The organism is Streptomyces sp. NPDC030820 (genome assembly GCF_055572075.1).
This window is the reverse complement of sequence record NZ_JBVIEB010000002.1, coordinates 609,010-666,680: the sequence shown is the minus strand read 5'-3', so window position 1 is coordinate 666,680 and position 57,671 is coordinate 609,010. Positions and strand designations below refer to the sequence as shown.

The 57,671-nt window shown below is 72.1% G+C and carries 46 protein-coding genes, 2 tRNA genes and 1 pseudogene (1 of these 49 running past the window's edge); 15 read left to right on the top strand and 34 right to left on the bottom strand.

Going from position 1 to position 57,671, the window contains the following annotated elements:
- The 3 genes from aroA to ACZ418_RS07645 form a co-directional block, all read left to right on the top strand.
- Positions 1-1,029: the 3' portion of a 3-phosphoshikimate 1-carboxyvinyltransferase gene (gene aroA, locus ACZ418_RS07655; protein WP_468358384.1), read on the top strand. It extends 288 nt beyond the left edge of the window; the window shows 1,029 of its 1,317 coding nt (coding positions 289-1,317); its start codon lies off the left edge, out of view; its stop codon occupies positions 1,027-1,029.
- 11 nt (positions 1,030-1,040) lie between these two features.
- Positions 1,041-2,051 carry a ribosome small subunit-dependent GTPase A gene (rsgA, locus tag ACZ418_RS07650; RefSeq protein WP_468358381.1) on the top strand — a complete coding sequence of 337 codons (1,011 nt, stop codon included), beginning with the start codon at positions 1,041-1,043 and terminating at the stop codon, positions 2,049-2,051.
- 87 nt (positions 2,052-2,138) lie between these two features.
- Positions 2,139-2,462 carry a DMT family transporter gene (locus tag ACZ418_RS07645; RefSeq protein WP_228623413.1) on the top strand — a complete coding sequence of 108 codons (324 nt, stop codon included), beginning with the start codon at positions 2,139-2,141 and terminating at the stop codon, positions 2,460-2,462.
- Between the two features lie 32 nt (positions 2,463-2,494).
- Here ACZ418_RS07645 and ACZ418_RS07640 read toward each other — a convergent pair whose 3' ends face one another.
- Positions 2,495-3,103, bottom strand: coding sequence for a TetR/AcrR family transcriptional regulator (locus ACZ418_RS07640; protein WP_468358378.1), 609 nt, complete (start codon positions 3,101-3,103; stop codon positions 2,495-2,497).
- Positions 3,104-3,292: 189 nt separating this feature from the next.
- Here ACZ418_RS07640 and hisN point away from each other — a divergent pair, with 189 nt between their 5' ends.
- The 3 genes from hisN to ACZ418_RS07625 all read left to right on the top strand — a co-directional run bounded on the left by hisN (position 3,293) and on the right by ACZ418_RS07625 (position 5,267).
- Positions 3,293-4,093, top strand: a complete 801-nt coding sequence (gene hisN, locus ACZ418_RS07635; protein ID WP_468358375.1) for a histidinol-phosphatase — start codon at positions 3,293-3,295, stop codon at positions 4,091-4,093.
- 149 nt (positions 4,094-4,242) lie between these two features.
- Positions 4,243-4,638 carry a CBS domain-containing protein gene (locus ACZ418_RS07630; RefSeq protein WP_468358372.1) on the top strand — a complete coding sequence of 132 codons (396 nt, stop codon included), beginning with the start codon at positions 4,243-4,245 and terminating at the stop codon, positions 4,636-4,638.
- 212 nt (positions 4,639-4,850) lie between these two features.
- Positions 4,851-5,267, top strand: coding sequence for a Fur family transcriptional regulator (locus ACZ418_RS07625; RefSeq protein WP_228623407.1), 417 nt, complete (start codon positions 4,851-4,853; stop codon positions 5,265-5,267).
- Positions 5,268-5,368: 101 nt separating this feature from the next.
- Here ACZ418_RS07625 and ACZ418_RS07620 read toward each other — a convergent pair.
- The 4 genes from ACZ418_RS07620 to ACZ418_RS07605 all read right to left on the bottom strand — a co-directional run bounded on the left by ACZ418_RS07620 (position 5,369) and on the right by ACZ418_RS07605 (position 10,564).
- Positions 5,369-5,442: transfer RNA gene (locus tag ACZ418_RS07620), tRNA-Met, on the bottom strand.
- A 68-nt stretch (positions 5,443-5,510) separates the two neighbouring features.
- Positions 5,511-7,319, bottom strand: coding sequence for a tetratricopeptide repeat protein (locus ACZ418_RS07615; RefSeq protein ID WP_468358368.1), 1,809 nt, complete (start codon positions 7,317-7,319; stop codon positions 5,511-5,513).
- A 205-nt stretch (positions 7,320-7,524) separates the two neighbouring features.
- A tRNA-Met gene (locus tag ACZ418_RS07610) sits at positions 7,525-7,598 on the bottom strand.
- Positions 7,599-7,639: 41 nt separating this feature from the next.
- A complete protein-coding gene (locus ACZ418_RS07605; protein ID WP_468358938.1) occupies positions 7,640-10,564 on the bottom strand; it encodes a UPF0182 family membrane protein in 2,925 nt (974 codons plus the stop codon).
- A 163-nt stretch (positions 10,565-10,727) separates the two neighbouring features.
- On the opposite strand from ACZ418_RS07605, the gene ACZ418_RS07600 reads away from it, so the two are divergent.
- Entirely contained in the window at positions 10,728-11,270 is a 543-nt protein-coding gene (locus ACZ418_RS07600; protein ID WP_468358365.1) for a PPA1309 family protein, read from the top strand.
- 117 nt (positions 11,271-11,387) lie between these two features.
- Here the strand turns inward: ACZ418_RS07600 and ACZ418_RS07595 are convergent, their stop codons facing one another.
- The 4 genes from ACZ418_RS07595 to ACZ418_RS07580 form a co-directional block, all read right to left on the bottom strand.
- A complete protein-coding gene (locus ACZ418_RS07595; RefSeq protein WP_468358362.1) occupies positions 11,388-12,485 on the bottom strand; it encodes a YlbL family protein in 1,098 nt (365 codons plus the stop codon).
- Positions 12,486-12,535: 50 nt separating this feature from the next.
- Positions 12,536-12,709: a hypothetical protein gene (locus tag ACZ418_RS07590; RefSeq protein ID WP_385316635.1), complete on the bottom strand. Its 174-nt coding sequence runs from the start codon at positions 12,707-12,709 to the stop codon at positions 12,536-12,538.
- Between the two features lie 169 nt (positions 12,710-12,878).
- Entirely contained in the window at positions 12,879-13,337 is a 459-nt protein-coding gene (locus ACZ418_RS07585; protein WP_468358358.1) for a molybdenum cofactor biosynthesis protein MoaE, read from the bottom strand.
- 130 nt (positions 13,338-13,467) lie between these two features.
- Entirely contained in the window at positions 13,468-14,580 is a 1,113-nt protein-coding gene (locus ACZ418_RS07580) for an SDR family oxidoreductase (protein WP_468358355.1), read from the bottom strand.
- A 188-nt stretch (positions 14,581-14,768) separates the two neighbouring features.
- On the opposite strand from ACZ418_RS07580, the gene ACZ418_RS07575 reads away from it, so the two are divergent.
- A complete protein-coding gene (locus ACZ418_RS07575) occupies positions 14,769-16,202 on the top strand; it encodes a zinc-dependent metalloprotease (protein WP_468358352.1) in 1,434 nt (477 codons plus the stop codon).
- Entirely contained in the window at positions 16,199-16,720 is a 522-nt protein-coding gene (locus ACZ418_RS07570) for an NUDIX hydrolase (protein WP_468358349.1), read from the top strand. Before ACZ418_RS07575 ends, ACZ418_RS07570 begins: the two co-directional genes overlap by 4 nt.
- Before the next feature lie 63 nt (positions 16,721-16,783).
- Here ACZ418_RS07570 and ACZ418_RS07565 read toward each other — a convergent pair whose 3' ends face one another.
- The 4 genes from ACZ418_RS07565 to ACZ418_RS07550 form a co-directional block, all read right to left on the bottom strand.
- Positions 16,784-17,539: an AIM24 family protein gene (locus ACZ418_RS07565; protein ID WP_468358346.1), complete on the bottom strand. Its 756-nt coding sequence runs from the start codon at positions 17,537-17,539 to the stop codon at positions 16,784-16,786.
- Positions 17,540-17,556: 17 nt separating this feature from the next.
- Positions 17,557-18,237 carry an AIM24 family protein gene (locus ACZ418_RS07560; RefSeq protein ID WP_468358343.1) on the bottom strand — a complete coding sequence of 227 codons (681 nt, stop codon included), beginning with the start codon at positions 18,235-18,237 and terminating at the stop codon, positions 17,557-17,559.
- 12 nt (positions 18,238-18,249) lie between these two features.
- The gene (locus ACZ418_RS07555; protein WP_468358340.1) at positions 18,250-19,977 is read right to left on the bottom strand and encodes a TerD family protein; all 1,728 of its coding nucleotides are present in this window, start codon (positions 19,975-19,977) and stop codon (positions 18,250-18,252) included.
- A 129-nt stretch (positions 19,978-20,106) separates the two neighbouring features.
- On the bottom strand, positions 20,107-20,703 hold the full coding sequence (locus ACZ418_RS07550; protein ID WP_468358337.1) for a M48 metallopeptidase family protein: 597 nt from the start codon (positions 20,701-20,703) through the stop codon (positions 20,107-20,109).
- A 328-nt stretch (positions 20,704-21,031) separates the two neighbouring features.
- Here ACZ418_RS07550 and ACZ418_RS07545 point away from each other — a divergent pair, with 328 nt between their 5' ends.
- Positions 21,032-22,246 (top strand): TOMM precursor leader peptide-binding protein, encoded by a 1,215-nt coding sequence (locus ACZ418_RS07545; RefSeq protein ID WP_468358334.1) that lies wholly within the window; start codon positions 21,032-21,034, stop codon positions 22,244-22,246.
- The gene (locus tag ACZ418_RS07540) at positions 22,239-23,633 is read left to right on the top strand and encodes an ABC1 kinase family protein (protein WP_468358331.1); all 1,395 of its coding nucleotides are present in this window, start codon (positions 22,239-22,241) and stop codon (positions 23,631-23,633) included. Before ACZ418_RS07545 ends, ACZ418_RS07540 begins: the two co-directional genes overlap by 8 nt.
- A gap of 94 nt (positions 23,634-23,727) precedes the next feature.
- On the opposite strand, the gene ACZ418_RS07535 is transcribed toward ACZ418_RS07540, so the two are convergent.
- The 5 genes from ACZ418_RS07535 to ACZ418_RS07515 all read right to left on the bottom strand — a co-directional run bounded on the left by ACZ418_RS07535 (position 23,728) and on the right by ACZ418_RS07515 (position 27,619).
- On the bottom strand, positions 23,728-23,940 hold the full coding sequence (locus ACZ418_RS07535) for a hypothetical protein (RefSeq protein ID WP_468358328.1): 213 nt from the start codon (positions 23,938-23,940) through the stop codon (positions 23,728-23,730).
- Between the two features lie 137 nt (positions 23,941-24,077).
- Complete coding sequence (locus tag ACZ418_RS07530; protein WP_468358325.1) at positions 24,078-24,401, bottom strand: hypothetical protein; 324 nt, start codon at positions 24,399-24,401, stop codon at positions 24,078-24,080.
- Entirely contained in the window at positions 24,398-24,766 is a 369-nt protein-coding gene (locus ACZ418_RS07525; RefSeq protein ID WP_023546912.1) for a WhiB family transcriptional regulator, read from the bottom strand. Before ACZ418_RS07525 ends, ACZ418_RS07530 begins: the two co-directional genes overlap by 4 nt.
- 172 nt (positions 24,767-24,938) lie before the next feature.
- Entirely contained in the window at positions 24,939-25,259 is a 321-nt protein-coding gene (locus ACZ418_RS07520) for a hypothetical protein (protein ID WP_468358322.1), read from the bottom strand.
- Between the two features lie 164 nt (positions 25,260-25,423).
- Complete coding sequence (locus ACZ418_RS07515; protein ID WP_468358319.1) at positions 25,424-27,619, bottom strand: ATP-dependent DNA helicase UvrD2; 2,196 nt, start codon at positions 27,617-27,619, stop codon at positions 25,424-25,426.
- Between the two features lie 183 nt (positions 27,620-27,802).
- Here ACZ418_RS07515 and ACZ418_RS07510 point away from each other — a divergent pair, with 183 nt between their 5' ends.
- Entirely contained in the window at positions 27,803-28,045 is a 243-nt protein-coding gene (locus tag ACZ418_RS07510) for a mycoredoxin (RefSeq protein WP_030649619.1), read from the top strand.
- Between the two features lie 73 nt (positions 28,046-28,118).
- Here the strand turns inward: ACZ418_RS07510 and nudC are convergent, their stop codons facing one another.
- From nudC to ACZ418_RS07485, 5 genes are all read right to left on the bottom strand, one after another.
- A complete protein-coding gene (nudC, locus tag ACZ418_RS07505; protein ID WP_468358316.1) occupies positions 28,119-29,063 on the bottom strand; it encodes an NAD(+) diphosphatase in 945 nt (314 codons plus the stop codon).
- A 154-nt stretch (positions 29,064-29,217) separates the two neighbouring features.
- Positions 29,218-30,621 (bottom strand): dipeptidase, encoded by a 1,404-nt coding sequence (locus tag ACZ418_RS07500; RefSeq protein ID WP_468358313.1) that lies wholly within the window; start codon positions 30,619-30,621, stop codon positions 29,218-29,220.
- A 53-nt stretch (positions 30,622-30,674) separates the two neighbouring features.
- Positions 30,675-34,187: an ATP-dependent helicase gene (locus ACZ418_RS07495; protein WP_468358310.1), complete on the bottom strand. Its 3,513-nt coding sequence runs from the start codon at positions 34,185-34,187 to the stop codon at positions 30,675-30,677.
- A 136-nt stretch (positions 34,188-34,323) separates the two neighbouring features.
- Complete coding sequence (locus tag ACZ418_RS07490) at positions 34,324-37,770, bottom strand: ATP-dependent helicase (RefSeq protein ID WP_468358307.1); 3,447 nt, start codon at positions 37,768-37,770, stop codon at positions 34,324-34,326.
- Positions 37,771-37,982: 212 nt separating this feature from the next.
- Positions 37,983-38,369, bottom strand: coding sequence for an MGMT family protein (locus ACZ418_RS07485; RefSeq protein ID WP_468358304.1), 387 nt, complete (start codon positions 38,367-38,369; stop codon positions 37,983-37,985).
- 186 nt (positions 38,370-38,555) lie between these two features.
- On the opposite strand from ACZ418_RS07485, the gene ACZ418_RS07480 reads away from it, so the two are divergent.
- The 3 genes from ACZ418_RS07480 to ACZ418_RS07470 all read left to right on the top strand — a co-directional run bounded on the left by ACZ418_RS07480 (position 38,556) and on the right by ACZ418_RS07470 (position 44,769).
- Complete coding sequence (locus ACZ418_RS07480) at positions 38,556-41,414, top strand: lysylphosphatidylglycerol synthase domain-containing protein (RefSeq protein WP_468358301.1); 2,859 nt, start codon at positions 38,556-38,558, stop codon at positions 41,412-41,414.
- Positions 41,415-41,500: 86 nt separating this feature from the next.
- Positions 41,501-43,045, top strand: a complete 1,545-nt coding sequence (locus tag ACZ418_RS07475; RefSeq protein ID WP_468358298.1) for an alpha/beta hydrolase — start codon at positions 41,501-41,503, stop codon at positions 43,043-43,045.
- Positions 43,046-43,212: 167 nt separating this feature from the next.
- Positions 43,213-44,769 (top strand): alpha/beta hydrolase, encoded by a 1,557-nt coding sequence (locus ACZ418_RS07470; protein ID WP_468358295.1) that lies wholly within the window; start codon positions 43,213-43,215, stop codon positions 44,767-44,769.
- Between the two features lie 68 nt (positions 44,770-44,837).
- Here ACZ418_RS07470 and ACZ418_RS07465 read toward each other — a convergent pair whose 3' ends face one another.
- From ACZ418_RS07465 to ACZ418_RS07415, 11 genes and pseudogenes are all read right to left on the bottom strand, one after another.
- Positions 44,838-45,200, bottom strand: coding sequence for a hypothetical protein (locus ACZ418_RS07465; RefSeq protein ID WP_468358292.1), 363 nt, complete (start codon positions 45,198-45,200; stop codon positions 44,838-44,840).
- 241 nt (positions 45,201-45,441) lie between these two features.
- Positions 45,442-46,587: an RNA polymerase sigma factor gene (locus tag ACZ418_RS07460; RefSeq protein WP_468358289.1), complete on the bottom strand. Its 1,146-nt coding sequence runs from the start codon at positions 46,585-46,587 to the stop codon at positions 45,442-45,444.
- On the bottom strand, positions 46,587-47,003 hold the full coding sequence (locus ACZ418_RS07455) for a YciI family protein (RefSeq protein ID WP_468358286.1): 417 nt from the start codon (positions 47,001-47,003) through the stop codon (positions 46,587-46,589). The genes ACZ418_RS07460 and ACZ418_RS07455 overlap by 1 nt, the downstream gene beginning before the upstream one ends.
- A gap of 179 nt (positions 47,004-47,182) precedes the next feature.
- The gene (moeZ, locus tag ACZ418_RS07450) at positions 47,183-48,361 is read right to left on the bottom strand and encodes an adenylyltransferase/sulfurtransferase MoeZ (RefSeq protein WP_468358283.1); all 1,179 of its coding nucleotides are present in this window, start codon (positions 48,359-48,361) and stop codon (positions 47,183-47,185) included.
- 63 nt (positions 48,362-48,424) lie between these two features.
- A complete protein-coding gene (locus tag ACZ418_RS07445) occupies positions 48,425-49,174 on the bottom strand; it encodes a spherulation-specific family 4 protein (protein ID WP_468358280.1) in 750 nt (249 codons plus the stop codon).
- Complete coding sequence (locus ACZ418_RS07440; RefSeq protein ID WP_468358277.1) at positions 49,162-50,121, bottom strand: NAD-dependent epimerase/dehydratase family protein; 960 nt, start codon at positions 50,119-50,121, stop codon at positions 49,162-49,164. Before ACZ418_RS07440 ends, ACZ418_RS07445 begins: the two co-directional genes overlap by 13 nt.
- A 352-nt stretch (positions 50,122-50,473) precedes the next feature.
- Positions 50,474-51,679 (bottom strand): hypothetical protein, encoded by a 1,206-nt coding sequence (locus ACZ418_RS07435; protein ID WP_468358934.1) that lies wholly within the window; start codon positions 51,677-51,679, stop codon positions 50,474-50,476.
- Between the two features lie 404 nt (positions 51,680-52,083).
- Positions 52,084-53,781, bottom strand: coding sequence for a DUF3492 domain-containing protein (locus ACZ418_RS07430; RefSeq protein WP_468358274.1), 1,698 nt, complete (start codon positions 53,779-53,781; stop codon positions 52,084-52,086).
- A gap of 201 nt (positions 53,782-53,982) precedes the next feature.
- A complete protein-coding gene (locus ACZ418_RS07425) occupies positions 53,983-55,575 on the bottom strand; it encodes a dipeptide ABC transporter ATP-binding protein (RefSeq protein WP_468358271.1) in 1,593 nt (530 codons plus the stop codon).
- Positions 55,572-56,570 carry an ABC transporter permease gene (locus ACZ418_RS07420; protein WP_468358268.1) on the bottom strand — a complete coding sequence of 333 codons (999 nt, stop codon included), beginning with the start codon at positions 56,568-56,570 and terminating at the stop codon, positions 55,572-55,574. The genes ACZ418_RS07425 and ACZ418_RS07420 overlap by 4 nt, the downstream gene beginning before the upstream one ends.
- A pseudogene (locus tag ACZ418_RS07415) lies at positions 56,567-57,577 on the bottom strand (ABC transporter permease); the annotation flags it as partial. The gene ACZ418_RS07420 and the pseudogene ACZ418_RS07415, both read right to left, overlap by 4 nt.
- Between the last annotated feature and the right edge of the window lie 94 nt (positions 57,578-57,671).

The following is a 57,671-nucleotide window of genomic DNA, read 5'->3' as shown; positions in this document are numbered from 1 at the left end:
ACGGTCGACGTCGGCAACGCCGGCACGGTGATGCGCTTCCTGCCGCCGGTGGCCGCGCTGGCCGACGGCCCCATCCGGTTCGACGGCGACCCGCGGTCGTACGAGCGGCCCCTGCACGGTGTGATCGACGCGCTGCGCGTGCTCGGCGCCCGGATCGACGACGACGGCCGGGGCGCACTGCCGCTCACGGTGCACGGCGGCGGCGCCCTGGACGGCGGCCCGGTGTCGATCGACGCCTCCTCGTCCTCCCAGTTCGTGAGCGCCCTGCTGCTCTCCGGACCCCGCTTCAACCAGGGCGTCGAGATCCGCCACACCGGCGCGACCCTGCCCTCCATGCCGCACATCCGGATGACCGTCGACATGCTGCGCGCGGTCGGCGCCCAGGTCGACACCCCGGAGTCGGGCGGCGAGCCGAACGTGTGGCGGGTGACGCCGGGCGCGCTGCTCGGCCGGGACCTGACGATCGAACCGGACCTGTCCAACGCCCAGCCGTTCCTGGCGGCGGCCCTGGTGACGGGCGGCAAGGTGCTGATCCCGGACTGGCCGGAGCGCACCACCCAGCCGGGTGACCGGCTGCGGGAGATCTTCACCGAGATGGGCGGTTCCTGCGAACTCACCGAGTTCGGGCTGGTGTTCACCGGTTCCGGCGCCATCCACGGCATCGACGTCGACCTGGGCGACGTCGGTGAGCTGACCCCGGGCATCGCGGCGGTCGCCGCCCTCGCGGACTCCCCCTCGACCCTGCGGGGCGTGGCCCATCTGCGGCTGCACGAGACGGACCGGCTGGCCGCGCTCACCAAGGAGATCAACGAACTCGGCGGTGACGTCACCGAGACCGCCGACGGGCTGCACATCCGCCCGCGCCCGCTGCACGGCGGCGTCTTCCACACCTACGACGACCACCGCATGGCCACCGCCGGCGCGATCATCGGCCTGGCGGTCGAGGGCGTGCGGATCGAGAACGTGGCGACCACGGCGAAGACCCTGCCGGACTTCCCCGAGCTGTGGACCGGGATGCTCGGGCAGTAGGGACGTACGCCATGCGCCGCTACGGCAAGCACACCGACGAGGACGACATCCGCACCCGCCCCGGCCGCCGGGGCACCCGGCCGCGTACGAACATCCGGCCCAAGCACGAGGACGCCGCCGAGGGCCTGGTCCTCACGGTCGACCGTGGCCGGCTGACCTGCCTGGTCGACGACCGGACCGTGCTGGCGATGAAGGCCCGCGAGCTGGGCCGCAAGGCGGCGGTGGTCGGGGACCGGGTGGCCCTGGTCGGCGACCTGTCGGGCAAGAAGGACACCCTCGCCCGGATCGTGCGGATCGAGGAGCGCACGTCGGTGCTGCGGCGCACGGCCGACGACGACGACCCGTACGAGCGGGTGGTCGTCGCCAACGCCGACCAGCTGGCGATCGTCACGGCCCTGGCCGACCCGGAACCGCGCCCGCGTCTGATCGACCGCTGTCTGGTCGCCGCCTTCGACGGCGGCCTGGAGCCGCTGCTGGTGATGACCAAGTCGGACCTCGCCCCGGCGGACAAGCTGCTGGAGCTGTACGGCGCCCTCGACATCCCGTACGTCGTCACCAGCCGCGAGGAACTGGAGAACGGCGACGCGGCGGACCGGGTGCGGGAGCACCTGGACGGCAGGGTGACGGCGTTCGTCGGCCACTCGGGCGTCGGCAAGACGACCCTGGTCAACGCGCTGGTACCCAAGGAGCGCCGGCGTTTGACGGGGGACGTCAACGCGGTGACGGGCCGCGGCCGCCACACCACGACGTCGGCCCTCGCCCTGCCCCTGACCGATGCGGACGGCTGGGTGATCGACACGCCGGGCGTGCGCTCCTTCGGCCTGGCCCACATCGACCCGTCCCGTGTCATCCACGCCTTCCCGGATCTCGAACCCGGCACGGAGGGCTGCCCGCGCGCGTGCAGCCACGACGAGCCGGACTGCGCGCTGGACGCGTGGGTCGAGGAGGGCCACGCGGACCCGGCGCGCCTGTACTCGCTGCGCCGCCTGCTGGCCACGCGGGAGCGCAAGGAAGGCGACTGAGCGGCTCTGCGTTGTTTGCCGGGGCCCGGGTTCGGTAAGTGCATAATCGCACCGAGCCGGAGATCCGGATCAACGGGAGGACCGCACATGGCGTGGCTGCTGGTCATCGTGGCCGGGATGCTGGAGACCGGTTTCGCCGTGTGCCTGAAGCTCTCGCACGGGTTCACCCGCCTCTGGCCGACCATCGCCTTCGCCTCGTTCGCCCTCGGCAGCTTCGGCCTGCTGACCCTGTCCCTGAAGAAGCTCGACGTGGGCCCCGCCTACGCCGTGTGGACCGGCATCGGCGCGGCCGGCACCGCGATCTACGGCATGGTCTTCCTCGGCGACCTGGTCTCCACCCTGAAGATCGTCTCGATCAGCCTGGTCATCGTCGGGGTGATCGGGCTGCAGCTCTCGGGGTCGGCGCACTAGGAAGGTGCACCGCCGTACCGAGACCTGGGGGATCACACCGCCTGGCGTGGGACGACCGCCTGGATCAGCTCCGCCATGCCGCCCTCCCCCGGCGGTGCCGCGACGCAGGACAGGGCGAGGCGTACGGCCAGTTCGCAGGGGCGGGTCAGCTCGGCGGGGTCCGCGGCGGTGGCGGCGGGGCCGGTCAGGGCGGTGACGGCACGGTCCCGCACGATCCGTACGAAGTCGCGGGGCGTGGGCAGCGGCCCGTCCGCGCGGCGCTGGGCCGGCACCGAGGAAGAGGACGGTACGGCGGCGAGCGGCGGGGCGGGCAGCCGTTCGCTCCAGCAGCCGGTGAGCATGGCCCGTATCAGCGCGTTGTCGCATGCGGCGGAGCGTGTCCACTCGGCGACGGCGGTGAGCCGTTCCCTCGGCTCGCCCGGCCCGGCGAGCGCCCGCTCGACTCCGGCGAGGTAGCCGTCGGCCTCCCGCCGCACCAGCGCCCGCGCCAGCCCGTCCTTGCTCCCGAACTCGTTGTACAAGGTCTGCCGGGACACTCCCGCCGCCGCGGCCACGTCGACCATCCGCACCGCGGACCACGGCCGGCGCGCGAGCGCCGTACAGGCGGCGTCCAGTAGGGACTCCCGGGCAGCAGGCATCATCGCCTCCCTGGGGCGGAGCGGCTCTGCGCCCAGATTTGACGCGCTTGTATGCACTGTCAAGGGTTCGCGGGGGTACGGGCCGTCGGACTGAAACTCTTGTCACACCACCCCCAGTGGCACCACAAGCCCCCGACACCGCCCCCCTCCCCTGGTAGCCCCGTACCGACCCCGGCAGATACCGTTCGTCACATGCCGGACTACCTCGACGATCTGCGCCTGGCCCACGTCCTCGCGGACGCCGCCGACGCCACCACCATGGACCGCTTCAAGGCCCTCGACCTGAAGGTGGAGACGAAGCCGGACATGACCCCGGTGAGCGAAGCGGACAAGGCGGCGGAGGAACTGATCCGCGGCCACCTCCAGCGCGCCCGCCCGAGAGACGCGGTCCTCGGCGAGGAGTACGGCGTCGAGGGCTCCGGCCCCCGACGCTGGGTGATCGACCCCATCGACGGCACCAAGAACTACGTACGCGGCGTCCCCGTCTGGGCGACCCTCATCGCGCTGATGGAGGCGGGCGAGGGCGGCTACCACCCCGTCGTCGGCCTCGTCTCCGCCCCCGCCCTCGGCCGCCGCTGGTGGGCCGCGAAGGACCACGGCGCCTTCACGGGCCGCAGCCTGACCTCCGCGACCCGCATCCACGTCTCCGCCGTCGGCAAGCTCGCGGACGCGTCCTTCGCGTACTCCTCCCTCTCCGGCTGGGAGGAGCAGGGCCGCCTCGACGGCTTCCTCGACCTCACCCGCCAGGTGTGGCGCACGCGCGCGTACGGCGACTTCTGGCCGTACATGATGGTCGCCGAGGGATCCGTGGACATGTGCGCGGAGCCGGAGCTGTCGCTCTGGGACATGGCCGCCACCGCGATCGTCGTCACGGAGGCCGGCGGCAGCTTCACCGGCCTCGACGGCCGCCCAGGCCCGCACAGCGGCAACGCGGCGGCGTCCAACGGTCTGCTGCACGACGAGTTGCTGGGGTATCTCAACCCGCGCCGCTGAGGTACGGGACTAGTCCCGATACGCCCTCAACTGGCGTCGCGCGCCCCCTTGTTGACCCGCCTTTTACCTGTCACTCTGAAGCCACCCCCACTTGTGAACTTGTGAATCCAGGAACTAGCGCACTGGATTCCTAGGAGGTGGCCCCACCCATGCTCGTCCGTGACGCCATGAGCACGGTGATCCTCACCGTCGGACCCGCCCACACCCTCCGCCAGGCAGCCGCCCTGATGTCCGCCCGCCGGGTCGGCGCCGCCGTCGTCCTCGACCCGGACGCCGGCGGCATCGGCATCCTCACCGAACGCGACATCCTCAACTCCGTCGGCCTCGGCCAGAACCCCGACACGGAACGCGCCCACGCACACACCACCACCGACGTCGTCTTCGCCGCCCCGACCTGGACCCTGGAGCAGGCCGCACGCGCCATGGCCCACGGCGGCTTCCGGCACCTGGTCGTCCTCGACCGCGGCGAGGTGGCCGGAATCGTCTCGGTCCGCGACATCATCCGCTGCTGGGCCCCGGCCCCGGAGCCCGCAGCGGCGTTCTGAGCGAGCGCAGAGAAAAACGGAACGGACCGGACCCCGAGCACCAGGGGGTCCGGCCCGCCTGGGGGCACCTCCCAGGCCCTTTGGGCACAAGCGTGCCGCCTGCGGGGCGCCACGGCTGCCATCATCCAACATTGGATAAGTTCTAAGTCAGAGATCGATCCAAACTCACACCTATTCCCGTCCTGGTCCCCCTTGCTGTTAGGCTGGTGTCCATGAGCGACCTTCTGGAACGGCTGCGTGGACGCGGATGGCGGATGACCGCGCAGCGGCGCGTCGTCGCCGAGGTCCTCGACGGCGAGCACGTCCATCTGACGGCCGACGAGGTCCACGCACGGGCTGTCGCGAAGCTGCCCGAGATCTCCCGGGCGACCGTCTACAACACACTGGGCGAGCTGGTCTCGCTCGGCGAGGTGCTGGAAGTCGCGACGGACAAACGCGCCAAGCGCTACGACCCGAACGCGCACCGGCCGCACCAGCATCTGGTCTGCGCCCGGTGCGGCGCGATCCGCGACGTCCACCCGACGGGCAACCCGCTCGCCGACCTCCCCGACACCGAGCGCTTCGGCTTCACGGTGTCGGACGTCGAGGTGACGTACCGGGGGCTGTGCCCGGACTGCGCTCGGGCGTAAGCGAACGCCGGAGAGGGGGGCGAAAGCCCCCTTTTTTACGCTGTTCCTGAATACGACTGAGGGCCGGAATCCATCTCTGGATTCCGGCCCTCGGCCTTCAGTAGCGGGGACAGGATTTGAACCTGCGACCTCTGGGTTATGAGCCCAGCGAGCTACCGAGCTGCTCCACCCCGCGTCGGTGAACACGACATTACGCGAGGGAGGTCGACGGAAGCAAATCAGTTACCGGGGACGTGGCGGGGCTCACGCCGAGAGTTCCTCCCGCAGTGCATCCCGCAACCGCCCGGCCCGCTCCGATACCTCCGCCGGCCCCAGCTCGACCGCGCGGTTGGCCCACCGTTGCCCCTCCGCCAGCTCCCCCCGACGCGCGTAGACAAGGGCCAGCCGCAGCGCCGCCCGGCCGTGCCCGGCGTCGGCCGCCCGCGTCCACCACACCGCGGCCTCCGGCTCGCTCCCCTCCCGGGCGAGCAGCAGCCCGAGGTTGAAGGCGCCGTTGCGCGACCCGGCCTCCGCCGCCGCGCGGTACCAGCGCGCCGCCTCGACCACGTCACCACGGGCCGCCGCAAGCATCCCGACCCGCACCTGTGCCCGCCGGTGCCCCTGGGTAGCCGCCCGCTCGTACCACTCCTCGCACTCGGTCTTCTCGTGCACGGTCTCGCCCAGCTCGTGCGCCGGCTCCGGCGGCCGCCGCGCGTCGAGCAGCGCCGCCAGCCGGTACGCCGCCTCCGCGCTGCCCCCGCCCGCCGCGCACCGCAGATGCCGCTCGGCCTCCTGCTCCTCGCCCGCGCGCAGCCGGGCGATCCCGACCTGGAGCGCGGCCTCGGTGTGCCCGGCGGCGGCCGCCCGCTCGTACCAGCGAAGCGCCATGGTCTCCTCGCCGCGTCCGGCGTAGAGGATGCCGAGGTTGAACGCGGCGTCCACGCTGCCGGCCTCGGCGGCCTTGGAGAACCACGGCTCGGCGCCGGTGGTGTCGCTGCCCTGGAGCAGCAGGATGGCGAGCGCGTTGGCGGCCTCCCGGTGCCCGGCGTACGCGGCCCGCCGGTACCACTGCTCGGCCTGCGCGGTCCGCCCCTGCTCGGCGCAGAGCAGCCCGAGGTTGTAGGCGCCGTTGTCGTCACCGGCGTCCAGCGCCGCCCGGTACCAGCGCTCGGCGGTCTGGGTCTCGCCGCGCTCGGCGTGGAGTGCGCCGAGCGCGTTGGCCGCGTTGCCGTCGCCCTCCTGGGCCGCGCGCAGCCACCACACGGCCGCGCTCTCGGTGTCCCCGGCGTCGCGCAGCAGAAAGCCGAGCGCGCAGGCGGCCCGGGCCTCGCCGTCCTTGGCGGAGGTCAGATACCAGCGCCCGGCCTCCTTCAGTTCCCCCCGCTTCTCCAGGATCGCCCCGAGGTGCAGCGCGGCACGCCGGTGGCCGCGCGCGGCGGCCTGCCGGTACCACTGCTCGGCCTCGGCGACAGCGTTGTCGGCCCCGGCCTCGTCCTCACGCCCGGCGGTGTCGAGCGCGCGCGCCAGCCGGTAGGCGGCCTCCCGGTGTCCCCGCTCGGCCGCGACCCGCATCCAGTGCTCGGCACCGACATCCCCGCGGTGCTCCAGCAGGTCGGCGAGTGCGTAGGCGCCGAGGACATGGCCCTGCTCGGCGGACTGGCGCAGCCAGTACTCGGCGGCGGGCTCGTCCCCGCGCTCCCGGTGGTAGCGGCCCAGGGCGTGCGCGGCGGCCGCGGAACCGGCGACGGCGGCGATGCGCCACCAGCCGGCGGCCTCCTCGGGGTAGCCGCGCTGGTGCAGCAGGACACCCAGGTTGTTGGCGGCGGCCCGGTCGCCGGCCGCGGTGGCGGCTCGCAGATGGGTTTCGGCTCCGTCGAGGTCGCCGCGGCGCAGCAGCATGGCTCCGAGGACGCTCGCGGCCTCGGCGTCGCCGCTCTGCGCGGCGAGTCCGAGGCGTACCTCCTCGGCGGCGTCCCCCATGTCGGTCATCTCGTCACGGGACGCTTCCTCACCGGAAGGCTGCACAAATCGCCCTGACTCGAACAGAGTTGCCTTGTCCCCCATAACGTCCATCGTCGCACCACCTGCAACCTGGGTACACCCGGTATACCGCAGCCCGTGAGGTCACTTCAGCGTTTTGTCGACATGCCCACAGGACGACAAGTCAAACACACACCCCTGAACTCCCCACGGCGGCGCGGCCGTCCCTCCCCTCAGCACATGAGTTCGCACACCACGAAGGCCCGGATCCCTTGAGGATCCGGGCCTTCGACTGCAGTAGCGGGGACAGGATTTGAACCTGCGACCTCTGGGTTATGAGCCCAGCGAGCTACCGAGCTGCTCCACCCCGCGCCGTTGCATGTCAACCGTACCACGACGTGGGGAGCCCTTGATCAAGTGCCCTTTTTGCCGGTGTTCTTGTCGGCGTTCTTGCCGCTGCCGGACCGACCGGCCTTGGCCTCCGCCTCCTGCGCCCGCTGCAGCGCGTCCTTCAGGTCCTTCTGGGCCTTGGCGTACGCGGTCCAGTCCGGCCCGCTCGGCGCCTGCAGGGCCTTCTGCCCTGCGTCGTACGCCTTCTGGGCGTCGTTCAGGGCCTGTTGGACGGTCGGGTTGGCGGACGTGGGCGGACTGGTGGTGCCGGTGCCCGGCGGGGTGGTCGAACCCTGCACCCCGAACACCTTGTTCAGCGCCTCGTCCAGGGTGTTCTCGAAGGCCGTCTTGCCGTTGTAGGTGACCAGCACCTTGCCCAGCAAGGGATACTTCAGCTTGCCGCCGAGGACGTAGACCGGCTCCGCGTACAACAGTCCGCCGTCGAGCGGCACGGTCAGCAGATTGCCGTACTCGACCTTGGAATGTCCCCGGGTGAGCAGGCTGATCGTCTCCGCGATGTCCGGCCGGGAGTTGAACTGGCTCTGCACCTGTTTGGGACCGTCGGCCGTCGTGCTGGTCGGCAGCTTCAGGATTCTGATCTTGCCGTAGTCACTGGTGCCCGGGTCGGAGTCGACCGCCATGAACGCGCTGAGGCTGTCACGTCCGTTCGGCGTGAACGTCGTCGTCAGCGAGAACGACTGCTTGCTCTGGTCCGGCATCTTCATGCTCAGGTAGTACGGCGGCACCGCGCTGCCCGAGTCGTTGGTCGGGTCGTCGGGCACCTGCCAGACCTCGCTGCCGGTGAGGAACGTCTGCGCGTCGGTCACGTGGTAGCGCGTGAGCAGCTCGCGCTGGACCTTGAACAGGTCCTGCGGATAGCGCAGGTGGGCCAGCAGGTCGGGGGAGATGGCGCTCTTCGGCTGCACCGTGCCCGGGAACGCCTTCATCCAGGTCTTCAGCACGGGGTCACGGGTGTCCCACTGGTACAGCTTGACCTCGCCGGTGTACGCGTCGACGGTCGCCTTCACCGAGTTGCGGATGTAGTTGACCTGGTTCTGCTGGGCCACCACCGCGCGGTTGTTGTTGGTGGCGGTCAGCGAGTCGGCCGTCGTATCGCCCAGGGTCGTACGGGAGGAGTACGGGTAGCCGTTCGACGTCGTGTACGCGTCGACGATCCACTGGATACGACCGTCCACGACCGCCGGATAGGCGTCCCCGTCGATGGTCAGCCAGGGGGCGACCGCCTCCACACGCTCCTTGGGCGTGCGGTTGTACAGGATCCGCGAGCCCTTGCCGATCGCGCCGGAGTAGAGGATCTGCGGCTCGTTGAACGCCACCGCGTACGCGGCCCGGTTGATCGGGTTGTCGAGGTTGACGCCGCTCTTGCCGGTGTAGCTGGTGGTCTTCTCGTCGCCGTTGTCCGCCGAGTAGTCGACCTCCTTCTGCGGGCCGCCGACGATGGAGTACGTGGTGGTCTTCTCGCCGTAGTAGACGCGCTGTTCGTACGTGCCGAGGTCGCCCTTGGACGGCAGGTTGGACTCGGTGAAGACCGGCTGGCCCTGGTCATCGGCCTCGGTGCCCTTGGCGGCGACCACGCCGTAGCCGTGCGTGTAACGGAAGTGGTCGTTGATCCAGTTGTTCTTCGGGACGCCGTCCAGGTTCAGCTCGCGCAGGCCGATAACCGTGTCTTTCTTGGCGTCCTCGCCGTCCTTCGCGGGGTACCGGTCGACGTCCAGATTGGTGGGGAAGGCGTAGTAGTTCTTCATCTGCTGCGCCTGCTGGAACGTCGGCGAGACGATGTTCGGGTCCACGATCCGGATGCTCGCGGCGTCGTCCGCGTCACCCCGCAGCCTCGTCGTGTCCGAGGTCGTGGACTTGCCGGCGTACTCGGTGACCTTGGTGTCATCGATGCCGTACGCCTCGCGGGTCGCCTTGAGGTTCTTCTGGACGTACGGGGCTTCCTTGGCCTGTTCGTTGGGCTGGACCTGGAATTTCTGCACGATCGCCGGGTACAGGCCGCCGATCAGGATCGCCGAGAGGACCATCAGGCCGAAGCCGATGACCGGAAGCTGCCAGGTGCGCCGCCACAGTGTGGCGAAGAACAGCAGCGCGCAGATGGCGGCGATGCAGAACAGGATCGTCTTCGCCGGCAGATAGGCGTTGGCGTCGACGTAGCGCAGGCCGGTCCAGTTGCCGGTCGCCTTGAAGTCGCTGGACTTCACCGCGAGGCCGTACCGGTCGAGCCAGTAGGCGACCGCCTTGAGGGCGACGAAGATGCCGAGCAGCACCGACAGATGGCCGGTCGCGGCGGCGGTGGCCCGCGCGCCGGGGCTGGTGACGCGCAGCCCGCCGTACAGATAGTGCGTGAGCGCGGCGGCGATCAGGCACAGGACGGCGGCGGCGAAGCCGAAGCCGAGCAGAAAGCGGTACCAGGGCAGATCGAAGGCGTAGAAAGAGACGTCGAGGTGGAACTGGGGGTCCTTCTGGTGGAAGGGCACGCCGTTGACCCACATCAGCCAGGTCCGCCACTGGCCGGCCGCGGAGGCGCCGGCGATCAGCCCGACGAGCGCGGTGACGGCGAGCAGCAGCCACTTCTTGTACGGCGCGATGCCCATCCGGTAGCGGTCGAGGCTCTGCTGCTCCATGGACATGGCGCTCAGCGGGGGCCGCAGGCGGTGCGCCAGCCAGATGTTGACCCCCACCGCGACCGCCATCAGCAGACCGAAGACGGAGAAGAGGCCGATCTTGGTCCACAGCATGGTCGTGAACACCGACGAGAAGTGCACCGACCGGTACCACAGCCAGTCCGTCCAGAAGCCCGCGAACATGGTGAACGCCATGCCGAGGACGGCCAGGACGCCCAGCGTCATGAGCAGGGTCCGGACACCCCGGGACGGTCGTCCCGCTCTGATCCGCGGCCCCGTCGGGCCTCCGCCGCGGTCCGGCATCTGGAAAGCCAAGGTGCGCACCTCGAAGTTCGCTGTCGATCCGTCAGGCCCTCGTGTTCGCGGACCCGCCGTGGCCCCCGTGATCGCGGACCCACACCTATGCAACTTACTCACGCATTCCTCGGTTCCCGATTCCGATGTGGAACGAGGCAGGATTGTGACCATGTCCAACACTCCCATGGCAGCGAGCCCGCTCACCCGGGCCGTACTCGAGATCGACGAGTACGTCTCCGGCCTCGGCTGGGACCAGCCCGCTCGCCTCTTCGCCCTTGTCGACACCGCACGGCTGCGGGCTCAGGAACCCGCGCTCGCGGCCCAGCTGGGCCTTGAGGACGAGTCCGCCTCCGCCGGTCTCACCCCGATCGAGCAGGACGAGATCCCGTCCGGCAAGCCGCTGGACGAGTTCCTCGGCACCATCGCCTGGCCCGACGCCGTGGCCGGCTGCGCCCTCTCGGTGGAGCGCCTGATGCTGCCGCCGACCGCCGAGGCGCAGGTCCCGAAGAACCTGAGCGAGGCCGAGCTGGCCAAGTGGGTGGCCGACCACCCCGAGCGCCAGGAGGTGCGCATGACGGTCGCAGTGCTGCGCGACGGTGGCCGCGAGTCGGCGCTGCGGCTGCGCGAGAAGGACTCCCCGACGGAGGTCCTGACCGGCCCGGACCTGGTGCCCGGCCTGGCGGCGGCCCTGGCGGCGACGTTCGAGGACTGATACCGACCGGTTCGGTACGGCGATGGAGGCGCCCCTGCCGGTGAGGGGCGCCCCAGCCGCGTGACGGTTTCCCCGGGGGGACGCCCCGGCCGGGTCAGCGTCGCGCGCGGGGGCCGCTCAGCCCTTGGTGGTGCACTTGGGCAGCGCCGCGGTGTTCCCGCTGCGGATGTCCTTCAGCGCGCCGAGCGCGTCGCCGATGTTCTTCACCTTGACCAGGGTGAGCCCGCTCGGGGTGTCCTTGGCGGCGGCCGCGCAGTTGTCGGCGGGCGTCAGGAAGTACTGGGCGCCCTTGTCGCGCGCGCCGACGGTCTTCATCTCGACGCCGCCGATCGGCCCGACGGTGCCGTTGTCGTCGATGGTGCCGGTGCCGGCGACGAACTTGCCGCCGGTCAGGCTGCCCGGGGTCAGCTTGTCGTAGATGCCGAGGGCGAACATCAGACCGGCGCTGGGCCCGCCGACGTCGGCGAGCTTGATGTCGATGCTGAACGGGAAGGTGTGGTCGGTCCCGGCGGAGATCCCGACGATGGCCCGCTTGGCGCCGCTGTCGTCGGACGTGGCCGTGGTGATGGTGACGTCCTGCGTCTTCGTCGCCGTCCGGTGCGCCTTCTCGGCGGCGGCCTGCTCCTTGGCGGGGACGACGGTGAAGACGACCTTCTGCCCGGGCTTGTGCCTGGTGACGAGCTTGGCGACGTCGGTGGGCTGCTTCACGGCCGTGCCGTCGACGGCCTTGATCACGTCACCGGCGTGCAGCCTGCCCTCGGCGGGCGAGTTCTTGACGACGGTGGAGACGATCACCCAGGACTTGACCGGGATGCCCAGCTCCTTCAGGGCGGCGACCTTGGCGCTCTCCTGGGACTGGCTGAACTCCTCGGCGTTCTGCTGCGAGGACTGCTCCTCGGTCGTCCCGTTCGGGTACAGCGTGTCGTGCGGGACGACCTTGGTGTCGTGGTCCAGCCAGCCGTAGACGGCCTCCACCAGGTTCATGCGGAAGTCCGCGCTGGTGACCCGGACGGTCGTCATGTTCAGGTTGCCGCTGGTCTTGTACGTGTCGTGCCCGGTGATCTGCAGCACCGGCTCGCCGTCGTGGTCCCCGAGCGTGTTCACGGTCGGGCCGGGGGACATCTCCGAGTACGGCACGGGGATGAGCACTCCCGCGCACAGGAGCGCGATCAGCATCAGGGTGGAGGCGAGCATCGTCGCGGTGCGGCGTGGCATGCCACGACAGTACGGGACGCCTCTGTCAGCGCACCGTCAGGGCACCCCCGTCACGCACCCCCGGCACCCGTGTGGGATCTCTCCATGGCCTCGCGGAACCGGGCATATCCGTCCAGCTCCGGACCGTCGCCGCGCACCTTACGAGTCCGATTGGCCCAACTGCCCCACAGTCCGCCGCCGACCGCGGCCACCAGCGGAATCAGCAGCCAGACAAGCGCCCCCATGCCGACCTCCCAACGCCATGAGCGTCCGCAACTGACTGATCAGCAGATTAACCATCCGCACTGACAACGCTCACGCGAGGGTGCCGGTTACGCAACACGGGGTAGCCCGTGTGCTCCGAGTGACCCAGCTCAGCAGGCGCCGACCCGCCCACGCCCCCCGACGACGGCGCTACGCGCCGACCCATTCATCCGTACCGTCGGAGAATTTCTGGTGCTTCCAGATGGGCACTTCGTGCTTGAGGTCGTCGATCAGCTTCCGGCAGGCGTCGAAGGCCTCGGCCCGGTGCGGACAGGCGACGGCGACGACCACGGCGAGATCCCCGACCCGCAGGTCCCCCACCCGGTGCACGGCGGCCAGCGCCCGCACCGGATACTCGGCCACCACCTTCTCGGCGATCCGCCGCATCTCGGCTTCGGCGCTGGGATGGCACGAATACCCGAGGGCGTCCACATCCGCACCCCCGTCGTGGTTCCGCACCGTCCCCACGAACAGGGCGATGCCGCCGGCCGCGTCGTCCCCGACGGCCTGGAACACCTCGTCCACGGAGAGCGCGGTCTCCCGGACACCGATCAACTTGACGGGATCCTGTGCCGACTGCTCACCGGGGTGCTCGTTCGCATGTGCCATACCCCCCATCGTGCCGCACGCCTGTGACACCGGGGAATACGAGATTCACCAGGCACGCGCGCGGGGCGTTTTGGATGCTTGTACGACGCAGCTGCGGCACGAGGCCCACCCCGCCCGGCCTCGCCCGGGCTCAGACCCGCCGCCGAGCCTTCCGGGCCCGCCGGACCACAGCGGCGGCGCCGAGCAGAGCCACCGTCGCCCCCGCGGCCCCCGCGGCCGTGGCGTCCTTGCGTCCCAGCCGCCGCCCGGCCACCGTGTGCCGCCCGGAGACCTCCTCCAGCAGCTCCGCGAGCACCTCCTCATTGGTCCACCGCGGCCGCCACCCGGCGTCGTGCAGCCGGCTCCCGCTGACCACCCACGGGTACATCGTGTACGCCAGGTCCCCCGCCGGGGACGGCGTGAGCCCGATCCGGTGCAGCCGGGCCGCCGCGCCCAGCGCCACCGCCGAGGGCAGCTCCATCCGCCGGATCCCGCTCAGCTCCTCGACCTCCTCCTGCTCCAGCCACCCGTCGCAGCCGACGGCCAGTTCCCCGTCGACCTTCTCCAGGACCGCGTACTCCAGGGCGCTGCACAGGTCCTCGACATGGCAGAACTGCCACGCGGGCCGCGACCCGGCGACGACGAGCAGCCGCGGCGACTCGAAGTACCGGGTCAGCGCGGTGTCGGTACCCCCGACCAGCACGGCGGGCCGGACGACGGTGACGTTCAGCCCCGGATGCGCCCGCGGCGCCCGGCGGGCCAGCCGCTCGATCTCCAGCAGGTCCCCCACGCCGGTCGCCTCGGCGGTCGCGCGCAGCTCCGCGTCCTCCGAAAGGGGCAGCTCGTTGTCCGGCAGCGCGCCGTAGACCATCGCCGAGGTGCACAGCACGACCCGGTGCACGCCGGCCGCCGCGGCGGCCGTCAGGACGGTCTGCGTCCCCCGGACGTTGTAAGCGGTGCGAGCGGCCGGATCGGTCTCCAGGTCCAGGTCGAGCGCGAGGTGGACGACCACGTCGGCGCCCCGCAGCCGGTCCGCGATGGCGGGGTCGCGCACGTCCAGGATGTGCCACTGCGCCGCGGCGCACTCCCCGCGCCGCTCGTCGATGGCGATGACCTGCTTGATCTCCTCGCAGGCGGCGAGCCGCTCGGTGAGCAGGGCGCCGACCCCGCCGGCGGCGCCGGTGACCGCGACGACGGGGCCGCGCACGGCGGGAGAGGTAGACGGGTTTCGCGCTGCGCGAACCTGCGGATCTGGGGAACTCACCGGGCGTCTCCAGCGGTTGTCTTCAGTACGAGCGCGAGTGACGCGTCCGTACCAGGTGCATCCATCCTGCCGCAGGCCTGCCGTGGGCGAAGCACCGAGGCCCGATCGGGTCCGGGTGTCTACGCTTGGTGTTGTCGGGCAGCCGCGCCGCCGGAGAGAACCGGCGGCCTTACCAGCCGAGGAATCCCGTGAGTGACACCCCATTCGGATTCGGCCTTCCGCCGGAGGAGCCGGAAGACGGCGACGAGGGCAAGAAGAAGGACCAGGAGAGCGGTGGTGGGCAGGGACCGGCCAACCCGTTCGGTTTCGGCGGCCTGCCCGGAGCCGGAGGCTTTGGCGGCCCCGGCGCCGACAATCCGCTCGCAGCCATGTTCGGGTCGCTGAACCCCACCGACCTGGGCGCCGCGTTCCAGCAGCTGGGCCAGATGCTCTCCTACGAGGGCGGCCCGGTGAACTGGGACATGGCCAAGCAGATCGCCCGCCAGACGGTCGCCCAGGGCACCCCGGACGGCACGAAGGACGCCAGCGTGGGCCCGGCCGAGCGCAAGGCGGTCGAGGAGGCCGTCCGCCTGGCCGACCTGTGGCTGGACGACGTGACGTCCCTGCCGTCGGGCTCGGCCTCGGCGGTGGCCTGGTCCCGCGCGGAGTGGGTCGAGGCGACCCTGCCGGCCTGGCAGGAGCTGGTCGACCCGGTCGCCGAGCGGGTCGGCGCGGCCATGGGCGACGTCCTGCCGGAGGAGATGCAGGCCATGGCGGGCCCGCTGATCGGCATGATGCGTTCGATGGGCGGCGCCATGTTCGGCACGCAGATCGGTCAGGCCGTCGGCGTGCTCGCGGGCGAGGTCGTCGGCTCCACCGACATCGGCCTGCCGCTCGGCCCGGCCGGCAAGGCCGCGCTGCTCCCTTCCAACGTGGAGGCCTTCGGCAAGGACCTCAGCGTGCCGCAGGAGGAGGTGCGGCTGTACCTGGCCCTGCGGGAGGCGGCCCACCAGCGACTGTTCGCGCATGTGCCATGGCTGCGCTCGCACCTGTTCGGCGCGGTCGACGGGTACGCGCGCGGGATCAAGGTCGACACCGCCAAGCTGGAGGACGTGGTCGGCCAGTTCGACCCGCAGAACCCCGAGCAGCTGCAGGACGCCCTGCAGCAGGGCATGTTCCAGCCGGAGGACACCCCGGAGCAGAAGGCCGCCCTGGCCCGGCTGGAGACCGCGCTGGCGCTCGTCGAGGGCTGGGTGGACGCGGTGGTGCACGCGGCCGCGAAGCCGCGTCTGTCGTCGGCCGACGCCCTGCGCGAGACCCTGCGCCGTCGCCGTGCCACGGGCGGCCCGGCCGAGCAGACCTTCGCCACCCTGATCGGGCTGGAGCTGCGCCCGCGCCGGCTGCGCGACGCCTCCCGCCTGTGGGCCTCGCTCACGGACGCGCGCGGGGTCGACGGTCGGGACGGCCTGTGGGCCCACCCGGACATGCTGCCGACCGCGACCGACCTGGACGACCCGGACGGCTTCGTGCACCGCGAGCAGCTGGACTTCTCCGAGCTGGACAAGATGCTCGGGGAAGCCGCCGAGAAGCCGGACCTGCGCAAGAAGGACGACGGCGCGGCAGAGGGCGACGACGCCCAGTGAGCCTCCACGACGACGCGGTCCTCGTCCTGAAGGGGTACGAGGGCCAGGACGAGCTGCGTCAGGCCTACCTCGACCATCTCGCGGCCCACCCGGACGGCATGTGGAAGGCCTGTGAGGCCGGCCATGTGACGGCGAGCGCCCTGGTCGTCGATCCCGAGCACGGCCGGGTGCTGCTCACCCTGCACAGGAAGCTGCGGATGTGGCTGCAGATGGGCGGCCACTGCGAGCCGGGCGACCCGTCCCTGGAGGCGGCGGCGCTGCGCGAGGCGACGGAGGAGTCCGGCGTCCCCGGGCTGGCCCTGTTGCCCGGCGGCCCGGTGCGCCTGGACCGGCATCCGATCCCGGCGCCCTGCCACTGGCACTACGACGTGCAGTACGCGGTCCTGGCGCCGCCCGGCGCCGTGCAGGCGATCAGTGACGAGTCGCTCGACCTGCGCTGGTTTCCGTACGACGAGGTGGCCGAGGTGGCTGACGAGTCGGTCGTACGCCTGCTGGAGGCGACGCGGGCCAGGCTGTGACGGTGTGAGGGACGGCCCGGTGCAAGGGGTGGCTGCCATGGCGGCCACCCCTTACCCGCCGGCTCAGCTCCAGACGTTCCCCTGGTTCTGCCCGCGCGCCCCGTGCTGCCCCATGCCGAACTGGGCGGCGAGGCCCTGTCCGATCACCGCGTTCTGCGGCGGCAGCAGCTCGCTGGGCTGGACCAGCGCGAAGCCGGACCCCATGAAGCTCAGCTCCCAGCCCTCACCGGTGTTGCCGCGCCGGCGCCACACTCCGGAGGAATGGGTCTGCGCCTGCATCTGCACGCGCAGCCCGGTCGACCAGGCGACGATCGCGTCCGCGTCGCAGTTGACGTACTTGTCCGGCGTCACCTGCATCAGCAGCGGCGCGCCCGAGGTCATCAGGGCGACCTTGCCGCGCCCGGTGATGTTCAGCTGGTACTTCCCGGAGCCGGAGATGCCGTAGAGGCTGTCGACGGCGACGACCTCGTAGTGCAGCGAGGAGTCCATGGCGAGGACGTAGGAGCTGTCGACGGTCAGCCCGTCCTGCTCCACGTCCATGATGTGCACGTGCTGGGCCAGGTTGGCGAGATACACCGTGCCCTGCCCATGACAGCGCATCAGGTCCAGGCCCTCGCCGGTGTACGCACGCGCGCGTGCCTGGTTGTTGCTCCGGTACTCGGCGTCGAACTCCATCAGCCCCTGGTAGGCGACCATGGTGCCCTTGCGGGCGAGGATGTCGTCGTGGCCTTCCAGGGTCACGCGGAGCAGCTGCGAGTTCTGCAGGCTCCAGCGCTCCTGTGTCTGGACGTCGTTGTGCGCGAAAAGCGGGCTCTGCATGACTTACTGACTCTCCCTCAGCCCCGGATCCGGAGGCGGTCGGTGCTGTCCTCGCTGGGCTGGACGACGACGATGCCCTGGCCGGAGAAGGCCATCTGGTAGGCCTCACCGCTGCCCCGGCCGATCAGCGACTGCGCCTTGAAGCTGCGCTTGCCCTTCACCTTCAGGTTCGGCGACCAGGCGACGAGCGCGTCCGGGTCGACGTACGTCTCGTCCTCGCCGCCGCCGCAGTCGACGACGATCGGCTTGCCCCGGGAGGTCAGCGCGACCCAGCCCTGCCCGGAGATCCTCGTGTTCCACAGCCCCTGCCCGGCGAACTTCGCGAGGCCCTTGACCCGCTCCACGCCCCAGCTGAGGTGGGCGTCGAAGGCGAGCAGGTTGGTGGCGTTGACGGAGATGCCGTCGCCGTTGAGGTTGATCACGACGACATTGGCGCCGTAGTCGGCGAGGTAGAGCAGGCCAACGCCGGTGCACTTCATCAACGGGGCGCCCTCGCCGGTGATCCAGTCGCGGGCGATCTGGCGGACGGCCGGCGGGTTGGGCTCGTACTGGATGAAGCCTTCGTAGGCGACCATCGAGCCCACGCGCGCGAGGAGGTCGTTCCCGGTCTGCATGGCGACCTTCAGCATGTGGCTGCCGTGGTTCTCCATGCGGGCGGTGACGGGTGCGGGGGCGTAGCCCGCGAGCGGCTGGTTCATGACGGGCTCCCTTTAGACCTCGTACGGCTGGACGACGATGAAGTTGCCGGGCGCGCCCCGGAACTGGAGGTTGACGCTCTCGCCGGTGTCGCCCGGGTAGGCGTTGCGGCGCATGCGGACCTGGCTGGAGACGATCACCTGGGAGGCGGCCGACCAGGCGACGACCGCGTTGCAGTCGGCGAAGGTGGTCGGCGTGACCGGCAGGACCACGGGCGTGCCGTGCGTCTTGACGACGATCGTGCCGGTGCCCTGGAACTGCATGGTGAACAGCGCACCACCGGGGATGCCGTGGCCCTCGATGCGGCGGACCTCGTAGTGGAGGCTCTCGTCGAAGGCGAGGACGTTCTCCGCGGACACGCAGATCGCGTCGCCCTGCAGTTCGACGGGGTGCACATGGGTGGCGTTCTCGGCGAGGAACACCTGGCCGTTGCCGGTGCAGCGCATCAGCTGCATCTCCTGGCCGGTGGCGTTGCCGACGATCCGCCCGGCGAATCCGGCGCCCTTGTAGCTGAAGTCGACCTTGCCCTGGTAGAGCACCATGCTGCCCTGCCGGGCCAGCACGGGCTGCCCGCCGATGCCGAGGTCGACCCGGATGAGCTTCTTGTTCTGCTGCGTCCAGCGCTGCCCGGTGGGCGTCTCCTTGAACGCCTGGAGCGCGGCCGTCACACCGGCGCCGCCCTGCGGTACTCCGGTGCCGGCGGGCTGTTGGCCGGGGACCTGCCCGTATCCCGGGGGCATGGGCGCGGGGGGCCGACCGCCGTAGGAGGGTGGCTGCTGGCCGTAGCCCGGGGGCATCGGCGCGGCGGGCTGACCGCCGTAGGAGGGCTGCTGGGGCGGCTGGCCGTACGGCTGCTGGGGCTGTCCGTACGGTGCGGGAGCCGGGGCCGGCGGCGGGACGGTGCCGCCCACGGGCGGGGTCATGGGGGCGATGACCGTCGGCGCGGCATGCACGTTCGGCGCGGGCGCCGGGGCGGGTGCCGGGGGCGGGGTGTGGCCCTGCGGGGTCTGTCCGGGCGGCGGTGTGAAGCCCTGCGCGGGAGTTGCTCCGGACGGCGGCGCGAAGCCCTGGGCGGCGGGCTGTGGCGCGGGGGCAGGGGCGGGCGCGGGGGCGGCCGGGGCGGCGAACGCGGGCGGGGTCGTGCCCTGGGCGGGCGGGGCGAAGCCGGGGGCGGCACCGGTCTGCGGCTGTTGCGGGGCGGCGGGCGCCTCCTCCTCCAGCACTTCGCCGCCGAAGTTCTTCAGCAGCGCCTCAAGTCCGCCGTCGAAGCCCTGCCCGACGGCCGCGAACCGCCACACGTCCTTCAGGTAGATGTCGCCGACCATCACGGCCCGCTCGGTGGAGAACTCCGCGCCGGTGAAGGAGTACCGCGCGACCTCCTCACCGCCCGCCACGATCCGCAGGTAGCCGGGGGCGATCTGCGACATCTGCCCGGCGCCGTCGATGGTCGCCGTGAAGGACAGCTTGTGGATGTGCGAGGGGATCCGGTCCAGCGTGACCCGGAACGACTCGGTGTCGCCCGCCTGGGCACCCAGCAGCTGGATGGACTCCTCCGGGGACTTCGGCTGGTTGAAGAAGACGAAGTACCGGTCGTCCGAGAGGCGCTCGTCGGCGTCCAGACCGAAGCAGCTGATGTCGAAGGTCAGCCCGGGGCCGGAGATCTGCACGCCTACGTACAGATCCGTGCCCGCCGTGAGGTCACTGATCCTGGCCTTGTGGCCGCGTTGGAATTCCCTGGCCATGCGTAACGACCGTCCCCCATCCCGAATATGAGTGCGTCGCGCCAGGCTAACGGCAAAGTCCGACAGCGGACGCAGGCGGTACAGACCCGGTACACAACCGCGCCCGGAGGGGGACGGACGGCGCCGGGCTCACCCCCCGCGCGCCCCGGGCACATGCGGCAGCCGTTCCGCGGCGACCACCCCTTCGAGGTAGCCGCGGGCCCGCTCGGTGCGCGGATACGCCTCCAGCAGCCGCCAGAAGTCCGGCCCGTGACCGGGGACCAGCAGATGGGCCAGCTCATGGCAGAGGACGTAGTCGACGACGTACTCGGGCATCCCCTGCAGCCGGTGCGAGAGCCGGATGCTGCCCTCGGCCGGGGTGCACGAACCCCAGCGCGTGTTCTGGTTGGTGACCCAGCGTACGGAGGCGGGGCGCGCCCGGCCGTCGAAGTACTGCGCCGACAGCCGCTCGGCACGCTCGGCCAGCTCGGCGTCGCCGAGCACCCGCTTGCTCTCCTGGGCAGCGAGTTTGTCGAGCATGACGGTGATCCAGCGCTGTTCCTCCGCCTTCGACATCCGGGCGGGGATCAGTACGACGGTGCGATCGCCCTCGCGGTACGCGGAGACCGTCCGGCGGCGCCGGGAACTCCTGCGGACCTCGATCGCGCTCGCCCCCGAGCCGCCGGGCGGCTGGCTCGTCGTGCTGCGCTGTGGATTTCCGGCGCGGTGCAGTGGGTCGGCGGGCACGCCCCGACGTTACCCGCTGGGCCGGGCCGAAGTCCCGGCTCCGGAAGGGTTCGATGCCGATCCCCCACCATGCGTTTGATTCCTATGATTCCTACGACTGATCCGCACATCCGGTTAAACGGGGCTCCGCACGAGCGGTTTGCCGCCACCATCCGACCGATTTGATGCGCTTTACCCGGTCGGCCTATACGACAAATACCCCCAGCCTGTGGATAACCCTCGGCGCCCGGCGGACGGGCACGGCATGCTGGCAGGCGTCGGTGGAACGTGACCGGTTCCACCGACGACGAGATGTTCGGGACGCTTTCCACGGATACGGGGGCCACACATGCATCCGGTGATGAAACCCGCGCTGCGGCGCGGCTGGCGTGATCGCGAGACCGTGCAGTTCGGGATGACCCCGGCGCACGCACTGACACTGGGACCGATGGACCCGGCCACGCGCGGCTTCCTGGATCTGCTCAACGGCACGCGCGGGCTGCCGCTGCTCCGCGAGGAGGGCCGCCGCCTGCAGCTCCCGGACGCCCATGTCGACACCCTGCTGGGACAGCTGACCCGCGCAGGCCTCGTCGACGACGCCCGCGGCGGCGGACCGGCCGCCGACGCGCTGCGCGCGAAGACGGACGTCCTGCAGCGGCTGCGCCCCGACCTCGCCGCGCTGTCCCTGACCACGGCCGAGCCCGGCGGCGCGCTCGCCCGGCTCGCCGCCCGCCGCGCACTGCGCGTCCAGGTGCGGGGCGCGGGCCGCGTCGGCGCCATGCTGGCATCGGCGCTGTCGGGCACCGGAGTCGGCGAGGTCGACGTGCGCGACGAGGGACGCGTGGAGCCTTGGGACGTGGCACCGGGCGGGCTGCCCGCCGAGTCGCTCGGCGAGCGCCGGGACACGGCGGCGCGGGCCGCCGTGCGCCGGGCAGCACCCGACCGCCCACCCCGTCGCGCCCACTCCCCCGGATCCGGCGCCCAGGACCCCGGGTTCTCCCTGGTGGTCCTCACCCCCCGGGACGAAGTCGCGGTGCACGCACCGGACCCGGCCGACGCCGAGCCGCTCATGGCCTCCGGAACGCCCCACCTGTACGCCGGTGTCGTCGAGGGCACCGGCGTCGTCGGACCGCTCGTCCTGCCCGGCGCGTCGGGCTGCGCCGGCTGTCTGCACCTCGACCGCGGCGACCGGGATCCGGCCTGGCCGCGGCTGACCGCCCAGTGGCGGTGTGCCAGGGCCCGCCGGGTCGGGGCCTGCGATCTGACGCTCGCCACGGCGGTCGCCGGACTGGCCGCGGCGCACGCGCTGGCCTTCCTCGACGGGGAGTCGCCGTCCGGCACGGGCACCCGCTGGGAGGTGACCACCCCCGGCCTGAACTGGCATGCCCGGCCGGTCCGGCCGCATCCGGCATGCGGGTGCGGCGCTGCGGACAGACCTAAAGAGGAGCACTCCTCAACCGGCGGCGAAGTACGCGCGACAATGGCGGTGCAACGGCCGTCGACGGAGCGACGACGCAAGTCAGGCGCGGCGCGGCCGACTGGGACTTGGAGGGCTCATGTCTGATCTTCCCCGGAAGGCGGTCACCCGTACCGCCAAGCTCGCCGCGCTCCCGCTCGGCTTCGCCGGCCGGGCGACCTGGGGGCTGGGCAAGCGGATCGTGGGCGAGTCCGCGGAGATCGTCGGCCGGGAACTGCAACAGCGCACGGCGGAGCAGCTGTTCAAGGTGCTGGGCGAGCTGAAGGGCGGTGCGATGAAGTTCGGGCAGGCCCTGTCCGTCTTCGAGTCCGCACTGCCCGAGGAGATCGCCGGGCCCTACCGCGCCGCGCTGACCAAGCTCCAGGAGGCGGCGCCGCCGATGCCGACCCGCACGGTGCACGCGGTGCTCGCGGAGCGGCTCGGTCCGGACTGGCGTGAGCTGTTCGAGGAGTTCGAGGACAAGCCGGCCGCGGCGGCCTCGATCGGGCAGGTGCACCGGGCCGTGTGGCACGACGGCCGCGAGGTGGCGGTCAAGGTGCAGTACCCGGGCGCCGGCGAGGCCCTGCTCTCCGACCTCGGCCAACTGAGCCGTTTCGCTCGCCTCCTGGGCCCGCTGATTCCCGGCATGGACATCAAGCCGCTCATCGCGGAGCTGAAGGACCGCGTCTCCGAGGAGCTGGACTACGAACTGGAGGCGCAGGCCCAGACCGTCCACGCGGAGGAGTTCGCGGACGACCCGGACGTGGTGGTCCCGGCGGTGGTACACCAGTGCGATCAGGTCCTGGTGACCGAGTGGATCGACGGCATCCCGCTGTCGGAGGTGATCTCGGACGGCACCCCGGAGCAGCGCGACCGCGCCGGGCAGCTCCTGGCCCGGTTCCTCTTCTCGGGCCCGGCCCGCACCGGCCTGCTGCACGCCGACCCGCATCCCGGCAACTTCCGGCTGCTGCCCGGCGGCCCGGCCGGCGAGGACGACTGGCGCCTGGGCGTCCTGGACTTCGGCACGGTCGACCGGCTGCCCGGCGGTCTGCCGACACCGATCGGCATCTCGCTCCGGATGACGCTGGACGGCGAGGCCGAGCCGGTCTACGAACTCCTCTGCGAGGAAGGATTCGTGAAGGAGTCCATAGAGCTGGACCCCGACGCGGTCCTCGACTACCTGCTGCCGATCATCGAACCGGCCCGGATCGAGGCGTTCACCTTCAACCGCACCTGGATGCGCAACCAGGCCGCCCGCATCGCCGACCCCCGCTCCCCCGCCTATCAGCTGGGCAAGCGGCTCAACCTGCCGCCCGCCTATCTGCTGATCCACCGGGTGACCCTGAGCACCATCGGCGTCCTGTGCCAACTGGGAGCGACGGTACGGCTCCGCGAGGAGCTGGAGGACTGGCTGCCCGGGTTCGTCCCCGACATGCCCGAGGACGAACTGGCGGACGACGAACTGCCCGAGGAGGAGCCTGCGGCGGAGGCGTGATCGGGGGTGCCTCCGATCGGGTGACCGGCGTTTCTTGAAAGTGGGGCGGGAGGGGAGGGGGAGGGGGCGGGGGGAGGGGCCCCCAAGAAGCGGCTCACCACCAGGACGAGTCCAGCCGCCCCTCGATCGCCCTCAGGTTCTCCCTGGAGCAGGTGTCGCAGAAGTACTGGCGGACGCCGTTCTCCACGGAGCAGGTCCAGGTGGCCGGCTGGGGGCCTTCGGCGGGGGTTCCGCAGCGGGCGCACACGAGCACGCGGCGCTCCGGGGTGGAGCCGCCCTGATCACTTCGTCCGGGAAGACTCGTCACCTGGCGACGATAACTCCGCAGGCGGCGGAACGCCGTACAACGCACCGCGGGGACCGGTCCGTTCAGCCGGACCGGCCCCCGCTCAAGAAGGCTTCGCCTCCCGGGCCGGGAGGCCACCGCTTCTGCAGGTGTGATCGTTACTGCATGACCGCCATGGCGAGCGCGCGCCGGGCGCGCAGCGAGGCGCGCTCGGCCCGGCGCTGCATCCGCTGGGCGACCGCCAGGCGCACGGCCCGGCGTTCCCGCGCGGCGCCATGGAGTCGCTCGTGCATATGCGCACGAGCCAGGGCTTCTTGCATGAGTTGCATCTCTCGGGTCCTGTTCTGGCGCGCTTCGGTCGCGCCGGTGGTGGTGACGTCTGGAGTCGCGGAGCCTGCGGGCTCGCTGGTGGACGGCTTCATCGGGGCCTGCTTCTGGGGGTCGTGCGTGAGGGGACGGTCGATCGTTCCTGCGGTGTTCATGCCGTGACCGGGTTCTTCCGCGGGCGACCACGCGGCCGCTTCCGGGCGACGACGACACCCTGGACGAACAGCTCGCCACCCCAGACGCCCCAGGGCTCACGCCGCTCCTTGGCGCCGGCGAGGCAGGCCTCGATCAGCGGGCAGGTGCGGCAGAGGGACTTGGCGTACTCGACGTCGGCCGGCGACTCGGCGAAGAAGACCTCCGGGTCGTAGGAGCGGCAGGGGACGGGTACGCCGAGGTTCTCGATGGCGTCGTCGAGCGCGGTGAGCGCGGTGAGGGGGGTCAAGGTGGAGTCCTCCGTGAGGCCGGGCGGGGGGATCGTTTGCGAAGGCGGTACGGACGGGGCGTGCGCTTCGAGTTGCACGGTTGGTCTTCCTCGTCTGGTCGGTCCGGCCGGTTGACCGGGTGTCGGCTTGGTACCGGGTTCTTTTCTTGTCCCGAGGCCCCTTCGCTCCGTCGTCCCCGTTCGGGGAAAACAGAAGGGCCGCGGATCCCGGATGGGGTTCCGCGGCCCTGAAGGCGCCGGCCTGATCGGATCAGGCTGGATCACTCCAGGGTTCTGGCCCACGGAAGGCCCACATCAGGTGGTGCTGCGTCGTCTGCTTCCGGAATCCGGCACCGGCCGCCGCAAAGGCATAGGCCTGCGCCTGTGCCGCTACCGCTTCCAGTGCCTTGGTCGGTCGCTCATTGCGCTCACGGACGGGGAGGCCCGTGACAGCGAGGGAGGACGCCGGACGGTCGGCACGAATGCCGGACAGACCGGTGCCCTGGTGGGAGGCGCCGAGCATGCACAGGGAGACGGTCGAGCGATCGGTCAGTTTGGCCGTGCTGATGGTGCTGGTGTTGATGCTGATCACTGGACTCGCCTCCTCTCGGCGTCTCAAGGGACTGGGGTGAACCAGTCCGTTCGGATATGCAAGTACATCACGGAGCAGGGCCCTTCGAGAAGGCCGCTGCTTCCGTGCCTAGAACCTATGGGGATCGCTGGGCATGCGCAAACTATTTTTTCGACGAGTTCGTGTCAGTCGCCCTCGTCGCCTTCCCCGACCTCGTGGCCTGCGCAGATGGCCAGAACGTCGGTTCCGTAGCTGCGCAGCTTGCGGCTGAGGACACCGGGGATGCGGGAGAGTTCGGCGGAACTCTCGGGCCGCGCCTCGGCGATGGCCATCAGAGTGCGGTCGGTGAAGACGCAGAAGTCCGGCTGTCCGCTGCGCTGGGCCTGGACCGCCCGCCACTCCCGCAGCCGTGCGTAGAGCCCTTCGTCCATGTCCGAGGGGCAGTCCTCACAGCGCATCAGCTTCATCTCGCCGGCGTCGGTGAGCGTGCGGCCGCAGACCCGGCAGCGGGCGGGGGTGCGCTGGGTTCGCCGGGGAGCGGCGAGGGTGCCGGTGCTGGTCCCGCGCTCGATGCCTCCGGCGACGGCGGTGCCGGCGTGGCCGACGGTGGGGGTGGTGCCGGGGCGCAGACCGTCGAGGAAGTGGCTGGGTCTGCGGTTGGGGCGGGTGCCGGGTGAGCGGGACAGCGCCCAGGAGAGGTGGAGCCGTTCCCGCGCCCGGGTGACGCCGACATAGAGCAGCCGGCGTTCCTCCTCGATCTGCTCGTCGGTCCTGGCGTAGGTGATGGGCAGCATGCCCTCGGTGATGCCGACCAGGAAGACGACGTCCCACTCCAGGCCCTTGGCGGCGTGCAGGGAGGCGAGGGTGACGCCCTGGACGGTCGGGGCGTGCTGGGCGTTCGCCCGCTCGTCGAGTTCCGCCACGAAGTCGCCGAGGGTGGCGCCGGGTCTGGCGGCGGCGAGGTCGTGGGCGAGGCCGACGAGGGCGGCGAGTGACTCCCAGCGTTCTCTGACGGCGCCGGAGCCGGCCGGGGGCTCGGTGGTCCAGCCTTCTCCGGACAGGACGGCACGCACCTGGGAGGGCAGGTCCACGGCGTCGTCCAGCAGGGAGTCGTTGCCGCCGAAGCGGGCCGCGCCGCGCAGGGCGATGCCGGCCTTGCGCACCTCGGGCCGGTCGAAGAAGCGCTCCGCGCCGCGCAGCTGGTAGGGGACGCCGGCGTCGGCGAGGGCCTGCTCGTAGGTCTCGGACTGGGCGTTCGTACGGAACAGCACGGCGATCTCGGCGGCCGGGACGCCCGCGTCGATCAGCTCGCGGATGCGGCGGGCGGCGCCTTCGGCCTCGGCCGGTTCGTCCGTGTATTCGGTGTAGACGGGCTCGGGGCCGGGGGCCCGCTGGGAGACCAGTTCCAGCCGGTGGTCGGCGGCGCGGCCGCGGGCCTGGGCGAGCAGGCCGTTGGCGAGGTGAACGACTTGGGGGGTGGAGCGGTAGTCACGGACGAGTTTGACGACGGTGGCGCCGGGGTGCCGGGTGCGGAAGTCGAGGAGGTGGTCGGGCGTTGCTCCGGTGAACGAGTAGATCGTCTGGCTGGCGTCACCGACGACGCACAGGTTGTCGCGGTCGCCGAGCCAGAGTTCCAGCAGCCGTTGCTGCAGGGGGCTGACGTCCTGGTACTCGTCGACGACGAAGTGCTGGTACTGCGCGCGGACCTGTTCGGCGATGTCGTGCCGGTCCTGGAGGACGGCGACGGTCAGCAGCAGGACGTCCTCGAAGTCGATCACGGCGCGGTCGCGCTTGAGGTCTTCGTAGGCCGCGTAGAGGTGGGCGATCTCGGTGGGGTCGCGCGGGGCCTCGCGGCCGGCCTTCGCGGCCGCGTACGGGTAGTCGGCGGGGATGGTCTGGGTGACCTTGGACCATTCGATCTCGGCGGTGACGTCCCGCAGCTCGCCCCGGTCGAGCCGGGTGCCCAGGCGTGCGGCCGCGTCGGCGACGAGCTGGATCTTGCGGTCGACGAGCCGGGGCATGCCGCCACCGATCGCTTTCGGCCAGAAGTACTGGAGCTGGCGCAGCGCCGCGGAGTGGAAGGTGCGAGCCTGGACGCCGTGGGCGCCGAGCTGGCGCAGCCGGCCGCGCATCTCTCCGGCGGCGCGGTTGGTGAAGGTGACGGCGAGCACGCTGGGGGGCTGGAGGATGCCGGCGCGTACGCCGTAGGCGATGCGGTGGGTGATCGCCCGGGTCTTGCCCGTGCCCGCTCCGGCCAGGACGCACACCGGGCCGTGCAGGGCGGTGGCCACCGCGCGCTGCTCGGGGTCGAGCCCTTCGAGCACCGCGTCGGCAGAGTCCGGTGCCTGCGGGAAGAGGGGGGAGTGCGTTGCTGCTGTCACACCGCCATGCTGCCAGGTCGCCCGGGACCGCCGTGCCGGTTGTCCACAGGCGGGCACAGATAGTCGTATGAATGCGGCAGGCGTCACAGCCGCTTGTGGATACCCCGGGCGGGAATGGCGGGCGGCTCGCGTACGTTCTTCCCCCCGGACGATTTTCCGAGCTGCCTGAGGAGCGCGAGAGACATGCAGGGCACTGTGACGATGTACAGCACGACTTGGTGCGGCTACTGCCGGCGGCTGAAGAGCCAGCTGGACCGGGAGGGCATCGCCTACACCGAGATCAACATCGAGCAGGACCCGGAGTCCGCCGCTTTCGTGGAGAAGGCGAATGGCGGAAACCAGACGGTCCCGACCGTGCTCTTCGCGGACGGCAGCACGCTGACGAACCCGTCGCTCGCCCAGGTGAAGCAGAAGCTCGCCGCCTGACGCGCCGCGGGTTTCCGCGGTGACCGCGCGGCAGGGCGGCCCCTGAGATCGTCAGGGGCCGCCCTGCTGTGTCTCAGACGAAGCTGCGTGTCGGCAGCGGCTTGCCGTACCACATCTCGATCAGGCGGGCCGCGATGGAGATGCCGTAGGGCGGCAGCACCTCGCCGGACTCGAAGGCGTCGTGCAGTTCCTCGCGGGAGAACCAGCGGGCCTCGTGGATCTCGTCGCCGTCGACGTCGATCTCCGTCGAGGTGGCACGGGCCATGAAGCCGAGCATCAGGCTGGACGGGAAGGGCCAGGGCTGGCTGGCGACGTACTCCACGGAGCCGACGGTGACGCCGACCTCCTCCGACACCTCGCGGCGCACCGCCTGCTCGATGGACTCGCCGGGTTCGACGAAGCCGGCGAGCGTGGAGAAGCGGCCCTCGGGCCAGTGGACCTGGCGGCCGAGCAGGATGCGGTCGTCCGCGTCGGTCACGGCCATGATCACGGCCGGGTCGGTGCGCGGGTAGTGCTCGGCGCCGCAGGCCGGGCAGCGGCGGATGTGACCGGCGGCGGCGATGACCGTGCGTTCGCCGCAGCGGGAGCAGAAGCGGTGGGTGCGCTGCCAGTTCTCCAGGCCGACCGCGTGCACCATCAGCCCGGTGTCGCGCGGCGAGAGCAGCAGGCCGGCCTCCCGCAGCCCGGCGGGGCGGGCGGACTGGTCGATACGGCCGGGCAGCGCGTCCTTCTGGAGTGCGAAGTAGCTGACGCCGTCCTCGTCGATGCCGAGGAAGTAGCGGTGCGCCTCGGTGAGCGGGGCCTCGAAGGAGGGGGTCATGACGAGTTCGGTGCGGCCGTCCGGGGCCTCGTCGATGAGCACCTGGCCGCCGGAGACCACGAAGCAGCGGGTCGTGGGGTGGCTCCATGCCGCAGCCAGCCAGGCCTCGTCGAGCCGGTGGTGGGCGGCGCGGTCGATGCCGCTCGGGGCGGTCAGCGTGATGGGTCGATCGGCTGTGTCGTCGGTCCAGGTGGTCACGGGTGCTTCCAACTCCCCCAGTGCAGCGGTTCGTTCGGCGGGCGGTTCGGCGGGACGTGGGCGGGAGGGCACCGGGCCGGGCGCGGGTGGGACGGGCGGGACGGTCCTTCCAGTGTGCCCCGCGCGCGTTGCCCTCCCGTACGGCACCGGCCGGTCAGGGCGTGTGACGCCAGTGCTCGGCCAGGTCACCCCACAGGTAGGCGCTGGTCTCGACGCCTTTGAGGAGGAGGTCCAGCTCGACCTTTTCGTTCGGGGCGTGCCAGCCGTCGGAGGGGACGGAGATGCCCAGGAAGAGCACGGGTGCGCCGAGGACCTCCTGGAGGTCGGCGGCGGGTCCGGAGCCGCCCTCGCGGGTGAAGCGGACCGACTTCTCGAAGGCGCGGCCCATGGCGCGGACCACGGACTGCAGTGCGGGGTGGTCGAGGGGTGTCAGGCACGGGCGGGTGGCCGCGCCGAAGCCGATCTCGTACCGGATCCCGGCGGGCACCTGTGTCTCGGCCCAGGTGCGGACGGCCTTCTCGAGGTGGTCGGGGTCCTGGCCGGCGACCATCCGGAAGGACAGCTTCACCATGGCCGAGGAGGGGATGATCGTCTTGCTGCCGGGGCCCTGGTAGCCGCCGCCGATGCCGTTGACCTCGGCGGTCGGGCGGGCCCAGATGCGTTCGAGGGTGCTGTATCCGGCCTCGCCGTGGGTGGCGCGGGACTTGGCGGTGTCCAGCCAGCGCTGCTCGTCGAAGGGCAGCTCGGCGAAGAGTTCGCGCTCGCGGTCGGTCAGCTCCACGATGCCGTCGTAGAAGCCGGGGATCGCCACGCGCGCGTGCTCGTCGTGCAGGGCGGCGACCAGGCGGGCGGCGGCGGTGGCCGGGTTGGGTACGGCGCCGCCGAAGGAGCCGGAGTGGATGTCCTGGTCGGGGCCGTACAGCCGGATCTCGCACTCGGCGAGGCCGCGCATGCCGGTGCAGACGGTCGGGGTGTCCTCGGACCACATGCCGGTGTCGGAGACGATCACGGCGTCGGCGGCGAGCCGTCCCGCGTGCTCCTCGACCAGGGCCCGGAAGTGCGGGGAGCCGGACTCCTCCTCGCCCTCGATCAGCAGCTTCAGGTTGACCGCGGGGGCGGTGCGGCCGGTGGCGGCGAGGTGGGCGCGGACGCCGAGTGTGTGGAAGAACACCTGGCCCTTGTCGTCGGCCGCCCCGCGCGCGTAGAGCCGGTTTCCGCGGACGACCGGCTCGAAGGGGTCGCTGTCCCAGCCGTCCTCGCGGGCGGCGGGCTGCACGTCGTGGTGGCCGTAGACGAGGACGGTGGGTGCCTCGGGATCGCCGGAGGGCCACTCGGCGAAGACGGCCGGGGCGCCGGGGGTCTGCCAGACCTCGGCGGTCGGGAAGCCGGTCTCCTTGAGCTTGGCGGCGAGCCAGTCGGCGCTGCGCCGCACGTCGAGCGCGTGGTCGGGCTGGGCCGACACGGAGGGGATGCGCAGCCATGCCGCGAGGTCGTCGAGGAAGGCGGCGCGGTGCTGCTCGATGTACGCGCGGACGGCGCTGTCCGGGGTCTGGCTCATGCTCACGAGCCTATCGGCCCCCACCGACATCCTCGGCGGGCGGTTCGTCACACTCAGGTTGCCAGGTGCGCCGTTTCGGCGTCTTCCGTGAGGAGCCGTTCCAGGGCGGCCCGGTCCGGCAGGTCCCGCGGCCGTACGACCTCGCCGGTGCGCACGTACAGGAAGGCGGCCGTGACGGACTCCGGGGGCACGCCCTGCTGCTCGGCCCAGGCCAGCCGGTACACGGCGAGCTGGAGCGGGTCGGCGGTGCGGGTGCGGCTGGTCTTCCAGTCGACGATCTCGTACGTCGCCCCGTCGCCGTCGCCGTGTTTGTAGACCGCGTCGATGCGGCCCCGTACGACGCGGCCGGCGAGGGTGAGCTGGAAGGGCGCTTCGACGCGGTAGGGGGTGCGCCGGGCGTACTCGGTGCGTTCGAAGGCCTCCTTCAGGGCTTCCAGGTCCTGTTCGTCGGCGATCTCGGCGTCGCTGCCCGGCAGCTCGTCCGGTTCCAGCAGGGGCAGCGTCAGTTCCTCGAAGCGGGTTTCGACCCAGGCGTGGAACCGGGTGCCCCGGCGCGCGGCCGGTTGCGGAGGGCGTGGCATGGGGCGTGCGAGTTCCTGCGCGAGCCCGTCCGGGTCCTCGGCCAGGCGCAGCAGCTGGGAGGCGGTGAGCGTGGCGGGCAGCGGGACGTCGGTGACGGTCTGCCGGGCGCGCAGCAGTTCTCCACTGAGCGCGTCCAGGTCACGGTCCCAGGAGGCGATGGTGCGGGCCTCCTCGGGGGTGAGAGAGGTCTCGGGTGCGGGATCGGGGGTGCGCGGAGCGCGTGCGCCGGGCGCGGGCGCCTGGTGGGGAACGGCCGGCCGCCCGGCGCTCCAGGAGTGCCGGCTGTCGGGATCGTGCGCATCGGGGCCGCCGTCGTCGTACGGGAACTCGTCCCCGTACGGATCCTCGGGCATGTCCTCGTGCGGTTGCTCGCCGTACGGGTCCTGGTCGTACCCGTCCTCTTCGTCCGGGGGCGGGGGCCAGTCCGGGTCGTCGAGGGCGGCGGGGTCGTGGGCGGCCGGCGGGTGGGTGGTGTCCTGGGCGGCGAGGGCGTCCAGGTGGGCGAGGACGGTCTCGGCGGCCGCGCGGCGGCGGGCCAGGGCGGCGGCGTCCAGCGGGAGCGGCCACACCTGGTCGGCGCCGGCCGTGTGCAGGGCGGGATTCTCCGCGTCCTCGGCGGGTTCCTCGGCCCAGGCCTCGATCTCGCCGTGTCCGGCGGCGCAGTGGTCGTGGAGGGCCTGGAGGAAGTCGGAGGGGCCGCGTGGCTTCTTCTGGCTGGGCCCCCACCAGTGGCCGGAGCCGAGCAGCAGCGAGCGGGGGCGGGTGAAGGTGACGTAGCCGAGGCGGAGCTCCTCGGTGTGCTGGTGGTCCTTCATGGCCTCGTGGAAGGCCTTCATGCCGCGCGCGTCCCAGCTGTCGACGTCGGGCAGGGTGTCGGTGTCGCCGCGCAGGGCGTGCGGCACCACCTTGGCCTGCGCGGTCCATTTCTCGCGGCCCTGTGCGCTGGGGAAGGTGCCCTTGACCAGTCCGGGTACGGCCACGACGTCCCACTCCAGGCCCTTGGACTTGTGGGCGGTGAGCACCTTGACGGTGTTCTCGCCGCCGGGCAGGGCGTTGTCGAGGCCCTTCTCGTACTGCGCGGCGGTGCGCAGGAAGCCGAGGAAGGCGAGCAGGGTGGCCTCGCCGTCGCTCGCCGCGAAGGACGCGGCGACGTCCAGGAAGTTGGACAGGGTCTCGCGGCGGCGGGCGGCCAGGGCGTGCGGGGACGCCGACAGCTCCACCTCCAGGCCGGTGACGGCGAGCACGCGGTGCAGGACGTCCATCAGCGGGTCGGACAGCGAGCGGCGCAGGTCGCGCAGTTCGGCGGCGAGGCGCGCGAAGCGCACGCGCGCGTCCGGCGAGAACGGCAGGCCGTCGTCGTCCGCCTCGGCGTCCATGGGTGCTTCGAGGAAGGTGTCGAGGGCGTCCGCGAGCGAGATCACCTCGGCCGGGTCGACCCCTTCGACGGCGGCGGCGAGCCGGCGGTCGGGGTCGTCGGTGTCGTCCACGCGTGCGTGGGCGACCAGCAGGCGGGCGCGGCGGCCCAGCAGGGCGAGGTCGCGGGGGCCGATGCGCCAGCGCGGGCCGGTCAGCAGGCGGACCAGGGCGGCGTTGGCGCCGGGGTCCTGCAGGACCTCGCAGACGGCGACGAGGTCGGCGACCTCGGGCAGGTGCAGCAGCCCGGACAGGCCGACCACCTCGACGGGGACGTCCCGTGCCACGAGGGCGCCCTGGATCTCGGCGAAGTCGGTCGCTGTGCGGCACAGTACGGCGATCTCTCCGGGGGCCGTGCCGGTGTGCACGAGGTGGGCGATCGAGTCGGCGATCCAGTCGATCTCCTCGGCGTGGGTGGGCAGCAGCGCGCAGCGGACCGTGCCGTCGTACTCGGCGCCGGGGGCCGGGCGCAGGGCCTCCACGCCCGCGTGCATGGCGCGCAGGGGTTCGGCGAGGCCGTTGGCGAGGTCGAGGAGGCGGCCGCCGCTGCGGCGGTTCTCGCTGAGAGCCTGCCGGGTGGCTCGGCGGCCGTCGGCGTGCGCGAAGTGCGCGGGGAAGTCGTCGAGGTTGGCGACGGAGGCGCCGCGCCAGCCGTAGATGGCCTGGCAGGGGTCGCCGACCGCGGTCACGGGATGTCCCGTACCGCCGCCGAACAGGCCGGCGAGCAGGACGCGTTGGGCGACGGAGGTGTCCTGGTACTCGTCCAGGAGCACCACGCGGAACTCCTCGCGCAGCAGCCGGCCCACCTCGGGGATGCGGGCGAGGCGGGCGGACAGGGCGATCTGGTCGCCGAAGTCGAGCAGGTCGCGTTCGCGTTTGGCCGTCCGGTAGCGGCGGACGAGGTCGGCGAGTTCACGGCGGGCGGCGGCCGTCTCGGGGACCTTGAGCAGATCGGCGTTGGTGAGTTTGGCGCTCTGGAGGGTGCGCAGCAGGTCGGCGTCCCAGGAGCGCAGTTCCTCGGGGTCGACGAGGTGTTCGGCGAGTTCGGAGTCGAGGGCGAGCAGGTCGCTGACGAGGTCGGCGAAGGAGCGGGTCAGCGCGGGGTAGGGGCCGGGGGCCTCGCGCAGCACGCGCGCGGCGAGCTGGTAGCGGGTGGCGTCGGCGAGCAGCCGGGAGGTGGGCTCCAGGCCGAGGCGCAGTCCGTGGTCGGTGAGGAGGCGGCCGGCGAAGGCGTGGTACGTCGAGATGACCGGCTCGCCGGGCGGGTTGTCCGGGTCGATGACGTCCGGGTCGGTGACGCCGGCCTTGATCAGGGCCTTGCGGACGCGTTCGGCCAGCTCGCCGGCGGCCTTGTTGGTGAAGGTCAGGCCGAGGACCTGTTCGGGGGCGACCTGGCCGGTGCCGACCAGCCAGACCACGCGGGCGGCCATCACGGTGGTCTTGCCCGACCCGGCTCCGGCCACGATCACCTGCGGGGCGGGCGGCGCGGTGATGCAGGCCGTCTGCTCCGGGGTGAACGGGATGCCGAGGAGCTCTTTGAGCTGCTCGGGGTCGGTGATGCGGGCGGGCATGTCGCAAAAGGCTAGCGGCGGGGACTGACAGTCGAGCCCGGGTCGGCCGTCCGGGGAGGAAGAAGCGCAGGTCAGCCCCTGTGGTGCCGTGCGTCACTCCGGTATCTCCCGGTGGACTCCGGCAGCTCCCGGTGGCTCACTCGACCACGTGCCGTCCCTCGGGGCGGGCGCTGCACGAGGCCCGGAACGCGCAGTGCGTGCAGTGCTGGCCGGTGTTCGGCGCGAACCTCTCGTCGAGGACCTTGCCGGCGGCGGTGGCCAGCAGCTCGCCGACCCACTCCCCCGACAGCGGCTCCTGGGTCTGCGTCCTGGGCAGGCTGTCGCCGCCGTCGCGTTTGGCGGCGCCCTGCCTGAGGTGCACCAGTTCGGCGCCGCCGGGTTCGGGACGTGTGCCGTCGAAGGCCTCGTCGACGGCGCCTTCCTGGACGGCGAGCTGGTAGACGGCGAGCTGGGGGTGGCGGGCCACCTCGGCGGCGCTGGGTGCCTGTTTGCCGGTCTTGAAGTCCACCACGTAGGCGCGGCCCTCGGCGTCCGTCTCCACACGGTCCATCTGGCCGCGGATGCGGACCTGGTAGTCGCCCGCTTCGAGGGTGACGTCGAAGTCCTGCTCGCTCGCGACCGGGGTGCGCCCGGTGCGGTCCAGCACGTGCCAGTTCAGGAAGCGTTCGAGCGCCACGCGCGCGTTGTCCTTCTCCTGCTGCGACTTCCAGGGCGCGTCGAAGGCGAGCGCGTTCCACACCGAGTCCAGGCGCTCCATGAGGACGTCGAGGTCGGCCGGGGTACGGCCGGAGGCGACCTCGTCGGCGAGGACATGGACGACGTTGCCGAAGCCCTGTGCGGTGGTGGCCGGGGCGTCGGCCTTCACCTCGCGGCCCAGGAACCACTGGAGCGCACAGGTGTTGGCGAGCTGGTCGAGGGCGCTGCCGGAGAGCACGACCGGCCGGTCGCGGTGGCGCAGCGGCACCTTGCTCTCCGTCGGCTCGTACATGCCCCACCAGCGGTAGGGGTGCGCGGAGGGCACCAGCGGGCGGCCGTCCTCGTCGGCGAGAGCGGCGAGCCGGGCCAGGCGGCGGGCGGCGGCCTCGCGCAGGGCGGCGGACGCGCGCGGGTCGACCGTGGTGGCGCGCAGCTCGGCGACGAGCGCGGCCACGGACAGCGGGCGGCGGGGGCGGCCGGTGACGTCCTTCGGCTCGACGCCGAGCTCGGTCAGGAAGCGGGACGGCTGGTCGCCGTCGTCGGCCGGTGCCTTCACCGCGGTGACGACGAGGCGTTCACGCGCGCGTGTGGCGGCCACGTAGAACAGCCTGCGCTCCTCGGCGAGCAGTGCGCCCGGGGTGAGCGGTTCGGCGAGTCCGTCGCGGCCGATGCGGTCGGCCTCCAGGAGGGAGCCGCGTCGGCGGAGGTCGGGCCACAGGCCCTCCTGGACACCGGCGACGACGACCAGCCGCCACTGCAGGCCCTTGGCGCGGTGCGCGGTCATCAGCCGGACGGCGTCGGGGCGTACCGCGCGGCGCGCGAGCGTGTCGGCGGCGATGTCCTCGGCCTCGATCTCCTCCAGGAAGTTCAGCGTGCCACGGCCTCCGGTGCGCTCCTCCGCGCGCGCGGCGGTGGCGAACAGCGCGCACACGGCATCCAGGTCCCGGTCGGCGTTGCGGCCGGCCGCGCCGCCGCGCCGGGCGGCCCGTTCCAGACGCGTCGGCCATGGCGTGCCCTCCCACAGGTCCCACAGCGCCTCCTCGGCCGTACCGCCGCCCGCGAGGCGCTCGCGGGCTTTGCGCAGCAGCGCGCCGAGGCGCTGGGCCCCGCGCGCGTACGCCGGGTCGTGCACGGCCAGGCGCTCGGGTTCGGCGAGCGCCTGGGCGAGCAGTACGTCGGAGGGGGGCGGCAGCGGGTTGCCGGCCGCCCGCTCCTCCTCGCGCAGGGCGCGGCCGAGGCGGCGCAGGTCGGCCGGGTCCATACCGGCGAGAGGGGAGGCGAGCAGGGTGAGCGCGGTCTCGGTGTCGAGCCAGGAGAGGTCCGGGGCCGGCTCTGCGGTCTCTTCGGGGGCGGCGTCCTCGGGAGCGGCGTCCGCGTCGGCCTCTTCGCAGGCGGTTCCCTCGGGTTCGTCAGCAGGGGAGAACGCGCTCGCGTTCTCCTCGTGGCGCCGGGCCTCCGCCGTGGCCACCGCGCGCAGGGCCGTCAGCAGCGGGGCCACCGCCGGCTCGTGGCGCAGGGGCAGGTCGTCGCCGTCGATGTCCAGCGGAACACCGGCCGCGGTGAGGGCGCGGCGGAGGGTCGGCAGGGTGCGGGAGCCGGCCCGGACCAGGACGGCCATGTCGCTCCAGGCGATGCCGTCCTCCAGATGTGCGCGGCGCAGGATGTCCGCGATGTTGTCCAGTTCTGTACCGGCCGTCGGGTACGTGTAGGCCTCGACGCGGCCCCCGTCCCGTACGGCGGCCGGCTCGCGGTGGGCGCGGACCTTGTCGGCGGGCAGCCGGGGCAGCGGCATGCGCTGGGTGATCAGCCGGGTGGCGGCCAGCAGGGCGGCACCGGAACGACGGGAGGTGCGCAGCACCTCGACGGGGGCGGGGCGGCCGTCCGCGCGCGGGAAGGCCGCCGGGAAGTCGAGGATGCCGTTCACGTCGGCACCCCGGAAGGCGTAGATCGACTGGTCGGGGTCACCGAAGGCGACCAGGGTCCGTCCGCCGCCGGCCAGCGCGTGCAGGAGCCGTACCTGGGCGGGGTCGGTGTCCTGGTACTCGTCGACGTACACGGCGTCGTACTGGGCGGCGAGCCGTGCGGCGGTCTCCGGGCGGCGGGCGAGCAGGACCGCGCGGTGGACCAGTTCCGCGTAGTCGATCACGCCCTGCATGTCGAGCACGTCCAGGTACTCGGCGAGGAACGCGGCGGCGGCGCGCCAGTCGGGGCGGCCGATACGGCGGGCGAAGGCGTCCAGTGCGCCGGGGCCGAGGCCCAGCTCGCGACTGCGGGCGAGGACCGCGCGGACCTCGTCGGCGAAGCCCCGTGTGGTCAGGCAGGCGCGCAGCTCGTCGGGCCAGCGCACATGCGCCAGTCCGAGCCGCTGCAGTTCCGGCTGCCCGGCGAGCAGCTCGCGGACGGTGACGTCCTGTTCCGGGCCGGAGAGCAGCCGCAGCGGCTCGGTGAACAGGCCGCTGTCCTGGTGGGCGCGCACGAGTGCGTAGCAGTACGAGTGGAACGTGGTCGCGCGGGGCGCGCGGGCGGCGCCGATGCGCAGGGCCATGCGGTCGCGCAGGTCGACGGCGGCCTTGCGGCTGAACGTCAGCACCAGGATGCGCTCGGGGTCGGCGCCGCGGGCGATCCGCGCGGCCACGGACTCGACGAGGGTGGTGGTCTTGCCGGTGCCGGGTCCGGCGAGGACGAGCAGGGGTCCGCCGTGGTGGTCAACCACGGCGCGCTGTGCCGCGTCCAGACGAGGGGGGTCCATGGCGGCCGGCGGGGTACGGACCAGTCGGTAAGCGCCACGGCCCCCCTGCCGCACCGGGGGGTGCGGCAGGCGCCTGGTGGAGGAGGAGCTCACGTGATCGGCCGGTCCTGGTGTTCGTGCTGGTGGGCGGGCGGTCATGCGCGCGAGGCGGTGACCGCGGAGTGAGGGGGACGCGTGCAGCCGACACTACGCCGCCGCACCGGACGGAAGCAGGGCTTCCGCTTCTTCCCTCGCGGCGCTCATGCCACGCGCGTCCCACAACCCACGAACGTACGTCATGCCACGGACGTCCCCCATATCACCCGTACGGGCTACAGGCTCTCCCCGAGGGCATCGAATGGCGGAAGCTGTCAGGTGTGACCCACCGCGCCCGTCCCGCCGTCCCATCGGGCCCGCCGCATGTCGATCCGCGGCAGATGCCCCTCGGCACTCCTGGCCGCCTCCTTCAGCGGCGTGCCCTCCGCGCGGTAGTGAGCGAGCGCGCGCAGTTCGTGGCCGGGCAGCAGCACCCCGTCGGCACGTACCACCCGCCACCACGGGACGGCGCCTCCGTAGAGCGACATCACCCGGCCGACCTGACGCGGTCCGCCTTCCTCGAGCCACTCGGCGACATCGCCGTACGTCATGACCCGCCCCGGCGGGATCCGCTCGGCGACCTCGAGGACCCGCTCGGCGTACTCCGGCAACGCGTGCGCGTACTCCTCGCGGGTGTCCTCGGCAGGGCTCTGCTCGCTCATTCGACCCATCCTGCCGCACCCCACCGACATCGCGGCGCGGACCGCGAGGAACGGCCCTCTCGCCCACGGACGGCGCTTCCGGCAGACTGTGCGCCCGCGCATCCGCACCCTGATGCCCCCGTGTGCCGGTCGGGCATGCCACCATCGTGCGGGCGGTGACTGGTGATACGAGACCAAGAAGAGACCATGAAGCAGCAGGGCGTGCACCCCGAAGGCGCGGCGGGCACCCCTGACGCCGCCGCGCGCCCCGACACCGCCGGCGGCGCGGAGGACGACGGCCCGCGCGCGCCCGAGAACAGCGCAGACGACAGCACGCGCGCGCGTGAGAACAGCGCAGACCGCAGCACGCGCGCGCGTGAGAACAGCGCGGCCGACGGAAACGACGACACCGAGGGAGCGCACGTCCCGGAGAACACGCCCCCCGGCCACGGTCCCCGCGCAGACGACGATCCGCACGCCGAGGCCGTGGAGGGCGACGAACCGCTGCTCCCCGCGCGCGTGCACCGCCCCTCGGACCTCATGCGGCTCCTGGTGGGCATGCTCGCCATCGTGGTGCTGCTCGCGATCGCCGCGTTCGCGCACGGCACCACCTCCGGCTTCGAGCAGGACATCCACAAGGGCACCGGTCAGGCCCCCGACCTGCTCATCAAGATCGCGGGTCTGGCGTCCAGCATCGCGATCCTGCTGGTGCCGGTCGCCTTCGCGATCGAGCGGCTGATCAAACGCGACGGGCTGCGCATCGCCGACGGCGTCCTCGCGGCGGTCCTCGCCCACGGAGTGACCCTCGCGACGGACCTGTGGGTCGCGAGGGCCGCCCCGGACTCGATCCAGGAGGCGCTCACCCAGCCCTCCCCGGGCGACATCCACGCCCTCACCGACCCCGTGCACGGCTATCTGGCACCCGTCATCGCCTACATGACGGCCGTCGGCATGTCCCGCAGACCCAGATGGCGGGCGGTGCTGTGGATCGTGCTGCTGCTCGACGCGTTCTCGATGCTGGTCACCGGCTACACGACCCCGTTCTCGATCATCCTGACGGTGCTCATCGGCTGGACCATCGCCTACGGCACCCTGTACGCGGTCGGCTCCCCCAACGTCCGCCCCACCGGGCAGACCCTGATGGCGGGCCTCAGGCACGTCGGCTTCCACCCCGTCAGCGCGGCCCGCGAGGAGGCCGTGGAGACGGAGAACGGCGACCGCGGCCGGCGCTACTTCGTCACCCTGGAGGACGGCCCGCCGCTGGACGTCACGGTCGTGGACCGGGAACAGCAGGCTCAGGGCTTCTTCTACCGCGCGTGGCGCAATCTCACCCTGCGCGGCTTCGCCACCCGCTCCAGCCTCCAGTCGCTGCGCCAGGCGCTGGAACAGGAGGCGCTGCTGGCGTACGCGGCGATCGCGGCCGGCGCCAACGCGCCCAAGCTGATCGCCACCTCCGAACTCGGCCCCGACGCCGTCATGCTCGTCTACGAGCACACCGGCGGGCGCACGCTGGACTCGCTGGCCGACGAGGAGATCACCGACGAGCTGCTGCGCAACACCTGGCACCAGGTGCAGGCGCTGCAGTCGCGGCGCATCGCACACCGCAGGCTCGCAGGTGACGCCATTCTGGTGGATCGTTCCGGCAGAGTGATCCTCACCGAACTGCGAGGCGGTGAGATCGCGGCCGGCGAGCTGCTGCTGCGCATGGACGTGGCCCAGCTGGTCACGACGCTCGCTCTGCGGGTGGGCGCCGAGCGCGCGGTGGCCTCGGCGGTCCGGGTGCTCGGGCCCGACGCGGTCGCCGACTGCCTGCCGCTGCTCCAGCCGATCGCCCTGACGCGCTCCACGCGCGCGACGCTGCGCAAACTGGCCCGGGAGCAGGCCCAGCGCGAGCGCGAGGCCGTCCTGGAGGCATCCCGGCAGGCCAAGCAGGCACGTCCGGAAGAAGCCGGAGCGCAGGGCACGGAGGTCCTCGGGAAGGCCGACAAGAAGGCCGTACGCGCCCAGGCGCGGGCCGAGAAGCGGGCCGTGGACGAGGCCCTGGAGGAAGCGCGTGAGGAGGATCTGCTCACCCAGATCCGCCACGAGGTGCTGCTGATCAGGCCCCAGGCGCCGGTGGAGCCGGCCCGGCTGGAACGGGTGCGGCCGCGCACGCTGATCAGCGTCATCGCCGGTGCCATCGGCGCGTACTTCCTGCTGACGCAGCTCACACACATCGAGTTCGGGCCGCTCGTGGCCAACGCCCAGTGGGGCTGGGTCGTCGCCGCCGTGCTGTTCTCGGCGCTCAGCTATGTCGCCGCGGCGATGCAGCTGCTGGGGTTCGTGCCGGAGCGGGTGCCGTTCCTGCGGGCCGTGGCGGCCCAGGTGGCCGGCTCGTTCGTGAAGATCGTGGCACCGGCCGCCGTCGGCGGTGTGGCCCTCAACACGCGGTACCTGCAGCGCTCGGGGGTCCGGCCGGGGCTCGCGGTGGCGAGCGTCGGCGCCTCGCAGCTGGCCGGGCTCGGCTTCCACATCCTGATGCTGCTGTCCTTCGGCTATCTCACCGGCACCGAGAAGACGCCGTCCCTGTCGCCGTCCCGGACGGTCATCGCGGGCCTGCTGACGGTGGCGGTGCTGGTGCTCGTGGTGACGTCGGTGCCGTTCCTGCGGAAATTCCTCGTCACGCGCGTGCGGTCACTGTTCGCGGGTGTCGTGCCCCGCATGCTCGACGTGCTGCAGCGGCCGCAGAAGCTGATCACCGGCATCGGCGGCATTCTTCTGCTGACGTTCTGCTTCGTGATGTGCCTGGACGCCTCCGTCCGGGCGTTCGGCCACGGCTCGACCTCGCTCAGCATCGCCAGCGTCGCCGTGGTCTTCCTCGCCGGCAACGCGCTCGGCTCCGCGGCGCCCACCCCGGGCGGCGTCGGCGCCGTGGAAGCGACCCTGACGGTCGGCCTGATCGCCGTCGGCCTGCCCAAGGAGGTCGCCGCCCCGGCCGTCCTGCTGTACCGCCTGCTGACGCTGTGGCTGCCGGTGCTGCCGGGCTGGCTGGCCTTCAACCAGCTCACCCGCAAGGGAGCCCTGTAGGGGGTCGCCTCAGGGCACGGGGTTCCCGTACCTCGTACGGCTCGTGCCCCCGCGCGCCCCGGCGTGCACGCCTCCAGGATGGGAGCATGGCGAACCCCTCCCGGCTGCGCGCCGCCGCCCTGACCACCGCTGCCCTGATGCTCTCGGCTCTGCTGGCCGGGTGCGGCGACGGCAGCAAGAGCGGCGACCTCTCGGCGCAGAAGCTGAACTGGAAGGACTGCCCGGCGCCGTCCGAGGCCGAAGGTGGCGGCAGCGCCCCGTCTCCGCTGCCGAACGGCGGCACATGGCAGTGCGCCACCATGAGGGCACCCCTGGACTGGAGCAATCCGAAGGGCGACACCATCGGCATCGCCCTGATCCGCGCCAGGGCCAGCGGCCCCGCGAGCCAGCGGATCGGCTCGCTCGTGTTCAACTTCGGCGGCCCCGGCGGCAGCGGCGTCAGCTCGCTGCCCGCGTTCGCCCCGGACTACGCCGCCCTGCGCACCCGCTACGACCTGGTCAGCTTCGACCCGCGCGGGGTCGGCCGCAGCGCGCCGGTGGAGTGCGAGAGCGACTCCCAGCTGGACGTGTACTTCCAGCAGGACTCGACCCCCGACAACGGCGCCGAGCGTACGGCGCTGCTCCACCGCACCAAGCAGTTCAACGCGGCCTGTGAGAAGAACTCCAGGAAGATCCTGCCGCACGTGGCGACCACCGACGCGGCCCGCGACATGGACCTGATGCGCCAGGTCCTCGGTGACGACAAGCTGCACTACTTCGGCATCTCCTACGGCACCGAACTCGGCGGCGTGTACGCCCACCTGTTCCCCAAGAACGTCGGGCGGGCCGTGCTCGACGCGGTCGTCGACCCCACACAGAACCCCGAACAGAGCGCGCTCGGCCAGGCCAAGGGCTTCCAGCTCGCGCTGGACAACTACGCCGTGGACTGCACCTCCAAGACCACGGAATGCCCGGTCGGCACCACCGCGCAGGATGTGAAGAACCGCATCGCGAAACTGCTGAACGACCTGGAGAGGAAGCCGATCCCCGGCATCGCGCCGCGCCAGCTCACCCAGACCGCCGCGACGAACGGCATCGCGCAGTCCCTGTACTCCAAGGACTTCTGGCAGTACCTCACCGAGGGCCTGGAGCAGGCGTACGCGGGCGACGGCAGGATCCTCATGCTGCTGTCCGACTCGATGAACGGCCGCAGTGAGAACGGCGAGTACAGCAACATCACCGCGGCGAACATCGCCATCAACTGCGCCGACGAGAAGCCGCGGTACACCGCCGGCTACGTCCAGCAGAAGCTGCCCGAGTTCCGTGCCGCCTCCCCGCTGTTCGGGGACTACCTGGCCTGGGGCATGCTCAGCTGCGCCGACTGGCCCGTGGCGGGTGCCGCCGACCATCCCGATGTCAGCGCGCCCGGCTCGGCGCCCATCCTCGTCGTCGGCAACACCGGCGACCCGGCCACCCCGTACGAGGGCGCCAAGAAGATGGTGGACGCGCTCGGCAAGGGCGTCGCCGTCGAGCTGACGTACAAGGGCCAGGGGCACGGTGCGTACGACAGCAAGAACAGGTGCGTACAGGGCGCGGTGAACGGCTATCTGCTGGACGGGAGGGAACCGAAGGCCGGCACGGTCTGCACCTGAAACAGCCCGGAGCCGGAAACAGGCAGGAGCCTGAAACATCCCGCATCCGCCAAGAAACCGCAGGTCAGAACGTTATCCACAGGCTGCCACGGGATCGGCCGGGTGTGCCTACCATGGCCTGGACGCCCGGCGCGGCACGACGCGCAGGGCCTGTGAGGGGGGTGCGTATGAGGCGAATCCTGCGCTGGACGGCCGCGCTGGCCGCGGCACTGCTGATGGCCGGCTGCGGCAGCGGCTCGCCGGACGGGCACGGCAACGGGAAGGGGCACGAGGGCGGCGAGGACAAGGGTACGAGCGCGGATCCCCCGTCGGCTCCGGCGACGGACCTGCCCGCCTCCCTCACCTCCCAGCACCTCGACTGGCACGGGTGCAAGGCCACGGGCAACTCCCCCGCGCCGAGCGGCGACTGGCGGTGCGCGACGCTCAAGGTGCCGCTGGACTGGTCCGAGCCGGACGGTGCGACGATCGGCCTGGCCCTGATCCGCGCGCAGGCGACGGGCGGGAACCGTATCGGCTCCCTGCTGTTCAACTTCGGCGGGCCCGGCGGCTCGGGCCTGGAGATGATGCCGTACTACGCGGACACCGTCTCGAAACTCCGTGAGCGCTACGACCTGGTGAGCTGGGACCCGCGCGGGGTCGGCGCCAGCGAGGGCGTCCGCTGCCGCGGCGACCGGCAGACCGAGGCCGCCGAGGACGTGGACGCCACGCCGGACAGCCCGCAGGAGGAGAAGGCGTTCTTCCAGGACGCCACCGACTTCGGCAAGGGCTGCCAGAAGACCGCCGGCCGGCTGCTGGCTCATGTCTCCACCACCGACACCGCACGCGACATGGATCTGATGCGCCAGGTCCTCGGCGACGCGCGGATGCACTACTTCGGCATCTCCTACGGCACCGAACTCGGTGGTGTGTACGCCCACTTGTTCCCGAAGCGGGTGGGACGGCTGATCCTCGACGCGGTGGTCGACCCGACCGCGGACACGGTGGGCCAGGCCGAGAACCAGACCCGCGGCTTCCAGCGGGCACTGGACGACTACCTGAAGTCCACCGGACAGGACCCCGCACAGGGCTCCCGGAAGATCGCGGCCCTGCTGAAGCGGATCGACGCTCGACCGCTGCCCACGTCGTCCGGGCGGAAGCTGACCGACAGCCTCGCGGTCACCGGGATCGTTCTGCCGCTGTACAGCGAATCCAGCTGGCCGAGGCTGACCGCCGCGCTCGACTCGGCGGAGAAGGGCGACGGTTCACCGCTGCTGGCGCTCGCGGACGACTACGACGAGCGGGACTCCTCGGGGCACTACGGCACGACGTCCCACTCCCAGCGGGTCATATCGTGCCTGGACGAGAAGGAGCGGCCGACGCTCGCCGAGACGAGGAAGCGGCTGGCGGAGTTCGAGCGGATCTCGCCGGTGTTCGGGGACTTCCTGGGCTGGGACACGGCCGGCTGGTGCCACGACTGGCCGGTGCCGGGCCAGTTCACGACCCCGGAGGTCAGCGCACCGGGAGCGGCGCCGATCCTGTTGGTCGGCAACACCGGCGACCCGGCCACACCCTACGAGGGCGCCCGCAGAATGGCCGACGAGCTGGGCAAGGGCGTCGGCGTCGAACTCACCTGGAAGGGCGAGGGGCATGGGGCGTACGGCAACGGCAGCGACTGCGTCGACTCGACGGTGAACGCCTACCTGCTGAACGGGACGGTGCCGAAGGACGGCAAGGTCTGCTCCTGACGCGGACGGGGCCCCGGGCCCCGTACGCACATGAGGATCAAGCTGTTGCATCCGTGAGGGGTAGCGCCCTATCCCGATTCTCCGCCCCCGGCGCTCCAGATGGACTCGACCCCGTACCACGGGGACGGCCCGCCCAATGCCCGCACGAGGTGTTCCTGCGAGGGATCGAGCGAACGGCGGGCGGCGTTGACGAACCCGGCGTGGGCCTCGTCGAGCCCTTCATGGATCGGCCGGAGCTGTTCCAGATCCGTTGGCTGCCGGCCGTGGAACAGGATCGTGAAGTCCTCGATGAGTTCACAGATCCGCTCTGCCGCTGCCATGGCCTCCTGGCTTGCCACCAAGGACATCGAATGCAGGGAGGCATTGAACGGCGCCCAGGCGACGGCAGGTGCGCGTCTGTCCACGAACGCCTCACGGAGCTCCATCTCCACGGCGCCGAAGGCTTGAAGAAACTTCTCGTAGGCAGCGGTCCGTGGGTCCAGGAGCCACTGTCGGCTCTGGCCGCGCCGTCCTACGACGCCACCGGCTATGACGCCCACCACGGTGGCGGCGATACCTCCCGCAGTGGATATCAGGAGTCCCCATGGGGCAGCCACGTCACGTCTCCCTCCGATCCGATCGGCTTAGACTCCCGCATCGGAACCGGCAAGATCAACGGGCTGGGGCAGGCCATCAGCGACGGCGGCGGGCGTTGAGCCGGGCGGCCTGGCGGGTCAGGTGGTCGCGCTCGGCGAGGTTGGGTGCCTTGTGGGCCGCCTCGGCGTACAGCCGTGCCGCCGTCTCCAGGTCGCCGTCGCGCTCGTGGAGATATGCCGCCACCGCGGCGTGGCGGGGCAGTGAGGGGTCCAGCGCCGCGAGCGCCGCCAGGCCGGCGCGCGGTCCGTCGGCCTCCCCGACGGCGACCGCGCGGTTGAGCCGGACGACCGGGCTGTCGGTCAGGCTCGTGAGCTCGTCGTACCACTCGACGATCTGCACCCAGTCGGTCTCCTCGGCGGTGGGCGCGTCGGCGTGAAGTGCCGCGATGGCGGCCTGGGCCTGGAACTCGCCCAGCCGGTCGCGGGCGAGGGCGGCCTGAAGGATCGCGACGCCCTCGGCGATCAGCCGTGTGTCCCACCGGCCGCGGTCCTGCTCGGCGAGCGGCACCAGGCTGCCGTCGGGCGCGGTCCGGGCGGCGCGCCGGGCGTGGTGGAGCAGCATGAGGGCGAGCAGCCCGGCCACCTCGGGGTGGTCGACCTGGGCCGCGAGCTGCCGGGTGAGCCGGATGGCCTCGGCGGCGAGGTCGACGTCGCCGGAGTAGCCCTCGTTGAAGACGAGGTAGAGGACGCGCAGCACGGTGGCGACATCGCCGGGCCGGTCGAAGCGCACGCCGGAGACGGTGCGCTTCGCCCGGCTAATACGCTGCGCCATGGTCGCCTCGGGCACCAGGTAGGCCTCGGCGATCTGGCGGGTGGTCAGCCCGCCGACGGCGCGCAGCGTGAGCGCGACCGCCGATGCCGGGGTCAGCGACGGGTGGGCGCACAGGAAGTAGAGTTGGAGCGTGTCGTCCACCGCGGGCGCCGGCCCGGGCGCCGACTCCTCCTCGACGCGGTCCTCACGCCGGCGGCGGGCGGCGTCGGCGCGCGCCGCGTCGAGGAACTTGCGCCAGGCCACGGTGATCAGCCAGCCCTTGGCATCCCGCGGCGGGTCGGCCGCCCAGACCCGGAGCGCCTCGACCAGAGCGTCCTGCACGGCGTCCTCGGCCGCCGCGAAGTCGGCTCCGCGGCGGACGAGGACGGTGAGCACGCTCGGTGTGAGGCTCCTGAGAAGGACCTCGTCCATCAGTGACATGACTCCGTGATGGTGGGCGGCGCGGCCAGGAACGGGCGTACCTCCAGCCACTCGTGGATCGGCTTGCCGCCCGCCCCAGGGGCGGCCGACAGCTCCCCGGCCAGCTCGACGGCGCGCTCGTAGCTGTCGACGTCGATGATCATCCAGCCGGCGATGAGGTCCTTGGTCTCCGCGAACGGTCCGTCGGTGACCGGCGGGCGCCCCTCACCGTCGTAGCGGACCCACGCTCCCTCGGGGGCGAGCGCCTGACCGTCGACGAACTCGCCGGTCTTCTCCAGCCGGGCCGCGAAGTCGTTCATGTACTGCACATGCGCCGAGATCTCCTCCGGGGTCCACCGGTCCATCGGCACGTCGTTGACCGGAGCCGGGGCGCCGCGGTAGTGCTTCAGCAGCAGGTACTTGGCCATCGTGGTTCTCCTCGGTGCTCGTGCGACCCATTGTGGTCGCGTTCACCCCGGGGACGGAGCCGGACGCGGGTTCTCGACATCGCCGTCCGAACACCGACCGACAACGACCGAAGCCCACGGCATCCGAACAGTTCAGAGCCGTGGGCTTCGTCAGTCCCGCTGGTCGGCGAGACCCTTGATCAGTAGACCGGCTTGTGCGGTTCGATCTGGTTGACCCAGCCGATGACGCCGCCGCCGACGTGGACGGCGTCGGCGAAGCCCGCGGACTTCAGGACGGCGAGGACTTCCGCACTGCGGACACCCGTCTTGCAGTGCAGGACGATCTTCTTGTCCTGCGGGAGTCCCTCCAGGGCGGTGCCCATGAGGAACTCGTTCTTCGGGATCAGCCTGGCGCCCGGGATGGAGACGATCTCGTACTCGTTCGGCTCGCGGACGTCGATGATCTCGATGTTCTCGCCGTCGTCGATCCACTCCTTGAGCTGCTTCGGAGTGATCGTGGAGTCGAGGGCCGCCGCCTGGGCCTCCTCGGACACGACGCCGCAGAAGGCCTCGTAGTCGATGAGCTCGGTGACGGTCGGGTTCCCGCCGCAGACCGCGCAGTTCGGGTCCTTGCGGACCTTGACCTGGCGGTACGTCATCTCCAGGGCGTCGTAGATCATCAGCCGGCCGACCAGCGGCTCGCCGATGCCCGCGAGGAGCTTGATGGCCTCGTTGACCTGGATGGAGCCGATGGACGCGCAGAGCACGCCCAGGACGCCGCCCTCGGCGCAGGAGGGGACCATGCCGGGGGGCGGGGGCTCCGGGTAGAGGCAGCGGTAGCAGGGGCCGTGCTCGGACCAGAAGACGGAGGCCTGGCCGTCGAAGCGGTAGATCGAACCCCACACGTACGGCTTGTTCAGCAGCACGCACGCGTCGTTGACCAGGTAGCGGGTCGCGAAGTTGTCGGTGCCGTCGATGATCAGGTCGTACTGGCTGAAGATGTCCATCACGTTGTCGGCCTCGAGCCGCTCCTCGTGAAGGATCACGTTCACGTACGGGTTGATGCCCTTGACGGTGTCACGGGCGGACTCGGCCTTGGAGCGGCCGATGTCGGACTGGCTGTGGATGATCTGGCGCTGCAGGTTCGACTCGTCGACCTCGTCGAACTCCACGATGCCGAGGGTGCCCACGCCCGCGGCGGCCAGGTACATCAGCGCCGGCGAGCCCAGGCCGCCGGCGCCCACACAGAGCACCTTGGCGTTCTTCAGCCGCTTCTGCCCGTCCATGCCCACGTCGGGGATGATCAGGTGGCGGGAGTACCTGCGGACCTCGTCTACGGTGAGCTCAGAGGCTGGCTCAACCAGGGGTGGCAGCGACACGGGGACTCCGTTGGTCGGTCAATCACTACAGTTGTTCTCTCCGTAACACTGCCACGGCCTTCTTCATTCCGAGACACCTGTTCCGATACGCGAGACGATTTCGTCCCAGTAGCCGGGCACGGTCTCCCAGGGGTCGATGCTGCCGCCGCGGTCCGTGCGGTCGGTGAAGTAGATCGTCGCCGCGCCCTGCCAGCGGGCGATGCGCAGCGCCTCCTCCAGGTGGCCGCGGGGCACGCCGTGCACGAAGTGGCAGAAGCGGTCGGGCGGGTAGTCGGCGGTCCACTCGGCGACCTGCGACCAGCGGTAGTCGGACCAGGGGCCGGAGAAGGTCACCAGTTGATCGGCGGTCTCCGCGTACCCGGGGTGCGGATGGCTGCCGTGGCCGAGGACGATGTGGGCAGTGTCACTGATCGTCCGGAGGGTGGTGACCGCGCGGCGGACCTCGGGCAGCGCGGTGCGGTCGGTGGGGCAGCGGTCCAGCAGGAAGCCGTCGACCCGGTACCAGTCGAGGTAGCGGTGGGCGTCGGAGAGCAGGTCGGCGAAGGGGCGGGTGCCGTGGGCGAGGTCCAGGTGGCCGAGGACGCGGACGCCCGCTCCGCGCAGCCGGCCGGCGGCCTCCAGGCAGTGCGGGTCCGGGCGGGTGCCGGGGCCGGCGGCCACGTTCAGGACCACCCAGTCCAGCGGGGTGCCCGGGCGGGCGAGCTCGGCCCACTGGGCGGGGGCGACGAGCGGGTGGGCGTAGCCGGGTACGCCGATGGCGGTGCGCAGGCCGGTGCTCGTGGCGCCTGCTGTGGTGCTGGTCAGATGCGGCATGCCGCCTCCATCCAGATGTCGGCCAGGGATTCTTCGAGGTTGATGCGGGGCCGCCAGCCGAGCCGGTCGCGCGCGGTGCGCACGTCGGCCTGTTGCCAGCTGCCGCAGCCGTCGGGGTACGGGTACGCCACCGGGGCCGCGTGGTCGGAGTCGGCGCGGGGGTGGCCGATGGCGCTGCGCAGCGGACCGGGCGGGGCGTCGAGTTCGTGCAGGGCGCCGCCGTATCCCGCCACGCGCGCGAGGACGGCGGCGGCGTCGCGGAGGCGGACGGCGCGGCCGGAGCCGATGTTGATGACGCCCTGCGCGGCGGAGAGCGAGGCGGCGTGCACGGCGCGGGCGACGTCTCGTACGTCGACGAAGTCGCGCTGCACCCCGAGGCCGCCCAGCTTGAGTTCGCCGTCGCTGGACTGCATCGCGCGACGCATCGCCTCGGCGAGCCGGCCCAGCGGGGACCCGGCCGGGGTGCCGGGGCCGGCCGGGGAGAAGACCCGCAGCACGACGGCGTCCAGTCCGGAGCCGAGGACCAGCTCGGTCGCGGCGAGCTTGCTCACGCCGTACGGGCCGCCGGGGCGCGGTACGGCGTCCTCGGCGGTGGAGGAGCCGGGCTGGCTCGGCCCGTACTCGGAGCTGCACCCGATCTGCACCAGACGGGCTCCGCAGCCGCTGCGGCGCAGGGCCTCGCAGACGGTGGCGACGGCCACGGTGTTGTGCCGGGTGAGTTCGCGGGCGCCGCCGCGGATGGCGCCGGCGCAGTTGATGACGACCCCGGGGTGGACCGCGTCCAGGAAGCGGGTGAGGGCGCCGGGGCTGCCGGTGGCGAGGTCGAAGCGGACGTCGGCGTCGTCGCCGCGGCCGAGCGCGGTGAGCTGGACGGCCGGGTCGGCGAGCAGGCGGTCGGCGACGAAGCGGCCGATGTATCCGTTGGCTCCGATCAGCAGGACCCTCATCGGGCGGCTCCCTGGGTGTGGGCGCCGGCGTGACCGGCGGGGCCGATGTGGCACGTGTGGGTGACGGCGGCACCGGTGTGGCCCTCGCGGCCGATGGGCGCCATGGGCCAGGAGGGTGCGCTGGGCCAGGAGGGTGCGATGGGCCGATTCGCGGCGCCGGCGGATTCTGTGGTTCCCCGGACTCCGGCTCCGGCGGTCCCGGCTTGTGCATCCGCGGCTGCGACTGCTGCGGACGCGCCGGAGGTTCCGGGGGCTCCGGACGCTCCGGGTCGGGAGGTGGTCATCTGGTGTTCTCCTTCAAAAGGGGTAATACGGTCGCTGCCGGCGGCGGTTCGGGCCGGTGGCGGAAGATTCAGTCGGGGGCTCCCGCGGGCGCGTGCGCCGAGGCCTGGGTGAGGGTGTGGCCGGCATGGCACAACAGGGCCAGCGCGGCCGTACCGCAGGCGAGGGCTGGGACGGCGGCCTCACCCCAGGCCTCGACGAGGGTCCCGACGGGGGTCGTCAGCACAGCGCAGCCCGGCAGCCTTCCGGCCAGCGGCAGGGCGAGGGCCACCACCTCCGTGGCCGCCGCGGCGCCGAGCGCCACGGCCGGGGCGTGCCGGTGGCCGTGCACGGTGAGCACGCGGGCGAGCAGCAGCAGGGCACCCAGGGCCAGGGTCTGCGGGTAGGCCATGGGTTCGTGCAGGAGGGTGCCGCACACCAGGAGCAGGGCGGTGAGGGCGCCGAGGAACAGGGCGAACGTGCCGAACAGCAACGGTTTGGCGGCGGCTGTGAAGTCCTCCAGCCCCCGGCTGCCGGCGAGCCTGCGGCGGGCGCCCGCGCTGAGCAGGTGGGCGCACCAGGCCGCCGGGGCGCAGGCCAGGGTGAGGGCCAGGGCGGGCGCGAGGGCCGTGGGCCAGGGGCCGTCCGGGGCGCCGGTGGGCAGGGCATCGGGGCCACCGGTGGTGACCGCGTGGAGGAGGCCGTCGCCGAGGAGGGCGTATCCGAGCAGCCACACCGTCCACGCGCACGTGGCATTCGCCGCCCGCCACGCGTGCGTGCCGGGCGGTCCGGCGAGGGGGCCGCGGCGCAGTGCGGCACGCGTGGCGAGGGCTACGGCGAGGATGCCGACGGCGGCGGCGAGCAGGCGGGGGTGTCCGTGGGTGAGGCGCAGTCCGGCCACGGTGGCCGCGCCGAGGGCGCCGGGCAGGAGGGTGAGCAGGATCCAGTCCGCGTGCACGCGGGGTACGGGCAGGGGTTCGGCCTCCGGGCCCTGCTCGCCGCCTCGCGGCACGCGCGCGTACAGCTCCTCGGCGAGCGAGAAGACGTCGCGGTGGCGGAAACGGGCGGCGGTCCGGTCGGTGACACCGTGCGCCTCCAGCCCGGCGGCGATCTCCAACGGGTCCACGGCCCGCTCGCACAGCTCACGGTGCCGGTGCAGCAGGGCTTTCACGGGGTCGGCGGCGCCACGCCGGGGCGTGGCGACGCGCCGCTTGCCCGAGTCACCGTTGCCGGACCGGTAGTTGTCCGACGGTGAACCGTCCGATTCCGCCTGGGTGACGGCGCCCGCGGCAGGCATTCCGGGACGGCCCGGCCACCCGTCCGGCTCGGCGACACCGGCGGAGCCTGACGCACCGGGCGGCACGGAGGCGGACCGCGCCGACGAGGCCTCGCCGGACCGGGCGCCCTCATCGCCCCGCTGTGCCTCGAACCACTGCCCCGACCGCGAGTCCCAGGGTTCAGCGGCACTGGGCGTCCCGAGCCGGTCCAGCCCACTCGCCACCCCACCGCCGTCATCGAAAGCCCCCGGCAGACCATTCGCACCGGAGCCCTCAGCCCCGCCCGACACTTCAGTGCCCCACGCGCCCAGCCCGCCCCGCACCCCAGTGCCCTGCGGGCCGCGCTCTCCCGTCGTGCCCGGTTCGGTCGGCTCGTCCACCGGCACGGTGTGGTCTCCGCCCGTGTGGTCGTCCCGTGTGTCCATCACGCCCCCTCCGCGGCCAGTCGTGTCGCGCGCACCGGTGGGGCCGTGGCCCAGCCGGGGGCGGTCCGGGGCAGGACGCGGGCCATGGGGCCGGTCCAGTGGCCGGGGACGTGGGACTCGGCGGGGGTGGCGAACGGCAGGGGTGCGCCGGCCTCGTCGAGGACGACCCTGCGGACCGGGCAGTGCGAGACGATCTGCAGGTAAATGCCGTGAAATGCCGCGATGTTCTGCTCGACGGTGAACAGTTCGAGCGCGCGGGCGCGCGCGGCGGCGCCGAGGCGCTCACGGCGCTCGGGGTCGCGCAGCAGCGCCACGCACGCCTCGGCGAGCGCCCGCGGATTGCGCGGGGGCACGACGAGTCCCGTGCCCCCGATGACCTCCACCACCGCGCCGACGTCGGTGGACACCGTGGCCCGGCCGCAGAACATGGCCTCGATCAGGCCGACCGGGAATCCCTCGACGACGCTGGACAGCACGACGACCGCGCCGGCCGCGTACACCTCGGGCAGCGTGGGCGCCTCCGGGCCGCCGATCTCCTCGAAGGAGACCGGGTTGTCGCCGACGGCGTGCACACCCTCCGCCTCGTCGGGGAAGAGCTGCGCGGCGAGCGCCCGGCAGTGACCGAGGTAGGCCGCGCCCTCGGGTCCGGAGGGCGCGCCGACGACCCTGAGGCGCGCCTTGGGCTCCTCCTTGCGGACCTCGGCGAAGGCGTGCAGCAGCGAGATCAGGTCCTTGGCGGGTTCGACCCGTCCGACCCAGACCAGAGTGTCGGGGTCGGCGCGGTCCGGGGCCTCGCCGACCTCCGTGAAGCGGTCGGCGTCCATGCCCGGGTAGACCGTGCGGATCCGGGCCCGGTCGGCGCCGCAGCGTTCCTGCCAGCGGCGGGCGTGGGCGTTGCCGGGGGTGAGGACCTCGGCGCGTCGGTAGACCTCGGCGGCGAGCCGGCCGTGAAAGGCGGCGAGCAGCGCGCGTACGGCGGGGGCGGCGGTGTCGGGGCCGAGGGCCAGGTAGTGCGAGCGGAGCTGCACGCCGTACTCGGTGACGAGCAGCGGTACGCCGGCGAAGTGCCGGGTCAGCAGCCCGGTGAGGGCGGCGGGGCCGCCGGCGGCGGCGTGGCAGAGGTCGGCCGCGCCGAGGTCCTCGTCGCCGTACCAGTCGAGGGAGAGGGGGCGCAGGGCGCGTTCGAGGTGTGCGGTGACGGTGAGCAGCTCGGGTACGCGCGCCTCGCGCGCCGTGCGCAGCGCGCCGGGGGCGCGGCAGGCGCGTTCGAGCGTGCGTACGGCGGCGTCCGAGCGCAGGGCGCCGACCAGTCCGCCTTCCTCACGGGCGAGTTCGGCGAGTCCGTACAGCGCGCCGCCGAAACGGTCCGCCATGTCGGTGGGCCCGCCCCCGGACCCGGGGTCGACGCCGGCACACACGGCGGCGACCAGTTCGCCGTAGCACTCGGTGAAGCGCCGACGCGTGCGCCGGGAGTAGCCGGCCTCGTCGTCCTCGGCCGTCCACAGCGGCGCCGTACGCACCCGGCTGACCTGCGGCGGGAGTGCGACCCAGCCGTCGTCCTCCTGGCGCCGGGTGCGGCTGAGCGCGTAGATGTCGAACTCGTGCTGGTCGAGCCCGCGCACGAGCCGGTCGCACCAGAGTCCGGCGTCACCGCTCACATACGGGTAGCCGCCTTCCGTAAGCAGTCCGATGCGCACGTGTGCACCCCCGATCTCCTGTCCGGTGAGCCGCCGTTCCCCCGGCGGCTCGCAGCGGGATGAACGTAAGCGGACAAGGCGGTGGCGCGACGGACGGTTGTCCATCACGCCACCAAAAGGGGTGAACGGTCGTAACTTTCGCGTGCGGGTCGCGTTCCGCCGCGCTAAGGCTTCACAGGGCGATCAGCCATGTACGAATCGTTACGCCACGGCAGGTTCGCGACGCGCCGCGCGCCGCTGCGCCGCCAGGTCCGGGTCGAGCGCCGGTACGGCCGCCAGGAGCTGCCGGGTGTACGGCTCGCGCGGGCTGTCGTACACCTCGTCGGCGGGCCCGTACTCGACGACCCGGCCCTGCCGCATCACCGCGACCCGGTCGCTGACCTGCCGTACGACGGCGAGGTCGTGGGCGATGAAGACCAGCGCGAGGCCGAGTTCCCGCTGGAGTTCGCCGAGCAGCTCGACCACCTGGGCCTGTGTGGTGACGTCGAGCGCGGAGACCGGCTCGTCGCACACGATGACGCGCGGGTCGGCGGCGAGTGCGCGGGCGATGCCGATGCGTTGGCGCTGACCGCCGCTGAACTCGTGCGGGTAGCGGTCGTAGTGCGCCCTTTCGAGCCCCACGCGCTCCAGCAGTTCAGTCACGCGCCCTCGGATGCGCTCCTCGTCGCGTTCGCCACGCGCGCGTAGCGGATCGGCGATGGACTCGCCCACGCTGCGACGCGGGTTGAGGGAGGAGACGGGGTCCTGGAAGACCATCTGGACGGCCGGGTTCACCCCCGTGTGCGGGCGGCCCTCGTAGCGGATCGCGCCGGCGGTCGGCTCCAGCAGGCCGACCAGCATCCGACCGAGCGTGGTCTTTCCGCTGCCGCTCTCACCGACCACCCCGAGCGTCTCGCCGCGGCGGACGGTCAGCGAGACGTCGTCCACGGCCGCGAACGCCCGCCTGCCACGCCCGAACTCGCGCCGCACCCCGGTGGCCTCCAGCACGACGTCGTCGCAGGCCCGGGAGCCGGTGCGGCGGGTGTCCACGCGCGGGACGGCGTCGAGGAGTTCGCGGGTGTACGCCTCGGCGGGCGACGCGAGGACCGTGCCGACAGGGCCGTGCTCGACGGCCCTGCCGTGCCGCATGACGAGGATGTCGTCCACGCTCTCGGCGGCGACGCCCACGTCATGGGTGACGAGGAGCAGGCCCATGCCGGTCTCCTCGCGCAGCGTGTGCAGCAGGTCGAGGATCTGGGCCTGGACGGTGACGTCGAGGGCGGTGGTCGGCTCGTCGGCGATCAGCAGGTCGGGCTCGCAGGCGAGGGCCATGGCGACGAGGGCGCGCTGGCGCATGCCGCCGCTGAACTCGTGCGGGCGGGACCGGGACCGCCGTGCCGCATCCGGAATTCCAACCCGCTCCAGGACCTCGACGGCACGCGCGCGTGCGGCGCGCCGCGACACGCGCGTGTGCACGCGGTGGACCTCGGCGATCTGGTCGCCGATCGCGTAGTACGGGTCCAGCGACGACAGCGGGTCCTGGAAGACCATGGCGGCCCTGGCGCCGCGCAGCCGCCGCAACTCCTCGTCGGGGGCCGCCTGTACGTCCGTGCCGGCGACGCGGACCGAGCCGGTGACCCGGGCTCCGGTGCCGCGGTGCAGGCCCAGCAGGGCGCCCGCGACCGTGGACTTGCCGGAGCCCGACTCGCCGACGAGGGCCAGCGCGGCGCCCTTCGCCAGGCTGAAGGAGAGTCCGTCCACGGCCCGCAGCGCGCCGAACTCCACGGTCAGGTCGGTGACTTCCACGAGACTCATTGGAGTACCACCCGTCGGTCGGCCACCGCGTACAGGACGTCCGCGACGGCGTTGGCGAGGACCACGAAGAACCCGATGACCAGGACCATGCCGACGACCACCGGCAGGTCGACGACCTTCACCGCGTGCACCAGCTCCTGGCCGATGCCGGGCAGCCCGAAGAGGGTCTCGGTGAGGACGGCGCCGCCGACGGCCGAGCCGACGTTGTTGGCGTTGAGCGCGATCACGGGCGCCAGGGCGCCGCGCAGGGCGTGCCGGCCGACGATGGAACGCTCCGCGACGCCGTACGCCCGGAAGGTGCGGATGTGGTCCTCGGCGAGGGTCTCCAACATGGCGGCACGGGTGAGGCGGGCGAAGGCCGCCGCCTCGATCAGGGCGAGCGACAGCCAGGGCAGCAGCAGGTTCCAGGCCCATTGCTCGGGATCGTCGGAGAAGTTCACGTACTGCGGGAAGGGCAGCAGCTGCAGTTCGCCGCAGACGACGATCATCAGCACCAGACCGATGACGAAGACGGGCGTGGCCGTGCCCGCGAGGGTGATCGCGGTCAGCACGCGCTCGGAGATCCGGCCGCGCCGCCACGCGGAGAGCACACCGGTGCCGACGCCGAGGACGAGCCACACCACCATGGCGCCGAGGACCAGCGACAGGCTGACCGGCAGCTTGGTCAGGATGATGTCCAGGACCTGCTGGTCGGTCTGGTACGACTGCCCCAGGCAGGGCGCGGCGCAGTGCACGACCGATGTGCCCGTGGAGAAGTCCTGGCCGGCGACGAGCCCTTCCAGGAAGTGCCAGTAGCGCAGGTAGAGGGGGTCGCCCAGCTTCAGCTGCTCGGCGACCTGGCGCACCTGTTCCGGTGAGCAGCGCGGGCCGCAGGTGATCTGGGCGACGTTGCCGGGGGTGACGTAGAAGACGACGTAGACGATCACCGAGATGGCGAGCAGGGTGACCACCACGCCGACGGCGCGGCGCAGCAGGAAGCCACCGAGGCCGCTCATGCGGTTGCCTCCTTGTCGCTCTTGAGGCCCTTGGCGTCCTTGGCGTCCTCGGTTTCCTTGGCGTCCTCGGTTTCCTCGGCGTCCTTGCGGCCGGTGCCGACGCGCAGGCGGGAGGCGGCGCGCGGGTCGAGGGCGGTGCGCACGCCGTCGCCGAGGACGGTCAGGGCGAGGACGGTGACGAACAGGGCGCCGGCCGGCAGCAGCAGGTACTGGGGCGCGGCCTGGTACCAGACGTCCGCGGCGGTCAGCATCTGTCCCCAGGACGGGGTGGGCGGCTTCACGCCGACGCCGAGGAAGGACAGCGCCGCCTCGACGGAGATGTTCGTGGGCACCAGCAGTGCGGCGTACGTGATGACCGGCGCGGCCAGGCCGGGCAGCAGTTCGCGGTGGGCGACCCGCCAGGCGCCCCAGCCGCTGAGCCGGGCGGCGGAGACGTAGTCGAGCCCCTTCAGGGAGAGGGTCTGGGCCCGCACGATCTTCGCGATGTTGCCCCAGGCGATCAGGCCGATGACGAGGGTGACCAGGACCGGCCGCGGAAAACTCGACGGCACGACGGCCAGCAGTGCCAACGACATGATCATGAGCGGCATCGACACGATGACGTCCGTGGCGCGGCTCAACAGTTGATCAACCCATCGGTTGCCGAGCGCGGAGGCCACACCGACCGCGACCCCGATGGCGACCTGCACCACCGTGGCCGCGAACGCGACGCCCAGCGACACCCGCGCGCCGTAGACCAGGCGGGCGAACAGGTCGCGGCCGGTCTGCGGTTCGACGCCCAGCCAGTGGTCGGCGTCGATGCCGCCGAGGGAGCCGACGGGCACGCCGCCGCGCGCGGAGTCGATCAGGGACGGATGGTACGTGGTGGGGTCCTGGCCCTCCAGGGCGGTGAGCAGCGGCGCGGCGAGCGCGACCAGGACGAGCAGCGCGACGACGGCCGCGGCGACCAGGGCGGCGCGCTGCGCACGCAGCCGCCGCCAGAACCGACGGGCCCCCGGGGGAGGGGGGGGGGGGGGGGGGGGTTTTCGGGTGCCTCAAGAAAGAAGGGGGGTGTGTCTTTGGTGTCTTTCCCTCGATCCCTCGAGCAGTTCCAATCCTCCT

Bases quoted from the DNA above. Each gene is read 5' to 3' on its own strand.
- rsgA (WP_468358381.1), top strand. From the start codon at position 1,041: ATGCGCCGCTACGGCAAGCACACCGACGAGGACGACATCCGCACCCGC.
- ACZ418_RS07645 (WP_228623413.1), top strand. From the start codon at position 2,139: ATGGCGTGGCTGCTGGTCATCGTGGCCGGGATGCTGGAGACCGGTTTC.
- ACZ418_RS07640 (WP_468358378.1), bottom strand. From the start codon at position 3,103: ATGATGCCTGCTGCCCGGGAGTCCCTACTGGACGCCGCCTGTACGGCG.
- hisN (WP_468358375.1), top strand. From the start codon at position 3,293: ATGCCGGACTACCTCGACGATCTGCGCCTGGCCCACGTCCTCGCGGAC.
- ACZ418_RS07630 (WP_468358372.1), top strand. From the start codon at position 4,243: ATGCTCGTCCGTGACGCCATGAGCACGGTGATCCTCACCGTCGGACCC.
- ACZ418_RS07625 (WP_228623407.1), top strand. From the start codon at position 4,851: ATGAGCGACCTTCTGGAACGGCTGCGTGGACGCGGATGGCGGATGACC.
- ACZ418_RS07615 (WP_468358368.1), bottom strand. From the start codon at position 7,319: ATGGACGTTATGGGGGACAAGGCAACTCTGTTCGAGTCAGGGCGATTT.
- ACZ418_RS07605 (WP_468358938.1), bottom strand. From the start codon at position 10,564: ATGCCGGACCGCGGCGGAGGCCCGACGGGGCCGCGGATCAGAGCGGGA.
- ACZ418_RS07600 (WP_468358365.1), top strand. From the start codon at position 10,728: ATGTCCAACACTCCCATGGCAGCGAGCCCGCTCACCCGGGCCGTACTC.
- ACZ418_RS07595 (WP_468358362.1), bottom strand. From the start codon at position 12,485: ATGCCACGCCGCACCGCGACGATGCTCGCCTCCACCCTGATGCTGATC.
- ACZ418_RS07590 (WP_385316635.1), bottom strand. From the start codon at position 12,709: ATGGGGGCGCTTGTCTGGCTGCTGATTCCGCTGGTGGCCGCGGTCGGC.
- ACZ418_RS07585 (WP_468358358.1), bottom strand. From the start codon at position 13,337: ATGGCACATGCGAACGAGCACCCCGGTGAGCAGTCGGCACAGGATCCC.
- ACZ418_RS07565 (WP_468358346.1), bottom strand. From the start codon at position 17,539: ATGCAGAGCCCGCTTTTCGCGCACAACGACGTCCAGACACAGGAGCGC.
- ACZ418_RS07560 (WP_468358343.1), bottom strand. From the start codon at position 18,237: ATGAACCAGCCGCTCGCGGGCTACGCCCCCGCACCCGTCACCGCCCGC.
- ACZ418_RS07555 (WP_468358340.1), bottom strand. From the start codon at position 19,977: ATGGCCAGGGAATTCCAACGCGGCCACAAGGCCAGGATCAGTGACCTC.
- ACZ418_RS07545 (WP_468358334.1), top strand. From the start codon at position 21,032: ATGCATCCGGTGATGAAACCCGCGCTGCGGCGCGGCTGGCGTGATCGC.
- ACZ418_RS07540 (WP_468358331.1), top strand. From the start codon at position 22,239: ATGTCTGATCTTCCCCGGAAGGCGGTCACCCGTACCGCCAAGCTCGCC.
- ACZ418_RS07530 (WP_468358325.1), bottom strand. From the start codon at position 24,401: ATGAACACCGCAGGAACGATCGACCGTCCCCTCACGCACGACCCCCAG.
- ACZ418_RS07510 (WP_030649619.1), top strand. From the start codon at position 27,803: ATGCAGGGCACTGTGACGATGTACAGCACGACTTGGTGCGGCTACTGC.
- ACZ418_RS07500 (WP_468358313.1), bottom strand. From the start codon at position 30,621: ATGAGCCAGACCCCGGACAGCGCCGTCCGCGCGTACATCGAGCAGCAC.
- ACZ418_RS07495 (WP_468358310.1), bottom strand. From the start codon at position 34,187: ATGCCCGCCCGCATCACCGACCCCGAGCAGCTCAAAGAGCTCCTCGGC.
- ACZ418_RS07490 (WP_468358307.1), bottom strand. From the start codon at position 37,770: ATGACCGCCCGCCCACCAGCACGAACACCAGGACCGGCCGATCACGTG.
- ACZ418_RS07485 (WP_468358304.1), bottom strand. From the start codon at position 38,369: ATGAGCGAGCAGAGCCCTGCCGAGGACACCCGCGAGGAGTACGCGCAC.
- ACZ418_RS07480 (WP_468358301.1), top strand. From the start codon at position 38,556: ATGAAGCAGCAGGGCGTGCACCCCGAAGGCGCGGCGGGCACCCCTGAC.
- ACZ418_RS07475 (WP_468358298.1), top strand. From the start codon at position 41,501: ATGGCGAACCCCTCCCGGCTGCGCGCCGCCGCCCTGACCACCGCTGCC.
- ACZ418_RS07470 (WP_468358295.1), top strand. From the start codon at position 43,213: ATGAGGCGAATCCTGCGCTGGACGGCCGCGCTGGCCGCGGCACTGCTG.
- ACZ418_RS07460 (WP_468358289.1), bottom strand. From the start codon at position 46,587: ATGGACGAGGTCCTTCTCAGGAGCCTCACACCGAGCGTGCTCACCGTC.
- ACZ418_RS07455 (WP_468358286.1), bottom strand. From the start codon at position 47,003: ATGGCCAAGTACCTGCTGCTGAAGCACTACCGCGGCGCCCCGGCTCCG.
- ACZ418_RS07445 (WP_468358280.1), bottom strand. From the start codon at position 49,174: ATGCCGCATCTGACCAGCACCACAGCAGGCGCCACGAGCACCGGCCTG.
- ACZ418_RS07440 (WP_468358277.1), bottom strand. From the start codon at position 50,121: ATGAGGGTCCTGCTGATCGGAGCCAACGGATACATCGGCCGCTTCGTC.
- ACZ418_RS07435 (WP_468358934.1), bottom strand. From the start codon at position 51,679: ATGCCTGCCGCGGGCGCCGTCACCCAGGCGGAATCGGACGGTTCACCG.
- ACZ418_RS07425 (WP_468358271.1), bottom strand. From the start codon at position 55,575: ATGAGTCTCGTGGAAGTCACCGACCTGACCGTGGAGTTCGGCGCGCTG.
- ACZ418_RS07420 (WP_468358268.1), bottom strand. From the start codon at position 56,570: ATGAGCGGCCTCGGTGGCTTCCTGCTGCGCCGCGCCGTCGGCGTGGTG.